This is a genomic window from Ensifer sp. 1H6 (genome assembly GCF_001976035.1).
In the GTDB taxonomy this organism is placed as follows: domain Bacteria; phylum Pseudomonadota; class Alphaproteobacteria; order Rhizobiales; family Rhizobiaceae; genus Ensifer; species Ensifer canadensis.
This window is the reverse complement of record NZ_MOAI01000012.1, coordinates 1-57,493: the sequence shown is the minus strand read 5'-3', so window position 1 is coordinate 57,493 and position 57,493 is coordinate 1. Positions and strand designations below refer to the sequence as shown.

48 protein-coding genes, 1 tRNA gene and 5 pseudogenes (1 of these 54 cut by a window edge) are annotated in these 57,493 nt (G+C 62.4%); 20 read left to right on the top strand and 34 right to left on the bottom strand.

Translation table 11 applies throughout. From position 1 onward, the window contains the following. The 4 genes from BKP54_RS15830 to BKP54_RS15815 all read right to left on the bottom strand — a co-directional run. Positions 1–446: the 5' portion of a translocation/assembly module TamB domain-containing protein gene (locus tag BKP54_RS15830; RefSeq protein ID WP_057210825.1), read on the bottom strand. It extends 3,730 nt beyond the left edge of the window; the window shows 446 of its 4,176 coding nt (coding positions 1–446); the start codon lies at positions 444–446; its stop codon lies beyond the left edge, outside the window. A 113-nt stretch (positions 447–559) separates the two neighbouring features. Beyond that, positions 560–2,473, bottom strand: coding sequence for an autotransporter assembly complex family protein (locus tag BKP54_RS15825; RefSeq protein WP_025425022.1), 1,914 nt, complete (start codon positions 2,471–2,473; stop codon positions 560–562). Between the two features lie 278 nt (positions 2,474–2,751). Beyond that, entirely contained in the window at positions 2,752–3,981 is a 1,230-nt protein-coding gene (locus BKP54_RS15820; RefSeq protein ID WP_057221811.1) for an MFS transporter, read from the bottom strand. 236 nt (positions 3,982–4,217) lie between these two features. Then, entirely contained in the window at positions 4,218–4,475 is a 258-nt protein-coding gene (locus BKP54_RS15815) for a glycine zipper domain-containing protein (protein ID WP_025425020.1), read from the bottom strand. 432 nt (positions 4,476–4,907) lie between these two features. Here BKP54_RS15815 and BKP54_RS15810 point away from each other — a divergent pair, with 432 nt between their 5' ends. The 4 genes from BKP54_RS15810 to hemA all read left to right on the top strand — a co-directional run bounded on the left by BKP54_RS15810 (position 4,908) and on the right by hemA (position 10,081). Next, positions 4,908–5,396 (top strand): (2Fe-2S)-binding protein, encoded by a 489-nt coding sequence (locus BKP54_RS15810; RefSeq protein ID WP_025425019.1) that lies wholly within the window; start codon positions 4,908–4,910, stop codon positions 5,394–5,396. A gap of 83 nt (positions 5,397–5,479) precedes the next feature. Beyond that, positions 5,480–7,828, top strand: a complete 2,349-nt coding sequence (locus tag BKP54_RS15805) for a xanthine dehydrogenase family protein molybdopterin-binding subunit (RefSeq protein WP_057210822.1) — start codon at positions 5,480–5,482, stop codon at positions 7,826–7,828. 15 nt (positions 7,829–7,843) lie between these two features. Then, complete coding sequence (locus BKP54_RS15800) at positions 7,844–8,641, top strand: xanthine dehydrogenase family protein subunit M (protein WP_025425017.1); 798 nt, start codon at positions 7,844–7,846, stop codon at positions 8,639–8,641. 225 nt (positions 8,642–8,866) lie between these two features. Beyond that, positions 8,867–10,081, top strand: a complete 1,215-nt coding sequence (gene hemA / locus BKP54_RS15795; RefSeq protein WP_025425016.1) for a 5-aminolevulinate synthase — start codon at positions 8,867–8,869, stop codon at positions 10,079–10,081. A gap of 102 nt (positions 10,082–10,183) precedes the next feature. Here hemA and dxr read toward each other — a convergent pair whose 3' ends face one another. Beyond that, the gene (gene dxr / locus BKP54_RS15790; RefSeq protein ID WP_084814566.1) at positions 10,184–11,359 is read right to left on the bottom strand and encodes a 1-deoxy-D-xylulose-5-phosphate reductoisomerase; all 1,176 of its coding nucleotides are present in this window, start codon (positions 11,357–11,359) and stop codon (positions 10,184–10,186) included. Positions 11,360–11,611: 252 nt separating this feature from the next. On the opposite strand from dxr, the gene BKP54_RS15785 reads away from it, so the two are divergent. The 3 genes from BKP54_RS15785 to BKP54_RS15780 all read left to right on the top strand — a co-directional run bounded on the left by BKP54_RS15785 (position 11,612) and on the right by BKP54_RS15780 (position 13,253). Continuing rightward, positions 11,612–12,337: an META domain-containing protein gene (locus BKP54_RS15785; protein ID WP_057221774.1), complete on the top strand. Its 726-nt coding sequence runs from the start codon at positions 11,612–11,614 to the stop codon at positions 12,335–12,337. 227 nt (positions 12,338–12,564) lie between these two features. Next, entirely contained in the window at positions 12,565–12,726 is a 162-nt protein-coding gene (locus BKP54_RS35135; RefSeq protein ID WP_107027568.1) for a Thivi_2564 family membrane protein, read from the top strand. A 158-nt stretch (positions 12,727–12,884) separates the two neighbouring features. Continuing rightward, positions 12,885–13,253 (top strand): VOC family protein, encoded by a 369-nt coding sequence (locus tag BKP54_RS15780; protein WP_025425013.1) that lies wholly within the window; start codon positions 12,885–12,887, stop codon positions 13,251–13,253. Positions 13,254–13,278: 25 nt separating this feature from the next. Here BKP54_RS15780 and BKP54_RS15775 read toward each other — a convergent pair whose 3' ends face one another. Together BKP54_RS15775 and BKP54_RS15770 are read right to left on the bottom strand one after the other, a co-directional pair. Then, positions 13,279–15,108: an ABC transporter ATP-binding protein gene (locus tag BKP54_RS15775; protein WP_025425012.1), complete on the bottom strand. Its 1,830-nt coding sequence runs from the start codon at positions 15,106–15,108 to the stop codon at positions 13,279–13,281. Between the two features lie 44 nt (positions 15,109–15,152). Next, positions 15,153–16,352 carry an aminotransferase class V-fold PLP-dependent enzyme gene (locus tag BKP54_RS15770; RefSeq protein WP_025425011.1) on the bottom strand — a complete coding sequence of 400 codons (1,200 nt, stop codon included), beginning with the start codon at positions 16,350–16,352 and terminating at the stop codon, positions 15,153–15,155. Between the two features lie 230 nt (positions 16,353–16,582). Between BKP54_RS15770 and BKP54_RS15765 the strand changes: the two are divergent. Beyond that, a pseudogene (locus tag BKP54_RS15765) lies at positions 16,583–17,361 on the top strand (IclR family transcriptional regulator). 19 nt (positions 17,362–17,380) lie between these two features. On the opposite strand, the gene BKP54_RS15760 reads toward BKP54_RS15765, so the two are convergent. From BKP54_RS15760 to BKP54_RS15725, 8 genes are all read right to left on the bottom strand, one after another. Next, positions 17,381–17,872 carry a RidA family protein gene (locus BKP54_RS15760; protein ID WP_025425009.1) on the bottom strand — a complete coding sequence of 164 codons (492 nt, stop codon included), beginning with the start codon at positions 17,870–17,872 and terminating at the stop codon, positions 17,381–17,383. A gap of 44 nt (positions 17,873–17,916) precedes the next feature. Beyond that, positions 17,917–19,128 carry an amidohydrolase/deacetylase family metallohydrolase gene (locus BKP54_RS15755; RefSeq protein ID WP_025425008.1) on the bottom strand — a complete coding sequence of 404 codons (1,212 nt, stop codon included), beginning with the start codon at positions 19,126–19,128 and terminating at the stop codon, positions 17,917–17,919. A gap of 3 nt (positions 19,129–19,131) precedes the next feature. After that, positions 19,132–20,001 (bottom strand): ABC transporter permease, encoded by an 870-nt coding sequence (locus tag BKP54_RS15750; RefSeq protein ID WP_025425007.1) that lies wholly within the window; start codon positions 19,999–20,001, stop codon positions 19,132–19,134. After that, a complete protein-coding gene (locus tag BKP54_RS15745) occupies positions 20,001–20,942 on the bottom strand; it encodes an ABC transporter permease (protein WP_025425006.1) in 942 nt (313 codons plus the stop codon). The genes BKP54_RS15750 and BKP54_RS15745 overlap by 1 nt, the downstream gene beginning before the upstream one ends. Before the next feature lie 114 nt (positions 20,943–21,056). Continuing rightward, positions 21,057–22,586, bottom strand: coding sequence for an ABC transporter substrate-binding protein (locus BKP54_RS15740; protein WP_025425005.1), 1,530 nt, complete (start codon positions 22,584–22,586; stop codon positions 21,057–21,059). Positions 22,587–22,914: 328 nt separating this feature from the next. After that, the gene (locus BKP54_RS15735; protein ID WP_038576546.1) at positions 22,915–23,334 is read right to left on the bottom strand and encodes a BA14K family protein; all 420 of its coding nucleotides are present in this window, start codon (positions 23,332–23,334) and stop codon (positions 22,915–22,917) included. Positions 23,335–23,437: 103 nt separating this feature from the next. Beyond that, positions 23,438–23,938: a GNAT family N-acetyltransferase gene (locus tag BKP54_RS15730; RefSeq protein ID WP_025425003.1), complete on the bottom strand. Its 501-nt coding sequence runs from the start codon at positions 23,936–23,938 to the stop codon at positions 23,438–23,440. Between the two features lie 91 nt (positions 23,939–24,029). Then, a tRNA-Arg gene (locus BKP54_RS15725) sits at positions 24,030–24,106 on the bottom strand. A gap of 264 nt (positions 24,107–24,370) precedes the next feature. Here BKP54_RS15725 and BKP54_RS15720 point away from each other — a divergent pair. From BKP54_RS15720 to BKP54_RS15685, 8 genes are all read left to right on the top strand, one after another. Further along, positions 24,371–25,267, top strand: a complete 897-nt coding sequence (locus BKP54_RS15720) for an ROK family protein (protein ID WP_025425002.1) — start codon at positions 24,371–24,373, stop codon at positions 25,265–25,267. 11 nt (positions 25,268–25,278) lie between these two features. Continuing rightward, the gene (locus tag BKP54_RS15715; RefSeq protein WP_025425001.1) at positions 25,279–25,773 is read left to right on the top strand and encodes a heme-degrading domain-containing protein; all 495 of its coding nucleotides are present in this window, start codon (positions 25,279–25,281) and stop codon (positions 25,771–25,773) included. A gap of 4 nt (positions 25,774–25,777) precedes the next feature. After that, entirely contained in the window at positions 25,778–26,941 is a 1,164-nt protein-coding gene (locus BKP54_RS15710) for an AGE family epimerase/isomerase (protein ID WP_025425000.1), read from the top strand. A gap of 349 nt (positions 26,942–27,290) precedes the next feature. Next, on the top strand, positions 27,291–31,064 hold the full coding sequence (metH, locus tag BKP54_RS15705; protein ID WP_025424999.1) for a methionine synthase: 3,774 nt from the start codon (positions 27,291–27,293) through the stop codon (positions 31,062–31,064). Between the two features lie 518 nt (positions 31,065–31,582). Then, complete coding sequence (locus tag BKP54_RS15700) at positions 31,583–31,792, top strand: cold-shock protein (RefSeq protein WP_025424998.1); 210 nt, start codon at positions 31,583–31,585, stop codon at positions 31,790–31,792. A gap of 124 nt (positions 31,793–31,916) precedes the next feature. Continuing rightward, positions 31,917–32,201 (top strand): hypothetical protein, encoded by a 285-nt coding sequence (locus BKP54_RS15695; protein WP_025424997.1) that lies wholly within the window; start codon positions 31,917–31,919, stop codon positions 32,199–32,201. Between the two features lie 55 nt (positions 32,202–32,256). Beyond that, positions 32,257–32,493, top strand: coding sequence for a 30S ribosomal protein S21 (gene rpsU, locus BKP54_RS15690; protein ID WP_025424996.1), 237 nt, complete (start codon positions 32,257–32,259; stop codon positions 32,491–32,493). Positions 32,494–32,550: 57 nt separating this feature from the next. Continuing rightward, positions 32,551–32,775, top strand: a complete 225-nt coding sequence (locus tag BKP54_RS15685; RefSeq protein ID WP_025424995.1) for a hypothetical protein — start codon at positions 32,551–32,553, stop codon at positions 32,773–32,775. Positions 32,776–32,922: 147 nt separating this feature from the next. On the opposite strand, the gene BKP54_RS15680 is transcribed toward BKP54_RS15685, so the two are convergent. Together BKP54_RS15680 and BKP54_RS15675 are read right to left on the bottom strand one after the other, a co-directional pair. Further along, complete coding sequence (locus BKP54_RS15680; protein ID WP_025424994.1) at positions 32,923–33,948, bottom strand: DUF1254 domain-containing protein; 1,026 nt, start codon at positions 33,946–33,948, stop codon at positions 32,923–32,925. An 18-nt stretch (positions 33,949–33,966) separates the two neighbouring features. Then, positions 33,967–35,361, bottom strand: a complete 1,395-nt coding sequence (locus BKP54_RS15675; RefSeq protein WP_057210812.1) for a DUF1254 domain-containing protein — start codon at positions 35,359–35,361, stop codon at positions 33,967–33,969. Between the two features lie 80 nt (positions 35,362–35,441). Between BKP54_RS15675 and BKP54_RS37110 the strand changes: the two genes are divergently transcribed. Both BKP54_RS37110 and BKP54_RS15670 read left to right on the top strand, forming a co-directional pair. Further along, positions 35,442–35,576 carry a hypothetical protein gene (locus tag BKP54_RS37110; RefSeq protein WP_255569867.1) on the top strand — a complete coding sequence of 45 codons (135 nt, stop codon included), beginning with the start codon at positions 35,442–35,444 and terminating at the stop codon, positions 35,574–35,576. 35 nt (positions 35,577–35,611) lie between these two features. Beyond that, a pseudogene (locus BKP54_RS15670) lies at positions 35,612–37,827 on the top strand (adenylate/guanylate cyclase domain-containing protein). Between the two features lie 11 nt (positions 37,828–37,838). On the opposite strand, the gene BKP54_RS15665 reads toward BKP54_RS15670, so the two are convergent. The 9 genes and pseudogenes from BKP54_RS15665 to BKP54_RS15625 all read right to left on the bottom strand — a co-directional run bounded on the left by BKP54_RS15665 (position 37,839) and on the right by BKP54_RS15625 (position 47,148). Further along, positions 37,839–38,270 carry a YHS domain-containing (seleno)protein gene (locus BKP54_RS15665; protein WP_107027573.1) on the bottom strand — a complete coding sequence of 144 codons (432 nt, stop codon included), beginning with the start codon at positions 38,268–38,270 and terminating at the stop codon, positions 37,839–37,841. Positions 38,271–38,385: 115 nt separating this feature from the next. After that, positions 38,386–38,976: an ankyrin repeat domain-containing protein gene (locus BKP54_RS15660; protein ID WP_025424990.1), complete on the bottom strand. Its 591-nt coding sequence runs from the start codon at positions 38,974–38,976 to the stop codon at positions 38,386–38,388. A gap of 187 nt (positions 38,977–39,163) precedes the next feature. Next, a pseudogene (locus BKP54_RS15655) lies at positions 39,164–39,820 on the bottom strand (aspartate/glutamate racemase family protein). Next, entirely contained in the window at positions 39,817–41,280 is a 1,464-nt protein-coding gene (locus tag BKP54_RS15650) for an MFS transporter (protein ID WP_057210807.1), read from the bottom strand. Before BKP54_RS15650 ends, BKP54_RS15655 begins: the two are co-directional and overlap by 4 nt. A gap of 327 nt (positions 41,281–41,607) precedes the next feature. Beyond that, entirely contained in the window at positions 41,608–42,450 is an 843-nt protein-coding gene (locus tag BKP54_RS15645) for a MurR/RpiR family transcriptional regulator (RefSeq protein ID WP_025424989.1), read from the bottom strand. 109 nt (positions 42,451–42,559) lie between these two features. Next, complete coding sequence (ppk2, locus tag BKP54_RS15640) at positions 42,560–43,480, bottom strand: polyphosphate kinase 2 (RefSeq protein ID WP_025424988.1); 921 nt, start codon at positions 43,478–43,480, stop codon at positions 42,560–42,562. A gap of 135 nt (positions 43,481–43,615) precedes the next feature. After that, on the bottom strand, positions 43,616–45,094 hold the full coding sequence (locus BKP54_RS15635; RefSeq protein WP_025424987.1) for an aldehyde dehydrogenase family protein: 1,479 nt from the start codon (positions 45,092–45,094) through the stop codon (positions 43,616–43,618). Between the two features lie 105 nt (positions 45,095–45,199). Continuing rightward, on the bottom strand, positions 45,200–46,405 hold the full coding sequence (locus BKP54_RS15630) for an MFS transporter (protein WP_057226431.1): 1,206 nt from the start codon (positions 46,403–46,405) through the stop codon (positions 45,200–45,202). Positions 46,406–46,667: 262 nt separating this feature from the next. Further along, positions 46,668–47,148, bottom strand: a pseudogene (locus BKP54_RS15625) (DMT family transporter). Positions 47,149–47,237: 89 nt separating this feature from the next. Between BKP54_RS15625 and BKP54_RS15620 the strand changes: the two are divergent. Further along, complete coding sequence (locus BKP54_RS15620; protein WP_025424985.1) at positions 47,238–48,155, top strand: LysR family transcriptional regulator; 918 nt, start codon at positions 47,238–47,240, stop codon at positions 48,153–48,155. Between the two features lie 153 nt (positions 48,156–48,308). Here the strand turns inward: BKP54_RS15620 and BKP54_RS15615 are convergent. From BKP54_RS15615 to BKP54_RS15585, 7 genes and pseudogenes are all read right to left on the bottom strand, one after another. Beyond that, positions 48,309–49,344 (bottom strand): annotated as a pseudogene (locus BKP54_RS15615) (Tim44 domain-containing protein). Between the two features lie 147 nt (positions 49,345–49,491). After that, a complete protein-coding gene (locus tag BKP54_RS15610) occupies positions 49,492–51,087 on the bottom strand; it encodes a GMC family oxidoreductase N-terminal domain-containing protein (RefSeq protein ID WP_025424983.1) in 1,596 nt (531 codons plus the stop codon). Between the two features lie 161 nt (positions 51,088–51,248). Then, positions 51,249–52,244 carry a branched-chain amino acid ABC transporter permease gene (locus tag BKP54_RS15605; protein WP_084814565.1) on the bottom strand — a complete coding sequence of 332 codons (996 nt, stop codon included), beginning with the start codon at positions 52,242–52,244 and terminating at the stop codon, positions 51,249–51,251. After that, positions 52,237–53,124: a branched-chain amino acid ABC transporter permease gene (locus BKP54_RS15600; RefSeq protein WP_025424981.1), complete on the bottom strand. Its 888-nt coding sequence runs from the start codon at positions 53,122–53,124 to the stop codon at positions 52,237–52,239. The genes BKP54_RS15605 and BKP54_RS15600 overlap by 8 nt, the downstream gene beginning before the upstream one ends. A gap of 3 nt (positions 53,125–53,127) precedes the next feature. Beyond that, positions 53,128–53,829 carry an ABC transporter ATP-binding protein gene (locus BKP54_RS15595; protein WP_025424980.1) on the bottom strand — a complete coding sequence of 234 codons (702 nt, stop codon included), beginning with the start codon at positions 53,827–53,829 and terminating at the stop codon, positions 53,128–53,130. A 1-nt stretch (position 53,830) separates the two neighbouring features. Continuing rightward, a complete protein-coding gene (locus BKP54_RS15590) occupies positions 53,831–54,613 on the bottom strand; it encodes an ABC transporter ATP-binding protein (RefSeq protein WP_057210885.1) in 783 nt (260 codons plus the stop codon). Between the two features lie 14 nt (positions 54,614–54,627). Beyond that, positions 54,628–55,833 (bottom strand): ABC transporter substrate-binding protein, encoded by a 1,206-nt coding sequence (locus BKP54_RS15585; protein ID WP_025424978.1) that lies wholly within the window; start codon positions 55,831–55,833, stop codon positions 54,628–54,630. A gap of 236 nt (positions 55,834–56,069) precedes the next feature. Here BKP54_RS15585 and BKP54_RS15580 point away from each other — a divergent pair, with 236 nt between their 5' ends. Continuing rightward, on the top strand, positions 56,070–57,014 hold the full coding sequence (locus tag BKP54_RS15580) for a LysR family transcriptional regulator (protein WP_025424977.1): 945 nt from the start codon (positions 56,070–56,072) through the stop codon (positions 57,012–57,014). Positions 57,015–57,238: 224 nt separating this feature from the next. Here BKP54_RS15580 and BKP54_RS36265 read toward each other — a convergent pair. Then, the coding region (locus BKP54_RS36265; RefSeq protein ID WP_210190573.1) for a hypothetical protein at positions 57,239–57,493 on the bottom strand (255 nt) is incomplete at its 5' end.

Genomic DNA, 57,493 nt, shown 5'->3' with positions numbered 1-57,493 from the left:
TCCTTGAGGTCGATCGCATCGATCTTGACGTCGACCGGAAGCGCGAAGGTCGAGCGCACTTCCTTGGTTTCGGTCGAAGGCACCGGCAGGCGCTCGACGCGGATGGAGCCTGCCGAAATCGCCGCGGCGTCGAAGCGGAAGGACAAGAGGGCCGCGGGCGACCAGTTGAGCGAGAGATCGCGAACCTCCGCATAGATGCCCTCGCCATCGAACAGCGTCACGCTGCCGGCGGTGAACTGGCCGGTCAGAAGCGGGCTCGGGTCGGCAATCCGCACGATCTGGTCCGGGGTCGCCGCATATTTCTCGATCGCCCAGGCGACAAGGCGGGCGCCGGGAGTCGTGAAGCCGACGAAGGCGACGAGGAGAAGAGCTGCGACCGCAAGCGCGCCAAGCACATAAAGGCAATAGCGCAGCGTCGCGCGAAGGAAGCGGACGACGTGATTCATGATCTACCCATAACGCAACTTGTGTCGCTGCGGAATCTTTGCAGGCAGAAACTCCGGGCGCTCGTGCGAAATTTGCCGGCTGCGGCGCAGAAATCGGCTGGAACCGGCGCGGATCAGAAGGATTGGCCGATACCGGCATAGATGCCGTAGCTGGTGCCGCCGGGATATTTGTTGAGCGGCATCGCCACATCGAGACGGATCGGTCCGAACGGCGTCTGATAGCGAAGGCCGATGCCGGCGCCGGCGCGAATGTCGGAGAAATCGGGCGTGGTGCTGGCAGACACGGTGCCGGCGTCGATGAAGGGCACGATGCCGATCGTGTCGGTGATGGCGATGCGCGCCTCGACCGAAGTGTTGACATAGGAGCGTCCGCCGGTCTCGTCGTTGTTGCTGTTGCGCGGGCTGATCTCCTGGTAGGAATAACCGCGCACCGAGCCGCCTCCGCCAAGATAGAAGCGGCGGTTTGCCGGTATGTCGGCAAGGCCGTCGCCGCCGACCAGAACGCCCGCACCGATCCTGCCGGCAAGAACGAAACGCTTCTCGTCGCCGAGCGCTTGGTAACCCGATGCCGCTGCTTCGAAGGACGAGAAGAAGGTCTGGCCCTTGATCTCGTAGCTTGGTTTGGCGTTGACCAACGCCCGGTAGCCCTCGGTCGCGTTCAGCTTGTCATCGCGGGTGTCGCGCACATATTCGAGCGGAATGGCAGCTGTCAGGTAGGAATTGGAGCCGAAGGCGTCGTCGATATTCGCCCAGCTCAGCTCGCCGCCACCGGAAAAGGTGTCGGTCGGCGACAGTTCGAATGTGGCGCCGGCCGCACCGGTCAGGATCTTGGCGCGATAGGCATCGGGATCCTGGATGTTGGCCTTGAGGCTTGCGGTGAAGGTCGAGGCCGGACCGAAGGCGCCGGGCTTGGCAAAGAGGATGCCCGCGGAATAGTCGAGCTTATCGAGTTCCTGGGTCTCGCCGATACGGTCGATCGAGCCCTCGACACGCAGCGATTCCGCACGGCCGAACAGATTGCGGTGTCCCCAGTAGCCGGAAAGCCCGAGACCGTCCGTGGTCGAGACCTGGGCGCCGAAGCCGAAATACTTGTGCTTGCCCTCGGACACCTCGATCTTCATCGGGATCGAGCCGTCGGGCGAAAGCGTGTTGGCTTCCTTGATGGTCACGCTCGAGAACACGCCGAGTTGACGCAGCCGCTCGGACGCCTTGCGGATGTCCTCGGGCGAATAGGGGCGGCCCTCGTTGAGCCGCGAATAATCGCGAACAAACCCCGGATCGACGGTCTTGGTTCCGGAAACGCTGACTTCGCCAACGGGCGCCACCGGCCCGCTTTCGGCTGATATCACCACGTCGACGGTCGAATCTGCATGATCGGCAACGACGCTGCGCTCGGTCAGCTTGGCAAGCGGCCGTCCCTGCTCGCGCAGATCGTTGACGACCTTTTCGCCGGCCTTGATGATCCGCGTCGAATCCGCCCGGGTTCCGAGCGCGAGATCGTAGTCGGCGGGATTGAGGCCGGCGGCGTCGCCTTCGAACTTGACCGAGCCTAGCGAAAACACCGGGCCCGGCGTCACCCTGACGGTGACGGGTATGGCCTTGCCGTCAGGGAAAGATGGATCGGGTGGCAGGCTGTCGATGTCCTGACCATTGATCTGGATTGCGACGGTGCCGCCGTATCGGGCCTTCTCATAGAGTGCCGCCAGCAGGCGGTCGCGGTCGTCGCGGGCGCGGATCGCAAGGCCAAGGTTGCCTGAAACCGGTTTTTCCTGGCCCTGGACCAGCTGCGAGCTGTTCTCAAGCGCCTCTTTCAATTCCTTGTCGTCGGTACCGGCGTCGAAGGTGAGGGTGTAGTTGACGGGGTCGATGACCTGGGCCGCGTCCTCGTCACCCTCGAAAAACTTCATGCCGAAGATCTTGAACGCATAGGCCTTGGTGACGGACATCGGGCCGAGCGCGCACGAGGCGGCAACGGCGAGCGCAGTCGCTGCCTTCCAGTACGCAATACTCGACCGTGGTGGGGACATTCGCTTCCGCATCCCGTCTTAAGGCGACCCAATACAAACTGCCTTCATGCGGCGGGGTCACTATTGCATGCCTAAGGTTTTCCATCTGTTAACGATGACGGCCGGCCGCATCCACCCCTGAGGCCCAGATTCCGGGTCGATTTCCCTGAAAAAGAGCCGGAATGTTGTCAACGCAGCACAAAAACCGGGCGCCGCCGCCACAACGTCGGCGGTGGCTCCGTGCTCGGGATTGCCGTTTGCGGGGTGTCAGATGGTCGCGCTGATGCGGTTGAATGGGGTCAAGCCGGTTCGGGCAGGCCCTGCAAACGGGGAACCTGGGAGGCGATGATCACCAGGAACTGGATGAGGAACCCGGTCGCCGCGACCACGAGGCAAGCCTTGACGCCGAAGTGGGTGGCGACGAGAGCGCCGAGCGCCGCGCCGATCGGCCTTGCGCCGAATGTCGCCGTGGTAATGAAGGCTGAAACCCGCCCCAGCATCGCGTTTGGGGTGATGGCCTGCCTGAGCGTGAGGGTGGCGATCGACCAGAGAATCGGCCCCGCACCGAAGAGAAAGAAGCTCACTCCCGCAAGCGCGCCGAGGGGGAACCAGACCGTCAGCAGCATGACGACGGCGGCGAGCAGACCACCGAGCGGACCGAGCGCGATCATGACGCCGAAGGGGATACGGCGCGCAAGTGTCGGGGCGGCATAGGCTCCGATCATCATTCCGGCTCCATAGATGCCGAGCGTGACACCGACGCCCGTTGCCGTCAGTCCGAGTGTGCGGACAGCATAGGCGACATAGACCGCCTGCAGCACGAACCAGGATGTGTTGAACACGACCGCGGAGACAAGTATCGGCCGCAGGAGCGCATGGCCGGCAAGGAAGCGTGCGCCTTCGATCAGGTCATCAAGCAGATTGCGTTGCGGCCCGGCCGCTTGCTCCTGTTCGCGAAGGCCGGCGAGCAGCACGACGGCGAGAAGGGAGAGCGTGGTGGCCGCAACATAGGCGAGCGAGGCACCGGTCCAGGCGATGATTGCTCCGCCGATTGCCGGACCACCGGAATAGGCGAGGCTGCGGGCAAGCTCCAGCCAGCGATTGGCGTCGGCGAGCTGCGTGCGCGGAACGATGGCCGGGATCAATGCCGGGGCGGCGACACTGTAGCAGACCGTTCCGATTGCGCCGACAAAACCCATGATCGCCAGAAGCGGCAGGGTGAGCATACCGCTCGCAATCAAAAGCAGAGTGGCGACCAGGGAGAGGGCACGCAGCATTTCCGAGAAGACCATTAGCATTCGCCGCGAGGCGCGGTCGACGAGCAGGCCGGCCGGAATGGAGAGCAGCAGAAACGGCAGCGTCTGGGCCATCTGCAGCCAGCCCGATTCCGCGGGGCCAGCCGAAAGCAGAAGGACTGCCGCAAGCGGTGCTGCGGCCAAGGCGATTTGCTCGGAGAATTGCGCAAACAGGTTGGACCAGGCGATGTGTTTGAAAGCTGGCGGCAAGGTAGTTGCAGGCGGTTTCAGCATGGAGTGGGCCTCGATCAAGCTATTTCGAGGCAGCTGACAGGATTGTGTTGTCGCGGGCCACCCGATTCCTGCGCGCTCGATACGGCTGCCGGGATCTGATGGCTGATCGGCAGATTGCCGAGACAGTCAGGAAAACGAAAACCCCTCACGGCAGGTGGCCATGAGGGGCGATGTTTCGTCCGGTCCGTCATTTGACAGGTGGACGTCGTGTCGATGTTGTCGACCGTCCTTGCGGCTTAGCGCGGGCAGGAGTCGATGTAGCGGCGGCCGTAGCGGTCGCGGTAGTAGCACTGGCCCGGCTGTTCGGTGACATGGCCGATGACCGCGCCCGAAACGCCGCCGATCGCAGCGCCCACAGCTGCGCCACGAACGTCACCGGTGATCGCGCCGCCGATGATCGCGCCCGAGACGGCGCCGATGCCGGCACCCTTTTCAGTCTGGGTGCAGCTCGCAACCGACAACGCAACCAGCACAAGTGCGATGGCTTTCTTCATTATTGTTCTCTCCGATCTCTACGGATTTCAGCCTGTCGCCTCGTCCGTCCCTGAGTGATTGGCGCAAAGACGAGATGTCTTTCTCCACTTGAACTTGCAAATTCAGAAAATAAACCGGCCGCTGTGAAAGTCTACAGGAGGTCTGGCGGATTCTCTTCGCCGCCAACATAATGATATCGTTCCTGAACGGGACATGAAGGCCCGATTTCAGCTAACACAACCATCACGCAAAATTTTTATCGCGCCTGACCCTTGGGCGGTTGCGACATTCCAAAAAAAGACAATGATACAAACAAGCCGCGGGAACCCGGAGGAGGGATATCGAGGCGAAGGGCATCGATAGCAGTTGGCGCGTACCTGGTCGCGTGAACAGATCATCACCCGGCTTACCGTTCGCGCTCGTGTTGGCATTGACCCACCCGGAGGAGCGAAATGGCGAAAATTACAATGACGGTCAACGGCCGTCAGGTGAGCGGTCAATGTGATGACCGGACGTTGCTGGTGCATTTCATTCGTGAGAACCTTGGGCTGTCCGGCACCCATGTCGGCTGCGACACGTCGCAATGCGGCGCGTGCGTCGTTCATATGGACGGAATGTCGGTCAAGAGCTGTTCCACCCTCGCTGCGCAGGCGGCGGGCTCACAGGTCACCACCATCGAAGGACTGGCCGCCAATGGCGAGCTGCACCCGGTGCAGGCCGCCTTCAAGGCCAATCATGGCCTGCAATGCGGTTTCTGCACACCCGGCATGGTGATGACAGCGGTCGACATGATCCGCCGGCATGGCGGGCAGCTCGATGAGGCGACCGTGCGCGCCGAACTCGACGGCAATATCTGTCGTTGCACCGGCTACCACAACATCGTCAAGGCGATCCTTGCGGCGGCAGCCGAGATGGGCGGCGCCCGCGTCGCTGCCGAATGAAGTCCGGCCCGCGGCGATGACGTTTCGCCGCGATCACATTTCACCGCAGGACTTTCGCTGGATATCTCGGGAGGAGATCGGCAATGGGCGTTGAAGGTATTGGCGCGCGGGTGGCGCGCAAGGAAGACAAACGGTTCCTGACCGGCAAGGGGCGCTATACGGACGACATGTCGGTGCCGGGCATGAAATATGCGATCTTCGTGCGCAGTCCCTATGCGCATGCGAAGATCAAGTCGATCGACGCGGCGGCGGCCAAGGCCATGCCCGGCGTGATCGGCGTGCTCGACGGCGAGCAACTGCTCGCCGACGGTATCGGCAATCTCATCTGCGGCTGGATGATCCATTCCAAGGACGGATCGCCGATGAAGATGGGCGCCTGGCGGCCGCTCGCGCACGAGACGGTGCGTTACGTCGGTGACGCCGTCGCCATCGTCGTTGCCGACAGCATTGCGGAAGCGAAGGATGCCGCCGAAGCCGTCGTCGTCGATTACCAGGAACTGCCCGTCGTCACCGATGCGACCAAGGCGCTGGAGCAGGGGCAGCCGCAGCTTCACCCGGAAGCACCCAACAACTTGATCTTCGACTGGCAGATCGGCGATGCCGCCGCCACCGACAAGGCGATCGCCTCGGCTGCGCATGTGACCGAGATCACTATCCACAACAACCGCCTGTCGCCGAACGCGATGGAGCCGCGCGCCACGCTCGGGATCTATGATGGCGGCGACGATCACTACACCTGCTACACCACCAGCCAGAACCCGCATGTGGCGCGGCTGGTGATGAGCGCGTTCTATAATGTCGCGCCCGAAAACAAGCTGCGTGTCATCGCGCCGGATGTCGGCGGCGGCTTCGGCTCGAAGATCTTTATCTATCCGGAAGAGGTCGTCTGTCTCTGGGCCTCCAAGCGTACCGGCGTGCCGGTGAAATGGACCTCCGACCGCACGGAAGCCTTCCTGACCGATGCGCATGGCCGCGACCACCACTCGAAGGTGAAGATGGCGTTCGATGCCAACAACCGGATCATCGGGCTGAAGGTCGATACGGTTGCCAATCTCGGCGCCTACATGTCGTTGTTCTCCTCGTCGGTGCCGACCTATCTCTATGCGACGCTCCTGTCGGGCCAGTACGACATACCGGCGATCCACGCCAATGTGCGCACCGTCTACACCAACACTGCCCCGGTCGATGCCTATCGCGGCGCTGGCCGCCCGGAAGCGACCTATCTCCTGGAGCGCACCATGGAGACGGCGGCGCGAGAGCTTGGAGTTTCGCCGGCGGAACTCCGGCGGATCAACTTCATCCGCACCTTCCCGCACCAGACGCCCGTCATCATGAATTACGATGCCGGCGATTACGAAACCTCGCTCAATGCCGCGATGCAGGCCTCCGACTGGAACGGGTTTGCTGCCCGCAAGGCGGAAGCCGCTAAACGCGGGATGAAGCGCGGCATTGGCATGAGCTGCTATATCGAGGCCTGCGGCATCGCGCCGTCGGCGGCGGTCGGCTCGCTCGGTGCCGGCGTCGGTCTCTGGGAATCGGCCGAGGTCCGAGTCAATGCCGTCGGCACCATCGAGGTTCTGACCGGGTCGCACAGCCACGGGCAGGGGCATGAAACCACCTTCGCCCAACTGGTCGCCGATCGCTTCGGCGTGCCGATCGACAGCGTCAACATCGTCCACGGCGACACCGACAAGGTGCAGATGGGCATGGGCACCTACGGCTCGCGCTCGGGGGCGGTCGGCATGTCGGCCGTCGTCAAGGCGCTCGACAAGGTTGAAGCCAAGGCGAAGAAGATCGCCGCCCACCTGATGGAGGCGGATGAAAGCGACATCGTCATCGAGAACGGCGAACTCAAGGTCGCCGGCACCGACAAGACGGTACCGTGGTTCCAGATGGCGCTTGCCGCCTATACCGCCCACAACCTGCCGCCGGGCATGGAGCCGGGGCTGAAAGAGGGCGCGTTCTACGATCCGGCCAACTTCACCTTCCCCGCCGGCTGCTACATCTGCGAAGTGGAGGTCGATCCCGATACGGGGCAGACCAAGATCATCCAGTTCGTCGCCGCCGACGATTTCGGCAACATCATCAACCCGATGATCGTCGAGGGGCAGGTGCATGGCGGCCTGGCGCAGGGCATCGGCCAGGCGCTGCTCGAGGGCGTTCACTACGATCCGGCAAACGGCCAGCTCTTGACGGCAAGCTACATGGATTATGCCATGCCGCGGGCCGACGACCTGCCGTCATTCACGGTCTCGACCTCGAACACGCCCTGCCCGAACAATCCGCTCGGGATCAAGGGCTGCGGCGAGGCCGGCGCCATCGGCTCGCCGCCGGCGCTGATCAACGCCATCACCGACGCCATCGGCAACAACCGGCTGACGATGCCGGCGACGCCGCAAAAGGTGTGGGCTGCCGCCCATGCCGCAAACTGAGCGGGAGGACGTGTCATGTACGAGACCCATTATCACCGGGCGTCCTCTATCCAGGATGCCGTCAAACTCAAGCAGGCCGCAGGCGAGGGCAAATATCTCTCCGGCGGGATGACGCTGATCCCGACGATGAAGCAGCGGCTTGCCGCACCGACCGACCTCATCGATCTCAGGCATGTCGCGGAAATGAAGGGCATCAAGGTGACGGGGCGAACCGTGAGGATCGGTGCTGCGGCCACCCATTTCGACGTGGCGTCCTCCGCCGAGCTGGCGGCCGTGTGCCCGGCGATCTCAGGGCTTGCCAGCCATATCGGCGACCCGCATGTGCGCCACATGGGCACGATCGGCGGCTCCATCGCCAACAACGATCCGGCTGCCGACTACCCTTCGGCGATGCTGGCGCTCGATGCGACCATTGTCACCGATAGGCGGGAAATTGCCGCCGGCGATTTCTTCACCGGTCTTTTCGAGACCGCGCTCGAAGACGGCGAACTGGTGACCGCGATCGCCTTCGAGGCTCCGGCAAAGGCAGCCTACCAGAAGTTCGCCAACCCGGCCTCGCGCTACGCCATGACCGGCGTCTTCGTCGTGCGCCGGGACAATGGCGATGTTCGCGTCGCGGTGACGGGGGCCGGATCGAGTGGCGTCTTCCGGCACAAGGACATGGAGGCGGCGCTTTCGTCGCAGTGGTCGCCGGATGCGCTTGCCAATGTGCCGGTCGACGCTTCCGACCTGCTTTCCGACATCCACGCGGATGCCGCCTATCGCGCCAATCTGGTCAAGGTGATGGCAAAACGCGCGGTGGCTGCAGCATGAGCAATGCGGGCCTGTCTTGATGCGTCAAAAAGGGCGGTTTCGGCCGCCCTTTTTTCGTCCAAGCTTGACTTCGATCAAGCTTGGAGGGATTTACATGCGCTAAGGCTTTCTTTGGAACGGTTCAAAACTAGAGGCCTTTTGCCGCAGGCGGCGGCCGCGTCGCATTGCGGGGTTGACCCCCGGTCGCTTTGAATCAAAAAAAGCGGCAGGGCACTGGAGAAGATGATGGATTTCGAGAATTTCTTTAAAACCGAGCTGGACGGGCTGCATCAGGAAGGTCGCTACCGGGTTTTCGCCGATATCGCTCGCCATCGCGGCAACTTTCCGAAGGCCGCGCGCCACACGGCTGAAGGCATTCAGGAAGTCACCGTCTGGTGTTCCAACGACTATCTCGGCATGGGCCAGCACACCATCGTCACCGAGGCGATGAAACGCGCCATCGACGAATGCGGCGCCGGTGCCGGCGGCACCCGCAACATTTCCGGAACCAACCACTACCATGTGCTGCTCGAGCGCGAGCTCGCAGATCTGCATGGCAAGGAATCGGCGCTTCTGTTCACCTCGGGTTACGTGTCCAACTGGGCCGCCCTTGGAACGCTCTGTTCGAAGATTCCCGGTGTCATCGTCTTCTCAGACGCCGGGAACCACGCTTCGATGATCGAGGGGATTCGTCATTCCAAGTGCGAACGCGTCATCTTCAAGCACAACTCGGTGGCCGACCTCGAAGCCAAGCTTGCCGCAGCCGATCCGCGCGCGCCGAAGATCATTGCCTTTGAATCCGTCTATTCGATGGATGGCGACATTGCCCCGATCAAGGAGCTCTGCGATCTCGCCGACAAATACGGCGCGATGACCTATCTCGACGAAGTGCACGCCGTCGGCATATACGGCCCGCGTGGCGGCGGTATCGCCGAGCGCGAAGGCCTGATGCATCGCCTCACCGTCATCGAAGGCACGCTCGGCAAGGCCTTCGGCGTCATGGGCGGCTACATCACCGGCTCGACGGCGCTTTGCGATTTCATCCGCTCCTTTGCTTCGGGCTTCATCTTTACGACGGCGCTGCCACCGACGCTTGCGGCCGGTGCGCTTGCCTCCATCCGTCATCTGAAGGAAAGCCAGATCGAACGCTTCGCCCATCAGGAGCGCGTGCGCCGGCTGCGCTCGCTGCTCGACCAGCGCGGCATTCCGCATATGCCGAACCCGAGCCATATCGTGCCGGTCATGGTCGGCGACGCCGCCAAGTGCAAGTGGATCTCCGACCTGCTGCTCGACCATTTTGGCGTCTATGTGCAGCCGATCAACTACCCGACGGTGCCGACGAAGACCGAGCGCCTGCGCATCACTCCGACGCCGCTGCATTCGGATGCCGATATCGACCATCTGGTCGGCGCGCTGCATTCGCTGTGGTCGCGCTGCGCGCTGGCACGGGCCGTCGCGTAAGGCTTCACTTATCTTTCGAGAAATCTGCCCCTAACCTTCTCTCCGCGTGCGGGGAGAAAGTGGCGGCAGCCGGATGAGGGGCGGGAACGCCCGATCAGCAAACTATCGGATCAGCCCGGCAGCCAGTTGTCGGGCTTTTTCGTCGGCGGCAAAGACATCGTCCATGGTGACGGCCGCAGGCAGGTCCGAGAGCTTGTCCATTACCTGCTCGACAATTTCGGCCATGTCCAGGAACCCGGCCCGACCGGCGATGAAGGCTTCCAGCGCCGTCTCCTTGGCGCCGTTCAGCACGGCCCCCTGCACGCCGCCCTGTTCCATGGCGCGGCGCGCCAGGCGGATTGCCGGAAACCTGATTTCATCGGGCGCTTCGAAATCGAGGCGCGACAGCTTGGCGAAGTCGAGCCGTTCGATCGGCAGGTCGCAGCGGCTGGGATAGGAGAGCGCATAGCCGATGGCGGTGCGCATGTCGGGGCAGCCGAGCTGCGCCAGCACCGAGCCATCGGTGTAGCCGACCATCGAGTGGATGACCGACTGCGGATGCACGATCACCTCGATCTGCTCCGGCCTGAGGCCGAACAGGTGCTTGGCTTCGATCATCTCCAGCGCCTTGTTGAACATCGAGGCGCTGTCGATCGAGATCTTCAGACCCATCGACCAGTTCGGATGGGCGCGGGCGACGTCGGCCGTCACGTGGCGCATCTCTTCGAGTGTCTTGGTGCGGAAGGGGCCGCCGGAGGCTGTGAGGATGATGCGCTCGACGGCATGGCGCTGGTGCTCTTCCAGCACCTGGAAGATGGCGTTGTGTTCGCTATCGACCGGCAAGAGGCGGCCGCCGCCCTTCCTGACCGCTTCGATGAACAGGCTGCCGGCGGAAACCAGGCATTCCTTGTTGGCAAGCGCGATGTCGGCGCCGCGGCTTGCGGCGGCCAGCGTCGGGGCAAGTCCGGCATTGCCGACGATTGCCGCCATCACCCAGCCGGCGTCGCGCTCCGCCGCCTCGATCAGGCCGCTCCTGCCTGACGCAACCTCAATGCCGGAGCCGGAGAGCGCTGTCTTCAGGCTGGCGTAATGGCTGTCGTCGGCGGTAACGGCAAGCTCTGCGCCGTGGACAATCGCCTGCTGCGCCAGCAGCGGAATGTTGCCGTTTCCGGTCAGAGCGACGATCTCGAAACTGTCGCGACCGCCCAGCCGCTCGACGACATCGAGCGTATTGGTGCCGATGGAGCCGGTCGAGCCCAGGATCGTCAGTCGGCGCTTCGCGTTTTCGCGGGATGCCATGCCAATTCCCATGTTCTTGTTCGTTCTTCCAGCCTTACAGCGGGGCGGGGGCGCAAGCGCCCGGCCGAGCGCCTAACGCTCGCTCCGACAGAGGGAAGCCGCGTTTTGGTTTTGCCGAAAACCGATGCCGATCTTCATTGTATGCGCTAGGCTCTACAGGCGAAATCGACGTGCAACAAGGGCGCGGTCTTCAATCCGGCGTGTGATCGGGCTAAGAATCGGACGACGAGTCGAAGCGCGAAGGAGTTCCCGATGCTGAAAGTCGCCACCGCCCTTTCCTGCGCCTGCGTGCTGATCGAAATGGCCTCAATGCAGACGGTCGCTGCCGAAAACGTGCCGCAACAGCTTGTCGGCATCTGGCTTGCCGAAGATATCGCCGGCCGCGGGGTGATCGACAATCTTCAGTCGACGCTGGAGATCCGCGACGATGGAACCTATGGCGGCATGGCCGGCTGCAACCACTTTACCGGTACTTTCAGCCTTTCCGGTGCGAAGATCACCTTCGGCCCGGCGGCCTCGACCCGCAAGATGTGCGTGCCGGCGGTGATGGATCAGGAACAGAAATTCCTGGCGGCACTGCGCACCGAGCTTTCCTGGGATGTCGAAGGGTCGAAACTGGTCCTCGGCAAGTCGGCCGGCGCGCCGGCGCTGACGCTGGCGTCGATGGCAGCGGGCGGATCGGGCAGTGTCGATGTCACGATTTCGGTTCCGGGGGCAGAGACCGTCGATCGCCAGTCGGCGCGCTATGACTGCGGCGGCAAGACGGTCGAAGCCGAATACATCAATGCCGGCCCGGCCTCATTGGTGACCTTCACCCTCGACGGCAACTTCACCGTCGCCTCTAACGTGATTTCCGCATCGGGTGCCAAGTATGCCGGCGGCCAGTATATCTGGTGGACGAAAGGTGACGAGGCAACGCTCTACGATGCGACGAAGGGCGAGAATGATGCCGGGATCGCCTGCAAGGCGGCCGGCTGACACCCTTCTCCCGATCTTCCATGCAATCAACGCTGATGAGCCAGTCGTGCGCGGCATGATCGCCGCGAGCTCTGATTTCGTGTGCGCGGAACTGCTGCCAGTCGGCAGGGACGGAGGCCGGAACCCAGCCTTATCTAAATAAGTATTTGCCAGTATTGGAACTTTTCGGCTCGCCTCATAGTTACAACTCAGACGACTTCGCGTCGCCTTGAAAAGGGAGTTTGTCTATGGGGCTTCTTATCAGCATTCTGATCACGTTCCTCGTCATCGTGCTCGTGCTTTATCTGGTTCAGCGCCTGCCGCTGGACGGCCGGGCGAAACAGATCGTGCAGGCTATCGTGCTCGTTATCGGTATCATCTCGCTGTTGAAATATCTGGCCGTCTTCTGACGCAGACGCCGACCTCAGTGGTTAGCATGGTCCGACAAGGCCGCCGGCTCCATCCTCGGAGCGGCGGCTTTTTTGCGCCGGGCATGATTTCGATGCTGACAAAAGCTGACAGTGGCACGCGCTAGCTTGCGACCATCGAACAACGGAGATGATCGACGATGCTGACCCCGAACCTCATCCTGCTTTACGTGGAAGATCCTGAACAGAGCGCCGCCTTCTACACACGGCTGCTTGGCCGTGGGCCGGTTGCGGCCTTTCCGGCCTACGTCGCCTATGCCCTCGATAACGGCCTGAACTTCAGCCTCTGGTCCACCAAGGCCGCGAACTTCGTCTCCTCCGGTTCGGGCCACCGGATGGAGATCGCCTTCATGGTCAAGGACGACGCCGAGGTCGAGCGGCTTTACGCGGAATGGCGCAAGGCTGGGATCCCGATCGAGCAGGACCTGATGACCGCCGTCTTCGGCCGCACCTTTGTCGCGCTCGATCCCGATGGCCATCGCCTGCGCGTCTGCACGCCAGACAAGTGACGGCGCGGTTTTAAGCGCCCGCTTTCTACACTTGCACGAAGTGCTCCGCCGAAATCTGGCGGTACTGCCGCTCGCCCACGACATAGTCGGGCGCGCGCATCGGGCTCTTGATCTCGTCGCTGGCGACATTGCGCCTGGTGTGCCGCCGGGTCGGATCGGCGATCGGCACGGCTGCCATCAGCTTGCGGGTGTAGGGGTGCTGCGGGTTTTCGAAGATATCGGTGCGCGGGCCGATCTCGACGATCTCGCCGAGATACATTACCGCGACACGGTGGCTGACGCGTTCGACGACGGCCATGTCGTGCGAGATGAAGAGATAGGCAAGGCCGAGGCTCGCCTGCAGGTCGAGCAGAAGGTTGATGACCTGCGCCTTGATCGAGACGTCGAGGGCCGAGACCGATTCGTCGGCAACGATGACCTTCGGATCGAGCGCCAGCGCCCGCGCAATGCAGACACGCTGGCGCTGTCCGCCGGAGAATTCATGCGGGTAGCGCGCGGCCATGTCGGCCTGCAGGCCGACGCGCTCCAGCAGGTCGGCGACCTTGTCGCGGGCCTGGCTCGCGGTGCCGAGCTTGTGCTCGAGATAGGGTTCGGCGATCGCAGCCCCCACGGTCATGCGAGGATTGAGGCTGGCGAAGGGATCCTGGAAGATCATCTGCATGGTCCGGCGCATTTCGCGCAAGCGTTTGCGATCCATGGCCAGCACGTCCTGGCCGTTGAGAACGACCGACCCGCTCTGCGGTTCGATCAGCCGCATGATGGCGCGACCGGTGGTCGACTTGCCGCAGCCGGATTCGCCGACGAGCGACAGCGTTTCGCCCGGCTGCAGGCTGAAGGAGACGTTTTCGATGGCGTGCACGCGGCCCTGCAGCTTGCCGAGCAGCCCGGCATGAATGTCGAAGCGCTTGACGAGGTTTTTCACCTCAAGGATCGGGCGGGTCTGAGCGACCGTGCTCGTTCCCTCGGCCGGCGTATCCGGCAGGCCAGTGACGCTGTCGATAACAGGAAAACGCAGCGGCTGCGGCTTGCCCTTCATCGAGCCGAGCATCGGTACGGCCGAGAGAAGTGCGCGGGTATAGGGATGTTTGGCGCGCAGGAAGATGTCGTCCGTCCGGCCGGTTTCCACCGCTTCGCCGCGGAACATCACCACGGTGCGGTCGGCGATCTCCGCAACCACGCCCATGTCGTGGGTGATGAACAGGACGGACGTTCCTTCCTCCTCCTGCAGCACCTTGATGAGGTCGAGGATCTGTCCCTGGATCGTCACGTCGAGGGCGGTCGTCGGCTCGTCGGCGATCAGGAGCTTCGGACGGCTGGCAAGCGCCATGGCGATCATGACGCGCTGGCGCATGCCGCCGGAGAAGCGGTGCGGGTATTCGTCGAAACGGGAAGCGGCCGACGGGATCCTGACCTTGTCGAGCAGGCGAATGGTCTCGGCCTTCGCTTCCGCCTTGCTCATCGGTCGATGGCAGAGCAGCGCTTCGGAAATCTGGTCGCCGATGGTGAACAGCGGGTTCAGGCTGGTCATCGGCTCCTGGAAGATCATCGCCACTTCGTTGCCGCGCACGCGGCGCATGTCGCTTTCCGGCAGATCGAGGATGTTGCAGCCGCCGAGCATGACTCGCCCTTCGGTTCGGCTCATGTCCTTCTGCAGCAGGCGCATGATCGAAAGGGACGTCACGCTCTTGCCCGAGCCGGATTCACCGACGATCGCCACCGTCTCTCCCGGCATGACCGAGAACGAGATGTCCCGCACCACAGGCTTCCAGGCGCCGTCGACCAGAAACGAGGTTGTCAGGTTCTCGACCGAAAGCACAGCTTTCGACGGATCGGTGGCAGCGTCGGTGCGGGTCATGTCTCACATTCCTTGTCGTTCTGCACGGGGTGGGCGGATCGGTCTCAGTCGGGCCAGCGCAACAGGCCGGCGAAGCGGCGGGCATTGCGCTCATGAAGCGGCGTGGCGATGATCTCGTTGGAGCTGCGCGCCTTTGTCAGCTCCTCGGAAAGGCGGTCTGCCACGATGGTTTCCTGGCCGGGGTGCAGGTTGCAGGGGTCGAGATAGAAGTAATTGTGCTCGACCTCGTGGTCGCGCACGATGATCGGCGGCTGACCGCGCGCCAGCGCATCGGCGAGATCCCAGGCGGTGATGTGGGCTTCCTGCGGATCGATGGTGACGCGCAGGCGGTCGAGCGGATTGCCGGTCGGGTCAGCTTCGATCACGTGCTTGACGCCCGGGCGGCCGTCGAGCGTGTCGCGCCAGAGATGGAGATAGCCGGCCTCGCGGTCGCGGATCCCCTGGTGGTCGCGCGTTTCCCAGGCGATGAGGGCTGCCATCACGCCGAGCATGCTTTCCTTGCCGACCTTCATGCCGCGGCCGATGCCGAGGTTCTGCAGGAAGGCGTTGCGCACCAGCGTCTTTTCGCCGGCGACGATGCCGGAGGTCGGGCCGCCCAGGAATTTGTGACCGGAATAGAGGACGATGTCCGCGCCCTGTTCGAGGAAGATCTTCAGATCATATTCGGATGCGGCATCGACGATGACCGGCACGCCCTTGGCATGGCAGGCCTCGGCGAATTCCTTGAGCCCGATAAGGCCGTACTGAACCACATGGTGGGAGACGACATAGATGGCAGCCGCCGTGCGCTCGTTGATGGCGCCTTCGATGTGATAGCGATAGGCCGACGTCGCCTGGCCGACGAGCACCGGCTTGCCGCCGGCAATGCGGATCGCCTGGTCGACCGGCGCACCATAGCTGACGACATGGCCCATCTGGATGATGACTTCGTTCTTCAAGCCCGTGGCATCGGGCAGGCGCTCGATCGCGGCGAGGTCGTTGCCGGTCATGGTGCCGGCGACTGCAAGGCTGATGCCGGCGGAGCAGGAGGCGGTGATGAAGCCGGCCTCGGCGCCCGTCAGCCGGGCAATCACCGGGCTGATCTTGCGCTGCAGGTCGTTGATCTCGACGAATTGCGGCAGTATGCCTGTCATCGCGGCGATCGCTTCCGGAACCACGATCGATGCGCCGAGGCTGGTCATCGTGCCGGATACGTTGATAACGGGCCGAAGTCCGAGAGCTTCGCGGATGTCGCGGTCAGGCATGGTGGTCTCCATATGATTTTCTGGCAGTCGGAACAGGTTAAGCTATTCCGTTTTCGCGGAATATCTACCATAGTAATGAGATATGAACGGGCCGTTTCGGATCGCCGAACCGGCCGTTGTCGCGGGTGAGACGGAAAGCCGTTGCTGACCGCCCATCTGATGCGAATTTCGAATTGCATGGGAGTAGACCCTTGGACAAGACGACGATTGCCGCCGAAGCCGGCGACGACATGGAGCCGACCGGCAAGACCCGCCGTTCGCGCGTAAGCGGCATGGATCGGGCATTGCAGGTGCTCGACTTCCTCTACGAGACCGGTTCTCCGAGCGGCGTCTACGCGATTGCCAAAGCGGTCGGCGCGCCGCTGTCGACGGCCTATGTCATCGTCGACGACATGGTGGAAAAGAACCTGCTCAGCCGCGATGCCGACGGCCAGGTCTGGCTCGGTGACAGGCTCTACCATTACGGTCTCGCCTATGCGCGCTCGCTCGATTTCCTCGGCGTGGCGACGCGGGAGATGCATGATCTCGGTCGCGAGGTTGCCGAAACCATCCAGCTCTGCGGTCGCGACGGCGACTACATGCAGGTGCTCGCCATGGCGGACGGCCCCGGCCATTTCCAGGTGACATCCAGGGTCGCACCCGGGTGCCGCTTAACTGGACGGCCTCCGGACGATTGCTGGTCGGCCATCTGCCCTCCGACGAGAGGTTGGAGCTGTTCCGCCGTTGCGCCCGCACATCGCCGACGGGCCGGGCCGATGTAGATCCGGCCGCACTGTCGAGCCAGGCCGAGACGGCGCTTGCCGCCAAGCTTTCGATCCAGGCCGGTGAATCCGACTATGCGGTCGCCTGCGTCGCCGCCCCGATCCTCGACGACAAGGGCAGCTGCGTCGCGACCATCTCCATCGTTCTGCCCGAACAGAAGATCGTCGACGATCGCAACTTCTACGCCGATCACGTCAGGGTTTCCGCCGAGCGGATCGAGAAGATGATGGGCTGGCGCAGCCATTGATCCGACCTCCCTTAAACCGTCACTCGTGAAGCGAGACGATCGCTTCGATCTCGACGGTGATGTTGCCGGGAAGCGATCCGAAACCGACGGCCGAGCGGGCATGCTGCCCCGCTTCGCCGAAGACGTCGATCAGCAGGTCGGAGCAACCATTGATCACCTGCGGATGATCGGCGAAGTCCGGTACGGCGTTGACCATGCCGAGGAGCTTGACGATGCGCTTGACGCGGCCGAGATCGCCGAGCGCATCATGCATCACCGCCAGCAGATTGATGCCCGTCAGCCGCGCGTGCTCATAGGCGCTTTCAACGTCGACGTCGGCGCCGACCTTGCCGGCATGCAGGTGGCCGTCGACCTCGCGCGGGCCCTGTCCGGAGAGGTAGAGAATGTTGCCCTCCTGAACATGGGTGACGAAGTTGGCGATCGGCGGCGGTGCCGGGGGCAGGTCGATGCCGAGGGCTGCAAGCCTCTGGTAGGGCGAAGCCGGCACACGGCCCTTGGTCTTATGGTCCAAACTGTTCACGCGATATCCTGCCAGTTTCTGTGTTCTGTGATGGTTCAACGGTAGCTGAAGCCGTGGCTGTGGTCGGGGCATTCGACATGCTGCGGCTGGTATCTGTTTGCCGCCACGACGTCCGTGCCCATGAGCGCATATCGCGGCTCGAAGAGGCGGTTGAGATGCGCTTCGGCTCCAAGTGAATCGAAGACGCGCAGTTCGGAATCGACGAGATCGAAGAGGGTGAACTCGGCGCGCGCGCCGACGGTCAGAAGCCCGTCCATCGGCAGGCGAATGACCGAGGCCGGAGCCTGCGTCACGGCCTCGACGACCTTTTCGAACTGCATGCCGACGCTCAAGAGCTTCGACATGGTGGTGCCGAGGTCCCAGACTGACTGGTTCATGCTGCGCAGGTGCACATCGGTGGAGATCGAGAAGGGCAGCAGGCCGCGGGCAATGGCGACTTCCGCGACGCGGAACGAAAACGACGCGCCGCCATGGCCGATGTCGAGCCGGATGCCTTCGCCGGCGCAGCGCTCGGCAAGCTCGAACAGGTCTTCGTCCTCGATGATGCTACTGCCGGCCTTGCCGTTGAAGCAATGGGTGACGATGTCGCCGGGGCCGAGGATTTCAAGCACTTCGTCATAGAGCGCCGGCGGTTCGCCAACATGCACCATCATCGGGATCTTGAGGATCTTGGCGATCTTCTTGCCGAGCTTGACCGGGGTTACGCCCCAGGAGCCGGTGATCACGTGGCTGGCGCGCACTTTCAGGCCGACGATATGCTCGCGGTTTTCCTGGTAGCAGGCGATGATGCGGTCGATGTCAATCGAGCGGATGTCGCTGAGCTCGCTGACGCGGTTGCAGGCGACGAGGCCGATCGAGCCGAGATTGAGGAAGGCCTTGATGCGCTCGCGCGCCGGCTCGATGATGTATTCGCGAAAACCATGGAAGTTGGCTTCGCCGGCCGAACCGGCGTCGACGATGGTGGTGACGCCGCGCTCCATGCCGCAGAGTTGCGGCCGGACCGAAATGTCGGTGCCGCCATGCCAGACATGGGCGTGCAGATCGATCCAGCCGGGCGAAATCCAGGCACCCTTGCCGTCGATGCGCTGGGTGCCTTCAGGCGCCGACAACTGGCTGCCGATGCGGGCAATGGTGCCGTCGCCACCGATCAGGATGTCGACGGTTTCGCTCGGTGCCGCCATGCCGAAGGCGACGGGCTTCACGTTGCTGATCAGCACGGGGCTGGTGCTACGGGTTGCGGTGGGCATGGATCACAGGTCCTTTCTGAGGCGGGGGTCGAGCATGTCGCGCAAACCATCGCCAACCATCTGCAGGGACAGAACCGAAAGCACGATGGCGATGCCGGGAAACAGCGTCACCCAATCGGCCTGTCCGATATATTGCCGGCCCGAGGCGATCATCGTGCCCCAGGTCGGGATCTCAGGACTGACGCCGACGCCGAGGAAGGAAAGCCCGGCTTCGGCCAGCATGGCATGGGCAAATAGGAACGTGCCCTGCACCAGGATCGGCGAGAGCAGGTTGCGCAGCACATGCCGCGTCATGATGTGCGGCGTCGAGATGCCGAGCGCGCGAGCCGCCTCGACATAGGGCAGCTCGCGGATCACCAGCGTCGAGGCGCGCACCACCCGCGCCAGCCGCGGCGCGTAGACGACGCTGAGCGCGACGATCACCGTCGTCAGCGACGGGCCGAGGGCGGCGACGAGCGCGATCGCCAGCAGGATATCGGGAAAGGCCATCATCGCGTCGATCAGGCGGGCGATCGGCGCGTCGAGCTTCGGAAAGAAGCCGGCGACGAGGCCCATGACGACACCGACGATCGTTGCGAGCGTGACGACGGCGGCGCCGACGAGCAGCGAAAGCCGGCCGGCATAGAGCGTGCGCGAAAACACGTCGCGCCCGAATTCGTCAGTGCCGAAGAACCATTGCAGGCTCGGCGGCGACAGGCGGTTGACGATCGACAGCTTGCCGGGCGCATAGGGCGCGATCAGCGGCGCGAAGACGGCCAGGAGCACGAAGACGACGAGAACGAAGAGACCGAAGGCAACGGTCTTGCGCTTGAGCAGGCGGCGCAGGAACTTGGCACGCTCGCTTGCGACAGGGGTTGATACGGTGGCGGTCATCAGTAGCGAACCCTTGGATCAACGAGGAGATAGAGCATGTCGATCGCGAAATTGATCAGCACGTAAAGAGCGGCGATGACGAGCAGCGCGCCCTGGATCACAGGGTAGTCGCGCCTGAGCACGGCGGAGACGACGAGATTGCCGACGCCCGGAAGGCCGAAGACGGTTTCTGTGACGACGGCGCCGGAGATCAGAACCGCGGCGGTGAGACCGATGATGGTCAGGATCGGGATGAGGGCATTCTTCAGCGCGTGTTTCATTACCACCTTGCGTTCGCCGAGACCCTTGGCGCGGGCGGTGCGGATGAAGTCGTCGCCGAGCACATCGAGCATCGAGGCGCGGGTAAAGCGCAGGATCAGCGCCGAGGAGACGACCCCGAGCGCAATGGCCGGCAAGGTCAGATGGTACATGCGCTCTGCGAAGGATGAACCCGGCCCGCCGTAACCCGAAACCGGGAACCAGCCGAGGCGGACCGCGAGGAACTGGATGAGGATCAGGCCGAGCCAGAAGCTCGGAATGCTGGCGGCAAGCATCGCCAGCGTGGTGGCCGCCTGGTCGACGAAGGAGCCGCGGCGGTAGGCGGCGTAGATGCCGATCGGCAGCGCAATGCCGCTGGCGATCAGAATCGAGAACAGGGTCAGGAAGAAGGTCGGCTCGGCACGCTCGGCAAGCGCCGAAGTGACCGGCTGGTTGAGGAAGATCGACTGGCCGAGATCGCCCTGCAGCAGCTGCCCGATATAGTAGACATATTGCAGGCCGAGCGACTGGTCGAGACCAAGCTTGGTGCGCAATTCGGCGATGTCTTGCTGCGTCGCTTCCGGTCCGAGCATGACGGCGGCGGGATCGCCGGGTGTCACGCGGACGATGACGAAGACAATGGTGACGACGAGCGCCATGACCACGATCATGCCGAACAGGCGCTGGAGAATATAGCGTATCATGGGTGCCTCGAACTTCTTCCGCACGGGCACTGGCAAGGCAGCGCCGGGCTATCCGGCGGGCAGCAATCCGTGAAGGGAAAGACCGCCCGCCGAAGGCTTCAAGTGGATGAAAGCTTACTTCTTGATCGAAGCGTTCCAGAAGTAGGGCCACGGCGCGGGGGAGACGCCGTCAAGCGTCTTGGTCTTTGCCGACAGGGCGTTGAAGTCGCCGATCTTGATGAACGGCACTTCCTCGTAGATCACCTTCTGGACGTCGGCCCAGAGTGTGACGCGCTTGCCAGCATCCGATTCGGCGTTGAAGGCATCGACGGCCTTGGCGCGGGCCGGCGTATCCCAGTTTCCGGGCGCCTTGGTCGACATCATGCCGATCAGCGCCGGTTCCGGCAGGAACGGGCTGTGGGTGATATAGATATCCCAGAGTGTCGGGTCGGCGCGGCGCTGGGTGAGCGTTGCCCAGTCGACCACCTGCAGATCGACGGTGAAGCCCGCGAGCTTCAGATACTCGGCGGCGACCTGTGCCATTTTGTAGTGGAACTCGTACTGGCGGCTGGTCAGGATGCGCAGCGGCTCACCCTTGTAGCCGGTAGCCTTCAAGAGTTCGCCTGCCTTTTCCGGATCGGCGACATTGTAGCCGCCTTCCGTGCCGGCTTCGGTGCGCCAGACATACTGCGCCGGGTAGAGGGCGGCATCGAGCGCGTAGAAGTCGGTGCTGCCGAAGGCGGCCGCCATCATGTCTTCCATGCTGAGTGCGGCGCGGATCGCCTTGCGCAGTTCCAGATTCTTGGTCATGCCGTTGCCTGAGTTGAGGACAAAGACAGGCCAGCCGAAAGGCTGCAGCATCACAGGTTCGGAAGCGCTCGAGCCTTTCACCCGTTCGAAGGATTCGACCGGCAGCGAATCGACGTAGTCGTACTGACCGGAGACGGCGGCCTCGACACGGGTGTTCGGGTCGGGAACCGGCACGAAGCGGATCTCGTCGGCATACTGGTGACGCGCGCCGCCATAACCGTTGCTTTCGCCCTCGGGCGAGACATAGCCGTCGTAACGCTCAAGCTGGATGTACTGGTCGGCCTTGCGCTCCTTGAGCTTGTAGGGGCCGGTGCCGACGAAATCGACCATCGGCTCAGCCTGCTTTTCCGAAGGCAGTACGATTGCCGCGGAATTGTTGAAGGCGAGCAGCGAGACCAGCGGCGCATAGGGGGTGTTGAGCGAGATCTTGACCGTGGTCGGGTCGACGGCCTCGATGCCGGCGATCGTCGTTGCCGTCTGCTTGCCGCGCGAGGCGGTCTTCGTCCAGCGCTCGAGCGAGGCGACGACGTCGGTCGCATCCATGTCGGTGCCGTCATGGAACTTGACGCCGGAGCGCAGCTTGATCGTGTAGGTTTTGCCGTCGGCGCTGATTTCCGGCATGGCCACAGCCAGAAGCGGCGTCGGCTTCCAATCCTTGTCGAAGGTGTAGAGCGTCTCGAACATATGCTGCGAGACGATGCCGACCAGGTCGGCCGTCGAAGCCATAGGGTCGAGCGTCGGCGGCTCGCCGACCGTGGCGACGTTGATGACGCCGCCCTTTTCCTGCGCGAAGGCGAAGGACGAGGAGGCGATGAGTGCCGTTCCCAGAAGCAGTGCAATCCTTGCTGATTTCATCTTATGTTCCTCTCTTATAGTTATATCATAGTTATGTACTAAGATACTTTATATTGGAATGATAAGGTCAGCCTTACGGAAATGTCAAGCCGCAGCCAAAACCGACGGTCATCATGGCAGCGGGGCCGGCGACGCTGATCAGTCAGGGGAGGGATCGATGAGGGAGCACTTTTCGCTTTGGGCGGGCACGCATTGATCAAGCGGAGCGCGCTGCTCGACGCTTGAACACGACGAAATCGGCTGTCCTGCGCTCAGGAAAGTGCTTGCCTTACATCAGGTTATGCTTTCACCCGCCGCCCAGACGGGCGGCAGGGCCTTCATCGCAGGTTTACCGATAAGGCGAGTAGCAGGCGCGGCGGGCGCCATAATAGGGCTGGAAGGTATTGTCCCATGCCCGGTAGGAGCTGTATCGACTGTAGCACCAGCTCGTATGGGCGTTGCCGCCATAGTACCGTCTCGGCTGGGCCATCAGCCCGCCGATGATGGCGCCGGCGGCAAGGCCGCCGATGATCGCGCCTACATTGTCATCGTCGTCGTCGTCATCCCAGTGGCGGTGACGGTAATAGCGCCGATCGCCCCGCCATCGGTAGCCATCGTATCCGCGATACCAGCGGCGGTGATAGTACTGCACGGTCTCGACGTCGGAGATGCCTGCCTTCATGGGTGTTACCGACGGGAATGCCTGTACCGGGGCTGCGCTGGAGAAGGCCGTTGCCAGCGAAAGCGCAACAATTGCCAGCTTTTTCATTGGCTTCACCATTTCCTTTCATTGGGGAAATGGATGAGGGCATGTTTTGTGCCGGAGAACGGGCAGAAACTCACGGCTTCGTGAATGCGCGGCAATCGGTTGGCTAGACGCTGAACTCTTCGAGCCTCTGCATGAAAATGCCGAAGCCGGCGCGGCGATAGGTGTCCTGTGCCTTGGCGTGATCCCAGGTATCCGTGTGCAGCCAGACGCGATCCGGTGCCCGATCCCAGATGGCACGCAGTGAGCCATCGAGAAGAAACGGCCCCAGCCTTCTTCCCTGCGCTTGCGGGATCAGGCCGAAATGGGTGAGTTCGACATCGGAAGTGTCAGCGCGCTCGAATTCGCAGAGCCCGACGGCACTGCCTTCCACCCGCAGGATATAGAGCGCGGTCGACGGGCTGCGCAAAAAGGCATCGAGCTCATCGGCAGGCATGCGCAGTCGCTGATCCCAGCGCAAAGGTTCGGCGACTGCGCGGTAGAGCGAGAGGAATTCCTCTGCTGCCAAGCGCTCAGGCGCAAACGCCGTGCCCTCGACAGGCGGCAGCAAAGGCTCGCCAGTCGGCCGAGTGCGCATTTCCATGTAGGTCACAAGCAGCTGAACCATGATCGCTTACATCGGCATCGGGTGCATCGGCATCGCAAGAGCCGGCTCGGCGGAGCGTCGCGCCTGTGATTTGTCCTGCTGACGAGAAGGATGGTGATCCCGGCGCGATTCGAACGCGCGACCCCCAGATTAGGAATCTGGTGCTCTATCCTGCTGAGCTACGGGACCACTCGGATAGCACCCATACAAAAGCAAGGCCTCTTCGCCAAGTGTTTTTGCGCGGTGCCTTCGCGAAATAGGGCATGGCGTGCGGTGCCGGGAATGCAGGGGATAGCGGAAGGCGCCTGTCCAATCCGGTTTCCTCCTCTACCGAGGCGTGCCGAAATCGGGGGCTGGTGTTTCCCGTCTTTCGGATGCTAAGCAGTGATCAGCGCCGGCTTGAGGAGGCTGGCGCTCCTTCATGCGACCTTCACCCAGAGACCTGATCCAGACATGTTCATCGGAATTGATTGGGGCGGCACGAAAATGGAAGTCATCGCGCTTGATCGCGATGGTGAAACGCGCGCCCGCCACCGCGTCGCGACCCCGACCAGCGGCTATGACGACTGCATTCTGGCCGTTCACGGCCTTGTTGCCGCCGCCGAAAAGACGGCGGGCGAACAAGGATCGATCGGCATCGGCATTCCCGGCAGTCCCAATCCGCGCACCGGTATCGTGCGCAACTCCAACGCTGTGCTGATCAACGGCAAGCCGCTCGGGCGCGACCTCGAACAGGCGCTCGGCCGCAAGGTGCGGCTCGCCAACGACGCCAATTGCCTGGCGGTGTCGGAGGCAGTCGACGGTGCCGGCAAGGACGCGCAGACAGTGTTCGGCGTGATTGTCGGCACCGGCCATGGCGGCGGGCTGGCGATCGGCAAGAAGGTGCATGCCGGCTACCAGGGCGTCGCCGCCGAAATCGGCCACTATCCGCTGCCATGGATGACCAAGGACGAGTATCCCGGCCACAAATGCTGGTGCGGCAAACACGGCTGCCTCGACATGTACGCCTGCGGCACCGGGGTCGAGCTCGACTATCGCCTGACCACCGGCGTCGAAAAGCGTGGTCGCGATATCATCGAGGCGAAGCGGGCCGGCGATCCGGCGTCAACAGGCGTCTACAATCGTTTCGTCGACCGGCTGGCGCGCAGCCTTGCGCTTTTGACCAACATCGTCGACCCGGATGTCTTCGTGCTCGGCGGGGGCATGTCGAATGTCGACGAGATCTATGAGGATGTGCCGCCGCGGGTGGTCAACTACCTCTTTGGCGACAGTTTCGAAACGCCTGTTCGCAAGGCGATGCACGGGGACAGTTCCGGCGTGCGCGGCGCGGCTTGGCTCTGGAAGGATTGAGCGGAGGCTTCATGAATATCGACAATGATCTCAAGCGCATCGGCCAACAGGAGCGCGAGCTGCAATTCGACAGTTTCGACCTGGAAATGGCATGGCAACTGGGCACGACGTTGCGCCGCATGGCCGCCGAACGCAAGCTCGGCGTCGTCATCGATGTCACGCTGTTTTCGATGCAGGTGTTTTATACCGCGCTTGAGGGCGCGACGCCTGACAATCCGAACTGGGTGCGCCGCAAGCGCAACACCGTTTTTCGCCTGTTCAAGAGCAGCTACTCGACCGGCCTCGGGCTGTTGAAGCAGCAGACCAATCTGCAGGCGAAGCTCGGGCTTCCGGATGCCGAATATGCGGCCCATGGCGGCAGTTTCCCGATCGTCGTCAAGGGCACGGGCTGCATCGGTGCGGTGACCGTGTCCGGCCTGCCGCAGCGCGAGGACCACAACATGGTGGTCGAGGCGCTGGCCGAGCTGCTCGGCAAGAACCATGATGAACTGAAGCTCGAGGGCTGAACCGTTGCCGCAGGATATTTTCTCGCAATCCGCTATCTTGTCGGCGTGGCTGGCCGAAAGGGCCCTGCCGCTCTGGCGCGAAAAGGGCGTCGATGCCACGGGCGGCGGTTTCGCCGAAACCATCGACATGGCCGGCGAGCCAACGCGGGCCAATCGCCGGGCGCGGGTGCAGCCGCGTCAGGTCTACTGTTTCGCCGAGGCCGGCAGGCGCGGCTGGGCGGGCGACTGGAAGAGTGCCGCCGAGGGCGGGCTTGCCTATTTCGATCGGGTCTATCTGCAGCCGACGGGCTTTTACGGCGCGCTTGCGGATGCCGACGGCAACCTCATCGATGCCGCCTTCGACCTCTACAATCAGGCTTTCGCGTTGCTGGCCTTTGCCTATCTGGCCGAGGTCTTCCCCGAGCGCAGGCCGGAAATGATCGAGCGCAGCAACGGTTTGCGCCAACGCATCGAGGCCCACTGCAAGCACCCGCTCATCGGCTTTGAAGAGGACGATCCGTCGCGGCTGCCGCTCTGCTCCAATCCGCACATGCATCTGTTCGAAGCGTGCCTGGCGAGCGAGGAGGTCGTCGGCTTTGATCGCGTCGCCTGGTTCAACCTTGCAGACGAGATCGCGCATCTGGCGATGGATCATTTCATCGACGGCGGTACCGGCGCGTTGCGGGAGTTCTTCGACCACGACTGGGCGCCGTTCCCGGGTGACAAGGGGCGTATCGTCGAGCCCGGCCATCTGTTCGAATGGGCGTGGCTGTTGCTGCGCTGGGCCGAGCGGCGCGGCAATGCCGAGGCGATCGTCAAGGCGCGGCGGCTGTTTGCGATCGGCGAGGCGCACGGCATCTGCCCGACCCGCAATGTCGCGGTCATGACGCTCTTCGACGATTTCTCGGTCGCCGACCCGATCGCACGGCTTTGGCCGCAGACGGAATGGCTGAAGGCTTCGGTTCGTTTTGCAGCCCTCACAGAAGGCGCGGAGCGTGAGCGCTATCTCGCCTCGGCGGCGCGGGCGGCTTCGGCACTCAACCTGTTCCTGGAGACACCGGTGGCCGGGCTGTGGCGCGACAAGCAGAAACCAGATGGCAGTTTCGTCGACGAACCGGTGCCGGCGAGCAGTTTCTACCATATTCTCTGCGCCATCTATGAAACGCAGGATTGCCTCGGCCGTCTTTAGAGCATTTCCAGGAAAAGTGCGAAGCGGTTTTCCGTCAGGAAATGCGGAAAAACGAAGCGACAGAGCGTTTCCGCGGCTCAATTTAAGCCAGAAACGCTCTGAGTTTGTCTTCTGATGGCATTCGCATGGCTCGCTGCGGTCGCGGCGGGCCATTTTCTTTGCCGTGGCGTTCACCCAAAAGGCGGAATCGCCTTTCTGTCGCTCCTGTGCGCAGACTGAAACCGCATGCGCCAAGGCTACCAAGCCAACGTCATTGCGGCAAATTAAATCCGTTCATATGTTGACATAAAGATGTCTTTATGTGATTGACTTGACTATTGCTTGTCGTTTTCAGAACGGGAGATTTCCCATGTCCGCCATCGACGCCCTTTTCGGCGACCTTTCCTCCAAGCCGGATGGCTCCGAAGTCATGCGGGCGCTGAAGCAGGCGGCCAGCGAGCGCATCCTGATCATGGATGGTGCAATGGGCACGGAAATCCAGCAGCTGGGTTTCGTCGAGGATCACTTCCGTGGCGATCGCTTCGGCGGTTGTGCCTGCCATCAGCAGGGCAACAACGACCTGTTGACCCTGACGCAGCCGAAGGCGATCGAGGACATCCACTATTCCTACGCCATCGCCGGCGCCGACATCCTGGAAACGAACACGTTCTCCTCGACCCGCATTGCCCAGGCCGACTACGGCATGGAAGACATGGTCTACGACCTCAATCGTGACGGCGCCCGCCTGGCGCGCCGGGCGGCAAGGCGCGCCGAAGCGCATGACGGCCGTCGCCGGTTCGTCGCCGGAGCGCTCGGCCCGACGAATAGGACCGCGTCGATTTCGCCTGACGTCAACAATCCGGGCTACCGGGCGGTGACCTTCGACGATCTCAGGATCGCCTATGCCGAACAGATCCGCGGCCTGATCGACGGCGGCGCCGATATCATCCTGATCGAGACGATCTTCGATACGCTCAACGCCAAGGCGGCGATCTTCGCCACCAAGGAAGTGTTCGCAGAGAAGGGTATCGAACTGCCGGTGATGATCTCCGGCACGATCACCGATCTTTCCGGCCGTACGCTGTCGGGCCAGACGCCGACGGCGTTCTGGCATTCCGTGCGCCATGCCGAGCCTTTCACCATCGGGCTCAACTGTGCGCTCGGCGCCAATGCCATGCGCGCGCACATCGACGAACTTTCGAGTGTCGCCGACACCTTCGTCTGCGCCTATCCGAACGCCGGCCTGCCAAACGAATTCGGGCGATATGACGAGACCCCGGACCAGATGGCAGCCCAGGTCGAAGCCTTTGCCCGCGACGGTCTCCTCAACATCGTCGGCGGCTGCTGCGGCTCGACGCCCGCCCATATCAGCGCGATCGCCAAGGCGGTTGCCAAACACCCGCCACGCCTGATCCCCGATGTCGCGCCGCTGATGCGGCTCTCGGGCCTCGAGCCCTTCACGCTCACCTCAGACATTCCCTTCGTCAATGTCGGCGAGCGCACCAACGTCACCGGCTCGGCCAAGTTCCGCAAGCTGATCACCGCCGGCGACTATTCCGCAGCGCTCGATGTCGCCCGCGATCAGGTCGCCAACGGCGCGCAGATCATCGACATCAACATGGACGAGGGCCTGATCGATTCGAAGCAGGCGATGGTCGAGTTCCTCAACCTTATCGCTTCCGAACCTGATATCGCCCGCGTGCCCGTCATGATCGATTCGTCGAAGTGGGAGGTGATCGAGGCCGGATTGAAATGTGTCCAGGGCAAGCCGCTGGTCAACTCGATCTCGATGAAGGAAGGCGAAGAGGCGTTTCTGCATCACGCCAGGCTTTGCCGCGCCTATGGCGCTGCCGTCGTCATCATGGCCTTCGACGAGGTTGGGCAGGCAGATACCAAGGCGCGCAAGGTCGAGATCTGCACCCGCGCCTACAAACTGCTGACCGAAGAAGCCGGCTTCCCGCCCGAAGACATCATCTTCGACCCGAACATCTTTGCCGTCGCGACCGGCATCGAGGAACACAACAACTACGGCGTCGACTTCATCGAAGCAACGCGCGAAATCATTGCGACGCTGCCGCATGTGCACATCTCCGGCGGGGTCTCCAACCTGTCGTTCTCCTTCCGCGGCAACGAACCGGTGCGCGAGGCGATGCACGCCGTGTTCCTCTACCATGCCATCCAGGCGGGCATGGACATGGGCATCGTCAATGCCGGCCAGCTTGCCGTCTATGACGGCATCGATGCCGAGCTGCGCGAGGCCTGCGAAGACGTGGTCCTGAACCGCCGCGCCGATTCGACCGAACGCATGCTGGAGATTGCCGAGCGCTATCGCGGACAGGGCGGCGCCCAGGCCAAGGAGAAAGATCTTTCCTGGCGTGAATGGCCGGTCGAAAAGCGACTCGAGCACGCGCTGGTCAACGGCATCACCGAATATATCGAGGCCGATACCGACGAGGCGCGGCTTTCGAGCGCCCGGCCGCTGCATGTCATCGAAGGTCCGTTGATGGCCGGCATGAATGTCGTCGGCGATCTTTTCGGCTCGGGCAAGATGTTCCTGCCGCAGGTGGTGAAATCGGCGCGCGTGATGAAGCAGGCGGTTGCCGTTCTGCTTCCGCACATGGAAGCCGAGCGGCTGGCCGCCGGTGGCGAAGGCGAGCGCCAGAGCGCCGGCAAGATCCTGATGGCGACGGTCAAGGGCGACGTGCACGACATCGGCAAGAACATCGTCGGCGTCGTGCTTGCCTGCAACAATTACGAGATCATCGATCTCGGCGTCATGGTGCCATCCGCCAAGATCCTCGAGGTGGCCAAGGCGCAGAAGGTCGACATCATCGGCCTTTCCGGCCTGATCACGCCATCGCTCGACGAGATGGTGCATGTTGCCTCGGAGCTCGAGCGCGAAGGTTTTGATATCCCGCTGTTGATCGGCGGCGCGACGACGAGCCGGGTGCATACGGCGGTCAAGATCAATCCGCGCTACGACCGCGGCCAGACGGTCTACGTCACCGATGCGAGCCGTGCGGTCGGGGTCGTCTCCAGCCTGTTGTCGTCGGAAGCCAAGGGCTCTTACGTCGAGACGATCCGCGCTGAATATCGCAAGGTTGCCGACGCCCATGCTCGCAACGAGGCGGAAAAGCGCCGCCTGCCGCTATCGCAGGCGCGCGCCAATGCTCACAAGATCGACTGGAGCGGCTATCAGGCCAAGGCTCCCTCGTTTCTCGGTACGCGGGTGTTTCAGGGGTGGGAGCTGGACGAGCTGGCGCGCTACATCGACTGGACGCCGTTCTTCCAGACCTGGGAACTGAAGGGCGTCTATCCCAAAATCCTCGATGACGAGAAGCAAGGGCAGGCCGCACGTCAGCTGTTCGAGGATGCGCAGGCCATGCTTGCCAAGATCATCGCCGAGAAATGGTTTGCCCCGAAGGCGGTCGTCGGCTTCTGGCCGGCCGGAACCGTCGGCGACGACATCCGGCTGTTTACCGAGGAAACGCGCGGCGAGACGCTCGGCACCTTCTTCACGCTGCGTCAGCAGCTGAGCAAGCGCGACGGGCGACCGAACGTGGCGCTGTCGGATTTCGTCGCACCTGTCGACAGCGGCAGCAGAGATTATCTCGGCGGCTTCGTCGTCACGGCCGGTATCGAGGAAGTGGCGATCGCCGAGCGCTTCGAGCGCGCCAACGACGACTATTCGTCGATCATGGTCAAAGCACTGGCCGACCGGTTCGCCGAAGCCTTTGCCGAGCGCATGCATGAATACGTGCGCAAGGAACTCTGGGGTTATGCTGCGGACGAGACATTCTCGCCGCAGGACCTGGTCGGTGAGCCCTATGCCGGTATTCGCCCGGCACCTGGCTATCCGGCTCAGCCCGACCATACGGAAAAGGAAACGCTGTTCCGGTTGCTCGACGCCGAAAAGGCGATCGGCGTGACCTTGACCGAGAGCTTTGCGATGTGGCCCGGTTCGTCCGTCTCCGGTCTCTATGTCGGCCATCCCGAGGCCTATTATTTCGGTGTCGCCAAGGTCGAGCGGGATCAGGTGGAGGATTATGCGGGGCGCAAGCGTATGCCGGTGCGCGAGGTCGAACGCTGGCTGTCCCCGATCCTCAACTACGTGCCGATGCCCGAAGCAGAGGCAGCCGAGTAATCTCGGGAATCCAACAATAGTGCTGGCGGGCAATCATGCCCGTCAGTCTCGCGCTTGAAGCGAGGCGGTCTGCAAGGCCGGTCATGCGGCGAAACCGTCTTTCCCACTTGCCTCAATCCAAGATGAAACTGCGCCGAGCGCTTGGCGATGCCGGCACTTGCCGATTTCTTGAAGCCTCTATGCTTTCCTGAACTGGGCTATTGCTCTGTATTCGTCGTTTATGGTCGGTAGCGCCAATATATTTCTTGAGGCGCCCAAAAATAATGGGATGGAAATTCCGAAAGGATTCCAATCGAAACGAACGTGATTCAACGTTGTTTTTCGGCAGTGCCGCTGCATTTCGGGCCGTATTCCAAATGAAACATTGAAAATCCCGAAAAAAGAATTATATGGGTGCAATCGAATATTGCTTGCGACCTTTGTCAAAGCGCTGAAAAGCGTTGTCAGATTTCCTCTCAACATCGACACGGCTCGGCGAATACCCGTCGAGCGAAATCAACGATTGAAAGGAGATCGTTATGAATTCAGGCACTGTAAAGTGGTTCAATGGCACCAAGGGTTTTGGCTTCATCCAGCCGGATGACGGTACGACCGACGTGTTTGTTCATGTTTCCGCTGTAGAGCGTGCAGGCATGGGCTCGCTGGCGGAAGGCCAGAAGGTCACCTACGACATCGTCCGCGACCGCAAGACCGGCAAGAACTCTGCCGACAATCTCCGGGCGGAATGAATCGTCATCTGCCTCCCCCGACCACGGATGTACTGGCTGGGGACGTTTGATTGACGGGAAGAGGTCGGGTGAAGCCCGGCCTTTTTGCGTCCGGACCCTGCACATTCCGGGGAAGGAAACTATCATGACCCGCAGAATTTGTGCCGTTGGCGACACGGTGACCGTAAGGGCCGATTTCACCAAGCTGGCACCCGCCGTCAGGACGTGCCGGATCATCGGTGTTCTGCCCGCCGACCACGGCGAGACCCAATATCGCGTCCGTTTCGACGGCGAGAACTTCGAACGTCGCATCGTTGCAAGCGACGTCGAGACCACTGAGGCGGCCTCTCCCATCGAAGAGGGACCGTCGCGCATCATTGCCAAGGGTGAACCCTGGCTGAAACCGTCGCGCATCCGGATCGGAAGATAGCTACAGCAATCTCGGTCCGCCGATGTGCGGCCCCAACCAAAGGGAAGGATACATCTTGCAGGTACTCGTCAGAGACAACAACGTCGACCAGGCACTCCGCATTCTGAAGAAGAAAATGCAGCGCGAGGGACTGTTCCGCGAATTCAAGGCGCGCAGCGCCTATGAAAAGCCGTCGGAAAAGCGCGTTCGCGAAAAGGCCGAAGCCGTTCGTCGCCAGCGCAAGCTCGCGCGCAAGAAGCTTCAGCGCGAAGGCCTGCTGCCGGCACCGAAGAAGGCTGTCCGCACCCGCTAAATCTGAGGTACCGATGCCGATTTCGGCATCGGTCCACGCCCGAGCGAGGAGGTACGCATGACGTCGACGAAGAAAGATCTTTTCAAGCCTGAGCGTTTGTCGGCAGCCGACAAGGCTGCGGCGACCGACCATACGGCCCGCGGTATCGTTGCGGCGGAAAAGCTGGCGCGCGAGAAGAAGACCGAAAAGCTCAAGGCTCAGCGGTTGTTGCAGGAGGCTGACGCCGAACCCGTGGCCCCGGCGCCCAAGCGCCAGCCGGCACGCAAGCGCACGAGCGCCTGATTGCGCTCATCGGCCGGGCGCAGCCATTGCCCGGCAATGTTCTGCCAACCAAGCCCGACATAACCTCCTTGATAGATCGTCCGCCCGCCGCGCATCCCACTCGACGCGCGGCTAGGCAATGTTTGTGCAGTTGGTTCCAACGCCGGGCTAGTTGACCGCGCTCGGCTCAGGAAACTGCCACTTTCCATCCAGTATTTCCTGCCGCGGCCGATAGAGACGCACCGCGTAGTTCCAGCCCTTGGTTGTCGGCAGGCAGTTGGCGATCTTGCCGTCGCAACCGCCGAACTGGATCGCCACCGTGCCATCATCGCCCTTCTTCGCGGTGATATCGTTGACCGTGTAGGCATCATACTTGTTCTTCTCGAAATACCCGGCAGCATTGTAGACGCTCACCGACCAGAATGCGTCGACGGGCACGTCTTTCACATCGAGCTTGTACACAGTCGCGCCGTCATTTTTGGTCGGCGTGATGTTGAGATAAACCGCATCCTTATCCGGATTCCCGCCCCAGCCCGACGCCGTGCCGATCAGATGGCGAACGGGATCGACTTGCTCCTTGGTCCCGAAGGCTTTCTTGAAGTCGGGCATCGTCGCGCCGAGCACGAGCAATGCCTCGCGCACCGTCTTCTGGCTCGCCGGATCCCAGGCGGGGACCTCGAAGCTGCCGCTCTTCGCCTGACTGGCCTTGATCGCGTCCTGCAAGGCATGGACCGCTTCGATATCCTTGGCGTCGGCCGGGTCGACGAGCGTGCGAATTGCCACGACGACATAGCGCGTGCCGACACCCTCCTTCGTCAGCGTGTGCTCTCCGGCATCGTAGACGACCTCGGGCACGTAGTGATCCTCGTTGATCACCTGCATCGACATGAAGCGCTTTCCTGCATCGGGCAGCGTGATGGTGACAGGACCGGCATCAAGGTCGAACACCGCCGAGGAATAGAGCGTGTCGCGGTTGAGGCGTATGACCGTCTGGTTGTCGATCGAGGCGGGCTCGCGGCGGTGCAGGAACTTGCCCAGCGCCCCGTCCTTGACCATGGCCGCGGCATACATGTCGCTCTCGGCGCGGATGAAATTGTCGACTCCGACGATTACAGGATCTGCGGCGGTGGCCGGCAGGATGCCGATCAAGGCAAGGGTCGCCGCGAGAGCAACAGTGGTTCGAAATGTATTCATGCTGGTCATCCTCTCTGCTCATGTCGCAGATTTCAGTGGCGGGGCTTTCCATTTGCCGTCGAGGGCATCGGGTTTTGGCCAGTAGAGGCGCATCACCACGAAGAACGGGCCCTTGGGAGCCGGTAGCCAATTGCTCTCCCGATCTGCGCCTGGGCTCTCGTTCTGGACATGAAGCGTCAGGCCGCCGTCGGCATCCTGCTTCAGGCTCGGGAGCATCGGCGAATTGATGAGATAACGGTTGAGCGGATTGGCGTAGAGCAGGCTTGCCGGCAGTTCGTAGAGCGTCAGCGACCAGAAGGCATTGACGGGGGGCAGTTGGCCGTGTTCGAAGCGCAACGCATATTTGCTCGCGCCGGAGAGCGGTTGCTTCTGATCGTCGATGAAATAGGCAGGATAGATCGCCTCTTCCTTGGAGTTGCCGTAGATGCCGAGCACAGCACCGGACATGCGCTGCATGTAGTCGTTCTTCAGGAAGGCTCGGGTTCCGAAGCAGTCGGCGCTCGAGAGCTTGCCGGTATCGATCATGGTTTCCTTGTGTTCCTTAAAGGCCGCCCAGCCGTCGGCCATGCCGTCGGTGATCGCCTTCTGGATATCCGGCGGGAAGGCCGTGAAGTCGAATGTCTTGCCAGCACCGATGTTGAGCTCGGAAAAGCGTGCCATCAGCTCCTTTTCCGAAGGATCGGTCGGGCAGAACTGCAGAATGAAGTTGAGTTCGCTGAAGACCTCGGGCGACGTCTTTTCCTCCTCCGCACTGAGCGGCGTGAAGAAGTCGACGGCGGGGGCGGGCGCAGGCGCCGGCTTTCCGAGAAATGCCGACAAGGGCTCGACCTTGTAGCCGGCCTGGATCTTCTTGACGTTCTCGATATCGCCAGGATTGAAGAGCTGCGTGCGGTAGAGCACGAAGGCAAACTCCGTTTCCGAGCGGATGACGTCCTTGATGCCGGGAGGGGTTTCGCCCTTCCAGTTCGGCCCGGCAAGCAGGTAGCTGCCGGCATCGTTGCCTGTCGCGCGGCTGCCGACATAGGCGAAGTTGAAGGTGTACTGTTCGATGAACTGAAGCGAGTAGTACCGTTCCTTCTCGATTGCCGGCACGGTGAACACCAACGGTTCGGCCCTGAGATCCGCGCCGACATAGGAGTAGGGCGTGTCTGAATTCGGCGTCTGGATCGCCTTGTCGTCCGGCGTATAGACCCGGGCATTGTTGAACAGCGTGTTCCACGGCGCCTTGAACTCCGGCCCGCCGGCGTCGACGAAATAGGAATGTTGCACGCGGTAATTGTCGACCAGCGGAAATCCGTAGATCGTTGCCTCCTTGGCGATCGCCCGCGCGTCATCAGGCGTGAGGGCCGCATCTGCGGCGAAGGACGGCAAGGCTGTCACATGGGGAAGCGCGGTAGCAAGCGCGCCGTACATCAGAATGGTCCGTCGTTTAATCATGGCAAAATCCTCCGGATGAGCGCGCAAAGCAGATAACCGAAGGACAATCCGACGGCATGCGCAAAGCCGTGCGGGGCCAGCAATGCTTCGATGGTGCGCGATGGGCGGAAAACCGCAAGTACGTAACAGTTACTACGGTGCTGGTGCCGTTCGCTGCCGACGCGATGGCGGCGCCTGACGACCTGCGGTAACATCGTCGCTGGAATCGCACGTGAAGAGACCGTCGATGGAGCGCCGCCTCGCAGCCGTCCTGATCGCCGACGTCGCCGGATACAGTCGCCTGAGCCGGCTCGACGAGGAGGGAACGCGCGCCAATTTCCAGAGCGACCTGCATGACATTCTGGAGCCGCAGTTTGCCGAACATCACGGCCGGCTGGTCAAGACCATGGGTGACGGGCTGCTGGTGGAATTCCGCAGCGTCGTCGATGCACTCCGCTGCGCGGTGGAGATCCAACAGCGCAAGGCCGAACAGGCCGACAAGGTCACAACTGACCGGCGGCTCGATTTCCGCATCGGCATCAATCTCGGCGACATCATCGTTGAAGGCGACGACATTCACGGCGATGGCGTCAACACCGCCGATCGGGTGCAGGGGCTGGCCGAGCCCGGTGGCATCGCGATATCGGGTACGGCCTACGACCAGGTTCGATTGAAGCTTAGTGTCGGCTACGCCTCGCTCGGCGAGCAGACGGTCCGGGGGATGGCCGAACCGATCCGCGTCTATCACGTGCTTCTCGACCCTGATGACGCTGGCAAGACCATCGTCAAGGATACGCAGCAGCATTTTGCGCGAAGGAGCATGCTCATTGCCGGCGCCCTCATGTTGCTCCTCGCATTTGTCGCCGCCTGGTGGCAGCCGTGGACGCTCATCCTGCCGGAGACGCCGACCGAGCGCTTTGCCTATCCCCTGCCGGACCAGCCATCCGTCGCAGTCCTGCCGTTCATCAATGTCAGCGGCGACCGGGATCATGACCATCTGGCCGAAGGGTTGACCGACGACCTGATCACCGAGCTTTCGAAGGTGTCCGGCCTGTTCGTAATCGCTCGCCATTCGGTGTTCGCGATGAAGGACAACGCTTCGAAGATCCAGGACGTGGCAGCGGAGCTTGGCGTTCACTACATTCTGGAGGGCACGTTGCAACGGGCGACCAGCGGCTGCGCATCAACGTCAAGCTGATCGATGCGATGAGCGGTCTATCGCTCTGGGCGGAGCGCTATGACCGGCAATATGCCGATCTCTTCGCGGTCCAGGACGACGTCATCGGCAAGATCATCGCGGCGCTGGAGGTCAAACTCAGCGAAGGCGAACGCGACCAGCTGGCGCGCATCCCGACCGACAATCTCGAAGCCTACGACTACTACATGCGGGCCGAGCAGCAGGGGCTCATCTATAGCGATGTCGATACCTATCGCCAGACGCTGGCCTTCTATCAGAAGGCGATCGATCTCGATCCGCGTTTCGCCGATGCCCATGCGGGGATCGCGCGGGTCGCCGTCGACGTCTGGCGCAATGACTACAATTATCTCTGGTCGGCGGCCGTTGCCCGCAAGATCGCTTATGACGCTGCCGGCCAGGCCCTGAAGCTCGACGCCAACAATGCGCGCGCGCACACAGTGCTGGCATTGCTGCAGCTCGTCGACGGTCGCGAAACGGAGGCGCGGGAATCTGCCGCCAGGGCGGTCACGGCGCAGCCGAGCGATCCAGAGGCCTTTGCCAACCTGGCGCTGATCCTGGCGCAAACCGGCGAACACGAACAGGCAATCGCCGATCTGGAACGGGCATTGAGGCTCGATCCGTCACCGTCTCCGAGTTTCCGGCTGCTGGCGGGCATCGTCTACTACACCGCACGCGACACCGACCGGGCGATCCCGCTGATCGAAGCAGCCGGCGAGGCCCTACCGAATGCGGAGGCTGCACGGGAGTATCTGGCCTCGGCCTATGCCCAGCGCGGCGATCGGGCGCGCGCGGTGGCAGAGGGCGCAAAGCTGCTTCAGCTCTTTCCCGACACCAACCTCACCTATTACAGCTACCTCTATGATTACTGGCGCGAAGAGGACCTCAATCGCCACCTCTACGGACTGCGCACTGCCGGCATTCCGGAGTGGCCCTTCGGCTTCGTCGGGGCGGCGGCGGACAGGCTCGGGCCGGCGGAACTTGGCACGCTGACCCAAGACAAGACCTGGGCCGGGCAGCACAAGAATGGCACGAGCTTCGTGCAATTCTTCGATAAGGCCGGCAACACCGCCTATCGCAGCGCCAACACAAACATCACCGGGCGCGCCGAGGTGAAGGGCAACCAGCTCTGCGAGAAATTCGACGGATATTTCCTCGACCGCATGGTCTGCGGCTATGTCTATCGCAACACGGCCAAGGGCGAGCGCGGCGCAGACTTCATCCACGTGACGCCGCAGGCGCTAAAATTCTTCTCGATCGAGCAGTGATCGCTATCCGGTCAGCGCGCCGCCTGCCAGGTCGTGCCGAGCTTTTCCGAAATGAGCGTGTTCTCCACTTCAGACCAGTGCTTCTTCGAATCGACCAGCTTGTTCGGGTTCTTCTCGAAGCCTTCTGCCGCACCCGGATCGTAGCTCAGGAACAGCTTGCCCTCGATGATGCGCCAGGCCTTCGGATCGATATTGGTGGTCACCGTGCCAAACGACACACCGTCGGCGCAGTAGCCGCCATATTGCGGGGCGTAGCGGGTGGGTTCGCGGATGAAAAGCTCACGGTTCTCGGCGCTGGCAAACTGCCAGTTCGCTCCGAGCCAGCGGTAGGAAAATTGCGGCGAGCCTTCGAGCGCCTTGCTCTCGGTGAAATAGGCGACCGGGTCGTAGCCCTTGATGGCGACATCGCCGAAGTAGCCGGTGTTGACGAGGTCTTCCGCCATTATCGGCCCGGACAGTGCCAGAAACGCCGTCGCAGCGAGGCCGACGGCGCATGCGTATCGATTGTAAAACATTCCTCTTCTCCGATTCCGGATGCGGCTGGCGCACGCTCTGGCGTCACTTCCGCTTCGTGCATTCGGTATAAAGCCAGTCGCCGACGAGGTCGGCCTTCTGGCAGGTGGCGCCCGCTTTCAGCAGAAGCTCGGCGGCGTCCCAGTGCGAGCGCCAGCCGGCCTGTGTCAGTGGCGTGTAGCCGTTGCGTTCCTTCGCCTCGACCTCGGCCTTTTGGGTAAGCAGCACAGCCACGACATCGGCGTGACCCTCCTCGGCTGCGGCATGAAGCGGCGACATCTTGTAGAAGTTCTTGGTGTCGTTGACGTCGGCGCCCTTGGCGAGCAGCAGCTTGACGGTGTCGAGATTGCCGCCATAGGCCGCGGCGTGCAGGGCGGTCAGCCCGCCCTTGTTGCGGATCTCGATGTCGCAGCCGCGATCGAGCAGCAGGGCGACGACATCCGGCCGTCCGGCAAGGGACGCGACCAGCAATGCCGGCTCGCCGGCCGTATCCGGCTCGGTGATGTCGGTACCCTGATCCAGCAACAGGGTGACGCGCTTGACGTCGCCGTCTCTTGCCGCGTCATGCAAGGGACCCGCAAAAGCCGCCGAGGTGAAAAACGCTAGCCCGGCGACCGAAGCACAAACATAGTTCATAGCGCCACCTCCGCCCCAGCTTCGGTTTTGCATGTAAGAATGTTCGAAAATATCACAGAGTCCTTGCCGTCAACAAGGTCAATCGCCCGGCAAGGAGCGGGGGGCGAGGCGTTTGCTTAGAGCACTACCAGGAAAAGCGCGAAGCGGTTTTCCAGTTCTGACGGTCGATATATCGATCTGATGCGGGTCAGGCGTTGACCCGCATCAGATCGAGCACGCGCTCCACCGCACAAGGGATGGGGGCGATGATCGGCGTGGTGAAATGCGGCTGCAACTGTTCGGCCGCCTGGCCGAGCGGGCCGCCGCCGATGATGACGGCCTCGGCGCCATCAAGCTCGATGCATTGCCGCACCGCCTCGTCGAGTGCTTCCCGCAGCAGCTTTTCGTCGCCGGCAAGCGCGAGCGGATCGCCGGGCGTACAGCGGATGCCGGTATATTGGCCGGCAAGGCCGAGGTCGCGGGCGCGGTCGTCGATGGCCTCGATCAGGTCGCGTCGTGGTTGCGACGCCGAACTTGCGGCCGCTCAGCGCGGCTTCGATCATCGATGCCTCGCAGATGCCGACGACGGGGATGTCGACACGGTCCCTGAGGGTAGCAAGGCCGGGATCGCCGAAGGCACTGACGATGATGCCGAGGCAACCGGCGCCATGGGCCGCGCCGATCTCGATGACCTCGCCGGCCGCAGCGGTCAGCTGCTGCGGCGTGACGATCATCTGCGGGTTCCGCACGCCGTGGCGACTGCCACGGCCGTGCGTCCGGTTGCAGCCCGCTCAGCGATGGCGAGCATCATGCTGCTTGTTGCCTGCGAGCTGTTCGGGTTGATCAACAGGATATGTGCGGTCACGTTCTGACTTCCATGCCGACATTGACCTGTTTGGGCTCAGCCTTGGCGAGGTCGGCGTCCGCCGGCTGGTCCAGATCTTCCATCGACATGCCATAGGTCTCGGGACCGAGCTGGATGCAGAATGCGAAGACTGCGTACATGCCGGCTGCCAGCCCGAACACCCCGACCATGCCATAGGTGTCGAACAGCATGCCGGAGATCGTTGGCACGAAGGAGCCCGCGGCCGACCCTGTCGCCAGGATAAGTGCTACGCCGAAGGCGCGAATGCGTGTCGGGAAGAGCTCCGGCGCGTAGATCCAGATCGAGGTGTTGAGCAAAAGCACGAAGAACTGGAAGATCGCTCCAAACATCAGGACGAGGTAGATGTTGGTTCCGAGATAGGCGATCGAAATGGCCGCCAGGCACGCGAAGACCGCACCGAACGTCAGCACTTTCTTGCGCGGGAAATAATAGCCGAACATCGAGGCGGCGATGGCGCCGAGCACGCTGCCGCTCTGGATGATCATGCTGTAGAGCAGGCTGCCCTGCAGGGTGTAGCCCATCGACACGAAGATGATCGGCATCAATGTGAGCACCGATAGCTGGGCGCCGTAGCTCATCAGGATGGCGATTGCGACGGGAATGGTTCTGCCGATGAACGGTGCCCGGAAAAGCTCCTTCCAGTCGCTCTTGGCAGGTGCTTCGTCCTGGAGATGATCCTTGGTCAGGTATTCCTGAACCTTCAGATTGCGGGGCCGCAGTGATCCGGAGGCCAGAATCGACAGCACCTTGTTGGCCTCGTCGATCTTTCCCTGCGAAGCAAGGAAGCGCGGTGTCTCCGGCACAAACCGGCGATAGAAGACCACGAGCAGCGCGGGCAATGCCAGCGAGGCGAAAAGCCAGCGCCAGCTGTTTTCACCGGGAAAGAGCGTGAAGATCAACAGGCCGAAGGCGGGGGCAAGGAAGTTGCCGAAGCCGCCGGCGCCAACATTGACGAGGCCGGCCGCCGTCCCGCGGAATTTCGGCGAGCAGAATTCCGACAGCATCGTCACCGCGGTCGAGATTTCGCCGCCGACGCCGAAGCCGACAATGGCGCGGGCAAAGCACAGCGCTGCGAAATTCGGCGCGAGTGCGCAGGCGGCCGAGCCGATGGTGAAGAGCAGAAGGTTGATCGTCAGCATCACGCGGCGGCCGTAGCGATCGCCGAGAATGCCCGACAGCAACCGGCCGAGAGCGGCGCTGCCGAAGGTGATGGTGTTGAGGAAGCCGATATCCGTGCCGGTCAGGCCCCAATGTTCCTTGAGGATCGGGCCGGCGACGCCGATGGTGTTCTGCTCGAAACTGTCGAACAGGCAGCCGATCAGAACCAGGGCGATGATCTGTTTGTGGGCGCCGGTGACGCCGATCTTGGTGAAGGCTGATTCCAATTGTCGAATGACCGGCGAAGACTTGCCGGACGGCACCATATTTTCCGCTGCCATGGTTTGTTCCCCTTTATGGCTTAACTGGCGTGAAAACTTAGTTTCATGATGCTATATCAAGAAATCACAGTTTCATACAAGAATCTTGCTCCGAAACGGATGAGCCGGACGTTTCGCGCCTGACGGGCGCTCTTGCCGGACAGCACAATTCACCTTCGAAACAACGCCATTGAGGAATGCAGGTTTCATGCCAGAAGGTTAGAAACTACAGTTTCTCCTTTTCAATCAAAGATATGGAGCGCCGTTGGTCGGTATCTACGACTTGAAACTGTGGTTTCTTGTGATCGAATAATGCACTGCTGTTTCAGGCAGATGCCCAAACAACGATCACAGCTCTTCGAGCGCGTCGTTTAACGCTTCGATGCCGCGCAGACGGTTGCGGCCGCTGATGCCTGCCGTTTCGATGCAACGCGTCGTCAGCAGATGGCAGAGCGCCATGACCGAGACGTGGTTGAAGAGCGGCCCGGGTGCCAGCGTCTGGCAGCGGAAATGCCACTCGGCCTGGCTGAGGAAGGGCACGCCCTCGTCGGTGATATAAAGCAGGCGGGCACCGGATTTTTCCACCTGGTTGATGAGCGCATCCATCAGGGCGATGCGGCGGCGCAGGCCGAAGACGATGACGACGTCGTCGGGCGTGAAGCTGACGAGATGTTCGCCCAGCGTCTGGCCGCCTCCGGGAATGGCCGAGATGTTCTCGATCACCTGCGTCAGCTGCCATTGCAGATAGGTGGCGAAGGAGTGGCTGGCACGAAAGCCGATGACCCAGACCTTGCGTGCCTTCAACAGCGCTGCCGACGCAGCGTTGATCTGTGTTTCCGATATCGCAAGGAAGGTCGCCTCGATATTGGCGACCCCTTGGGCCACATGGGCGGTAACGGATTGCTCGCCGGCCGTATCGGCGCTTGTCGCCAGGAAGAGCCGTGATCCCGTCTGCTTGTCGGCGCGCGCATGGCGGCGCGCCTCTTCGTAGTTTTCATAGCCGAGCCGCTGGATGAAACGCGATACGGTGGCCTTCGACACATGCGCCAGTGCCGCCAGCTCCTGGGCGGAATAGCTGGCGACCTCGCCGGGAAAGTCGCAGAGAAAGTCTCCAAGGCGTCGCTCTGCCGGATGGAGTTCCGGCAGGACCTGACGAACGCGAGTGAGGAAGGATCGCTCTTTGGGACTCATTGCCAATTCCATGAAACTGTCGTTTCACGGACTGTCCGATTTCCACGGGGTGTTTGCAAGTGCGCAGGCCCGGAAAGCCAGGCCTGCGCCATTTCGCGTTGACGTCGCCTTAGTATTTTGACGGCACGTAGAGTTCAGGCGGCAGCACCTTGCGTTCGTAGTCCGGGTTGAACACCCGCTCCGGCAGGGTGATCTCCTCGTGCGGCACATCCTCATAGGGGATCTGCTGCAGCAGGTGGTCCATACAGTTCAGCCGCGCCCGCTTCTTGTCGTTGCCTTCGACGATGTGCCACGGCGCCTCGGGGATGTTCGTTCTGGCGAAGGTCTCTTCCTTGGCCTTGGTATAGGCCTCCCAGCGCACGCGCGATTGCAGATCCATCGGTGACAGCTTCCACTGCTTCAGCGGGTCGTGGATGCGCACCAGGAAGCGCATCTGCTGCTCCTCGTCGGTGATCGAGAACCAGTATTTGACCAGCCGGATGCCGGAGCGCACCAGCATGCGCTCGAACTCCGGCACGTCGTTGAAGAACTGCTCGACCTGGTCTTCGCTGGCAAAGCCCATGACGCGCTCGACGCCGGAGCGATTGTACCAGGAGCGGTCGAACAGCACGATCTCGCCGCCGGCCGGTAGATGCGGCACGTAGCGCTGGAAATACCACTGGGTCTTTTCGCGGTCCGATGGGGCGGGCAAGGCCGCGACCCTGACGACACGCGGATTGAGCCGCTGGGTGATGCGCTTGATCACGCCGCCCTTGCCGGCGGAATCGCGCCCCTCGAAGATCACCACGACCTTTTCCTTGTGGTGCACGACCCAGTCCTGCAGCTTGATCAGCTCGGACTGCAGCGCGATCAGAGCGCGGAAATAGTCGATGCGTGGCAGCGACGGCGGGTGGCTCTTGCGGTAGATCTTGCGGATCTCTTCCGAAAGCGCCGGCTCGGAAAGCTCGAGTTCATAGTCTTCATCGAGCGTATCGGCGAGTTCCGCCTCGAGCCAATCCTGTCCTTCGAAGTCGCCAGTTGATCTGTTCATCGCATCCCTCCAGCGCGCAAATCGCGCAATGCGGCAGCCCCGCGGCATGATGCTGCCGTCATCTGGCTTATTCCATAGCCGCATGAAGGGAATTTGACGCTGTCCTTGGCGGCCGACGCCGTGCTGCGGGGCGCTCTACGCCTTGATGTACCAGCCCCACGGCTCGTCGGTATCGAAGCTGGTGATCTGCTTGGTCTCCAGATAGTTGGAAAGGCCCCAGCGACCGAGTTCGCGACCGATACCCGATTGCTTGTAGCCGCCCCAGGGCGCCTCGGGGAAGGTCGGTTGCGAGCAGTTGATCCAGATGATGCCAGCGCGTAGCGCCCGGGCGACGCGTTCGCAGCGCTCCTTGTCCTCGGACATGACCGCCGCGGCAAGGCCGAAGCGGCTGTCGTTGGCCATGCGCACCGCATCGGCCTCGTCCGCGAACGGCTTGACGCAGACGACAGGCCCGAAGATCTCCTCGCGCCAGACATAGCTGTCTTCGCTCATGTCGGTCAAAACGGTCGGCTCGATGAAGTAACCGCTGTTGAAACCGGCGGGCCTGCCGCCGCCCGCCGCGATGGTGGCGCCGTCCTGGCGGGCGCGGTCGATCGCGGTCAGGATCTTGTCATATTGTCCCTTGGAAACGATTGGCCCGAGCAATGTGCCCTCGTCGAGGCCGTTGCCGATGGTGATCTTGCCCGCCTCTTCGCAGAGCCTTTTGACGACGGTATCGTAGATCGGTTCCTCGATGAGCACGCGCGAGGTTGCCGAGCAGACCTGCCCCTGGTTCCAAAAGATGCCGAACATGATCCATTCGACGGCCTTTTCGATATCGCTGTCGGCAAAGACCACGAAGGGCGACTTGCCGCCAAGCTCGAGGCTGATGTTCTTGATGTCCTGGGCGCCGGCCATCATCACCTTTCGCCCTGTCGGTACCGAGCCGGTAAAGGCGAGTTTGTCGACCAGCGGGTGCTCGGTCAGCGGCTGGCCGGCATCCTGGCCGGTGCCGGTGACGATGTTGAGCACGCCGGGCGGAAGCTCGACCTCCTCGGCGATTGCGCCCAGTTCCAGAGCCGTCAGCGGCGTCAGCTCGGACGGTTTCAGCACCATGGTGCAGCCGGCGGCAAGCGCCGGCGCCACCTTCCAGGAAACCATCAGCAACGGATAGTTCCAGGGCGTGATCGCGCCGACGATGCCGAGCGGTTCGCGGATGGCACGGGCTCTGAACCTGGTGTCGCCGACGGCGATCGTTTCCTCCGGGTTGGCGTCGAGTTCCTCGGCAAGCCCGGCATAGTAGCGGAAGCACCCGGCGGCATCGTCGATATCCCACAGTGCTTCCGGCAGCGGCTTGCCGTTATCGGTGACTTCGAGATGCGCCAGCGCATGGCGTCTTTCCTCGATCTTCTCGGCAATCGCGCGGAGATAGACGGCCCGCTCCGTGCCGGTAAGCTTCGGCCATGGGCCGCTGTCGAAGGCGATGCGGGCAGCTTTGACGGCGCGGTCGATATCGTCGTAGGTGGCGGCCGGCACGCGGTGGATGACCTCCTCCGTTGCCGGATCGATCACGTCGAGCATACCGCCGCGGCGGGGTTTCTCCCATTTTCCGTCAATGAATAGTTTGTCTCGCATGCCCGTGCCCTCATTTCAGCCCGGGAGAGTATGACCCGCACGGTGGCGATCGCGCCAGCCGCCGGCCATACTTTTTCTGGGCCATGTCGCTTTCGGTTCAGGCCCTTACGATCTTCGGCAAGGTCTGAAGGCAAGAAACGGAAGAACGGGAAGGATAGCGCCGGCACTGGCGACGAACCAGAACTGCCGAAGCGTCATCCAGCCGCCGCTGTGCAAGGTGCCGGCGAGGACGCCCGCCACCATGAACAGATCCATCAACGGCAGGCTCAGCGCATAGAAGACGGCCTGGCGCTCAAGGTTCAGCCGCTGCTGGAGCAGCGTGAAATAGGCGGCAAAAGCCACCATCTCCGGTATGCCGCCGATGATCAGCACCACCGTCGCCAACGCATGGGTCGGGGCGAAGACCAGCGCAAGCGTCGTCACGCCTTCGAGAAGGCTTGCGACGAGATAGGCCATCAGCAGCGAGTGTGTATCGATCAGCGTTCGCGCCAGGCGGTTTGAGACCAGCGCGCCGATGACGGCACCCGTCCCTTGCGCTGCAAGCAGCACGGTCCACGTGGCGGCGCCAAGCCCGAACTGGTCGTGATTGAGCCAGAACAGGAAGGGCTGCAGCGCGCCGAGAGAAATCATGTAGCCGAGAGCAGGCAGGACGAGTACCCAAAGAACCGGGTTCTCGCGCATGGTCGCCGCGGCCTCTCGGAAAAGACCGGATCGAGCGGCTGGCTCCCGTTTGACCCGCATCTGCTCCGGTGTTGCAACGCCCCGGCAAAGGGCGAACGCGGCCACGAGGTGGCCGGCTGCAAGCGCAAGGAAGGTGAGGGCAGGGGATATAACCGTCAGCATGAGACCTGCCGTCGGCGGGCCAAAGATTTTGGCGAGACGATCGATCGTCTGAAACGTCGTGTTGGCTTCCATATTGCGGCCGGAAGGCACGGCGGCGGCGCGCAACGCCAGCAGGCCTGGAACGACAATCGTGTCTGCAAGGCCGATTGTCAGAACCACCATCTGAAGCGTGCCTGCGTGTTCGACGTCGGCAAGGGCGAAGAGGCACAATGCAGTGACGATCAGCCCCGCACCAACGGGCAGCCGAGAGCCCGCGCGGCGGATCAGGCTGGCGGCAGCCGGGGCAAACAGGATGCGCGGTGCGAGCCGCAGCGCAAGGCTGCCGACAAGGTCTGTGCCGGTGCCGAACCGTTGGGCGACGAGAAGTGGCAGTGCTGCGACCAGCATCCACGAGCAGAAGGAATAAAAGGCGAGAGCGAACCCGACGCGCCGGAAGTCGGCCGATTTCCAGGGGGATGGCGATGTCATAACGAGCCCGAATGGCAGTCGATTGCCTCGCGCTCCCGATCATCGTGGCGACCTGTCGTTGGGCCGTGCCGTCGATCTAGGAGAAGGAGATCAATCGAATCAACGAAGACCAGCCCGTGAGACACGGGCGACTTTGGGCTCGCTGCTGCAAGCCCCGCCTTGCGGGGCTCGTCACGCCATCAGGTGTGGTTCGGTCGACATGACCGTGTGTTAACATGCTTGCGGGGTCAGCGACAAGAATTGTGGTTGGAGGCGTGCATGCTCACCGGGCCTGGCTTGCCAGCGCGGGCATGGTGCTTGCAATTTGCGTGATGACCATACCGCCGATGATCAGCGCAACGCCGACGAGGCGGGCGAGGCTGACCGGCTTTTCCGGAAAGCCCATCAGGCCGAAATGATCGATGACGACAGAGACCGCCATCTGTCCGGCGATCACCGCGACAATGAAACTGGCGGCGCCGAGTTTTGGGGCGAGCAGCAGTGCGGCAGTGATGTAGATGACGGCCGCCGATCCAGATCCACCAGGGACCCTTCAGTGTCTCACCGAGCGTTGGCATCGGTACGCGAACGGCGATCATGATGGGAATGATGAGGGCGAGGCTGGCGCCGAGCGAAACGACCGTCGCCCAGAGGGGATGACCGATTAACCGGCCAAGCATGGCGTTGGCGCCGGGCTGGAACGGCACGACGGCTCCGGCGAAGACAGCGGCGAGGATGAGGAGGAGTGATCCGGCATTTGGCATGACAATATTCCGATCTGTTTGACCGCCCGATGGTTCATCATCCAAATGAAGAATGGAAATTCGCAGTTCGCACGATCTATATTCGTTGAATGAATAATCTGACTGGAATCGATCTGAACCTGCTGGTCGTGCTCGATGCGTTGCTGACTGAGCGCCATGTCTCGCGTGCGGCAGTCCGTCTGAACAAGAGCCAGCCTGCGGTCAGCCATGCGCTGGCGCGCTTGCGCGAACTCTTCGATGATCCCCTGCTGGTGCGCCACGGCGGGCGGCTGGAGCCGACCATACGGGCGCTTGAGCTCGCGCCACGGCTCGTGGAGGCCATGGGTCGCGTGCGGTCGTTGCTTGCGCCCGCAGGTTTTGATCCCGCAACGGAGCGGCATGTGTTCCGATTGGCAATGTCGGATTACGGGGCTGCCGTTCTGCTGCCGAAGCTGATGGCGACCCTGCGGGCCGAGGCACCATATATCGATCTGATCGTCAGCCAGGCGAGCCGCGAGGTCATGGCGTCGCAGGTGGTGGACGGCGAGATCGATCTGGCGCTGGGCGTGTTCCCGACGCACGGCGGAGGCATCCGATCATCGTTGCTCTTTCGGGAAAGCTTTGCCTGCCTTGCCGACGCGTCACAGCTTGGCGGATCGCTGGCCATCGATCTTGGTGACTATCTCGCCCGACCGCATGTGCTGGTGTCATTGCGTGGCGACGCCGGCAACGAGATCGATCTTGCGCTCGCGGCGACCGGCAAGACGCGCCGCATCTGTCTTGCGGTTCCGCATTGGAGCGTCGCACCGGGCTTGGTGCGCGGCACGGATCTTGTCCTGACCGTGGCGCGCCGCATCCTTCCACAGGGGGACGGTCACGGGCTGGTCGTCTTCGAGCCGCCCTTTGCCATTCCGCTGTTCGACTTCGAGCAGATCTGGCATCGTCGTCGCGACGGCGATCTGGGGCATCGCTGGTTGCGGACGCTGATCGAGCGCCTTCTCGGCGATGAGGAGCCGGTTGCGGGCTGATGCGGAGTTATCACTCGTCTGCGTCCTTGCACGAACCAGGTGGGCCTGCGCTTCACCCCGTCGCGCGCTAGAGTCGGGCGGTGTCGCAAGCGCAAAAAAAGACCCGGTCGGATGGGCCGGCCGGGTCTCAAAGGTTTTGGATTGTTGGCGCTATCAGGCGTGCCCGACGCCCTGGATCGCCGACACCTGCCATTCGCCTTCGGGCTTGCGTACGAAGGTCCAAAGCTCGACGGCTTCGGTCAGGTTGTCCGGATCGCCGCTGATCACCTTGCCGGTCGTACGGTCGCGCATGACGTCGATGCTCTCGTAGCGCATGGCGACGGTCGCGAAGTCGGTGCCGTTTTCCGACCAGGCCTCGGCGACATCGCCCTGGACGAGATGGACTTCGGTGACGTCGTTCTTGACGCCGCTGGTGGCGTTGTCGCTGAGTTCTTCGGCCAGGTAGGACATGGCTTCCGGCGTCGTCAAACGACGCAGGGTGCCGTAGTCCTCTGCCGCATAGGCTGCTTGAACGTCCTTCAGCATCTTCTCGAACTGTTCGAGATCGGACTGGCCGACACCGATTTCATCGGCCGGGCCGTCGGTGACGGGGGCTGGTGTCGGTACGACGGTCGGGCGTGCATTCGATTGGCCGCCTGCCTGGCCACCGCCGATGCTCGGGATCTTGAACGACGGTACGCCAGTCGAAGGCGAGTGGGCCGACGAACGCTCGGACGGACCGGCATAGGCCGGCTGGCGGTTGCGGCCGAAGAAGCGCATAGCGAGCATGATCACGCCACCGATCAACAGCATCTGCACGATCAGGCCGAGGAAGCCGGCAGCACCGCCGAAGCCGCCGCCCATCAGCATGCCGATCAGGCCGCCGACCATGAGGCCACCGAGGAGCGAACCACCGAAGCCGCTGAAGAAGCCGGGCCGTGCGTTGGGCGTGTTGGCGCCGGCGGGGCGCGTCTGAGCTGCCCCGGGATTGGTCGTCGTTGGGCCGGCGTCCTGGCGGCGGCGTCATCGTGCGGTCGATCGGTGCCGCGTTTGTCGGCGCGGTGCGGGTGGCTGGCGGCTGCGAAAAGGTGCGCGTGCCACGGCTGCCGAAGCCGCCGCCCGAGCGCCGGGCCTCGGCGACATCCACAACCGTGAGCGCGACAGTGAGACCGATCGCCATCATCGCCAGAGCTCGTCCAAAACGCTGCATTGCCATTCAAACCCCTTGTATTGTGCTTGGGCCCATGAGGCCTTCACGGGCTCATATAGAGGTTCCGGTCCCGGAATTTAAGGTTTTCGAGTCGCTTTTGGCCTGGTTTACCGTAATCCCGACGGTGAAATCGGCCCGGAAAAGCCCTCAGCGGTTGGCTTCCAGGATCATCGTCGCCGCTTTTTCGGCGATCATGATCGTCGGCGAATTGGTGTTGCCCGAGGTGATTGTCGGCATGATCGAGGCATCGGCAATCCGCAGGCCTTGCAGGCCACGCAGCCGCAATTCCGGGTCGACGACGCTTTCCGGATCCGCGCCCATCCGGCAGGTGCCGACCGGGTGGAAGATCGTCGTGCCGATATCGCCGGCAGCACGCCGCAGATCCTCGTCGCTCTCATAGGAAGGTCCCGGCTTGAACTCGGTCGGGTTGAAACGGGCGAAGGATGGCTGGCTGACGATGCGACGCGTCAGGCGAATGGAACGGACCGCGACATCGCGGTCGGCCTCTGCCGTCAGATAGCGCGGGCGAATGTCGGGTGCTGCGGCGAAATCGGGCCCTTTGAGATGCACCGACCCCCGGCTTTCGGGGCGAAGATTGCAGACGCTGGCGGTAATCGCCGGAAAGGGATGAACCGGCTCGCCGAACTTTTCGAGCGTCACCGGCTGGACGTGATATTGCAGGTCCGGCGTTTCCTTCTCGGGGCCGGAACGGGTGAAGATGCCGAGCTGGCTCGGTGCCATGGCCATCGGGCCTGAGCGCCTGGCGAGATATTCGAGGCCGATCGCCGCCTTGCCGAGAAACGTGCTTGCCTTCTCGTTCAGGGTCGGCACCCCGGTCACCTTGTAGGCGAGGCGCAGTTGCAGATGATCCTGCAGGTTTTCGCCGACGCCGGCCAACTCGTGCCGGACCTCGATCCCATTATCCCTCAGGACATTGCCCCGGCCAACACCGGAAAGCTCCAAGATCTGCGGCGAGCCGATGGCGCCCGCCGAAAGAACGGTTTCGCGGCGACAACGAACACGCTTGACCAAACCATCGTGCTGGAATTCGACGCCGGCGATGCGACCTTCCTCGATCACCAGCCGCCGGACATGCGCCTTGGTCAGAATGGTGAGATTGCTCCGGCCGCGTGCGGGCCGCAGAAACGCCTTTGCCGTGTTCCAGCGGATGCCGGAACGCTGGTTGACGTCGAAATAGCCGGAGCCTTCATTATTGCCGCGGTTGAAATCGGGCGTTTCCGGGATGCCGGCCTCGGTCGCTGCCTTCTGGAAAGCGTCAAGCACGGCCCAGCGAACGCGCGCCTTCTCTACCCGCCACTCGCCGCCGGCGCCATGCATTTCGTCGGCGCCGCGATAGTGGTCTTCCGATTTGCGGAAGTGCGGAAGGACGTCATCCCAGCCCCAACCGGTGCACCGGAGCTGGCGCCAGTGATCGTAGTCGCGCGCCTGGCCACGCATGTAGATCATGCCGTTGATCGACGAGCAGCCGCCGAGCACCTTGCCACGCGGGTAGCCGAGAGCACGACCGTTCAACCCTTCCTCTGCAGCTGTGGTGAAACACCAGTCGGTGCGGGGGTTGTTGATGCAATAGAGATAGCCGACCGGAATGTGGATCCAGTGATAGTTGTCGCTGCCGCCGGCCTCGAGCAGCAGGACGCGGCGATCCGGGTTTTCGGAAAGGCGGTTGGCCAGAACGCAACCGGCGCTACCCGCTCCGACGACGATATAGTCGAACGTGTCCATGGGCTCATCACTCTCTTGTCGATGCCCGGTCCGGCCGTGAGCCAATGTCTCCGACCTGTCTAGAGAGCGTTTCCGGTTAAACGGCGTCGCGGAAACGCTCTAGCTCTCTGTTTTTACGCATTTCCTGACGGAAAACCGCTTCGCACTTTTCCTGGAAATGCTCAGTGTCGATGTTCAAAGCCGAGCTTGCGGCCGAGCCTCGAATTATAGAACTCGCCGACGATACCGCGCCGGAAGAGCAGCACGCAGACCATGAAGACCAGGCCGGTAATGATGGTGACCGGGAATTCGGAGGTCGCGAGATAGTTCTGCAAGGTCACGACCAGGCCGGCGCCGAACAGCGGTCCGATCAGCGTGCCGATACCGCCGAGCAGCGTCATGAGGATGACCTCACCGGACATCTGCCAGCTGACGTCGGTCAGCGTCGCGAACTGGAAGACCAGCGCCTTCACGCCGCCGGCAAGGCCGGTGAGTGCCGCCGACATGACGAAGGCCGCAAGCTTGTAGTTGCGCACGGTGTAGCCGAGCGACACGGCGCGCGTCTCGTTCTCCCTGATCGATTTCAGGATCATGCCGAAGGGCGAGTGAATGATCCGCCAGATGATCGCCACGCCGATGATGAAGACTCCGAGCACGAAGTAATACATGTTCGCCGACTGGCTGAGATCGATGAAGCCGAAGAGATGGCCGCGCGGCACGGACTGGATGCCGTCCTCGCCCTTGGTAAACTCGGCCTGCAGGCAGAAGAAATAGAACATCTGCGCCAGCGCCAGCGTGATCATGGCGAAGTAGATGCCCTGCCTGCGGATAGCGAGGAAACCGATGATCGCGCCAAGAAACGCGGCTCCTGCGACACCGACGAGAATGCCGAGTTCCGGCGGCAGCCCCCATTCCTTCACCGCATGGGCGGTGAAATAGGCGGCGCCGCCGAAGAAGGCCGCGTGTCCGAAGGACAAGAGGCCGGTGTAACCGAGCAGCAGGTTGAAGGCGCAGGCAAAGAGCGCGAAGCACAGCAGCTTCATCAGGAATACGGGATAGAAGAACAGAGGGGCGAGCACCAGCAGCGCAAGACCCGCCGCCAGGAAGATCGTTTGTGCGACGACCGGCTTCTTTTCCCTGGGCTTATCGATATCGAGTGTCAGTGTCATATCAAACATCCCGGCCGAAGAGGCCTGCCGGCCGTATCAGGAGAACGATGGCCATGATCACGAAGATCACGATGTTGGAGGCTTCGGGGTAGAACACCTTGGTCAACCCCTCGGCAACGCCAAGCAGATAGCCGGTGATGATTGCTCCCATGATCGAGCCCATACCGCCGACCACCACCACGGCGAAGACGACGATAATGATGTTCGATCCCATCAACGGCGAGACCTGGTAGATCGGCGCCGCAAGCACCCCGGCAAGGGCGGCAAGTGCAGCCCCCAGCGCGTAGGTGAGCGTCAACAGGAACGGCACGTTGATGCCGAAGGACTGGACGAGAATAGGGTTTTCTGTCGCCGCCCGCAGATAGGAGCCGAGCTTGGTCTTTTCGATCACCAGCCAGGTGCCGATGCAGACGACGAGCGAGAAGGCGATCACCCAGCCGCGATAGACGGGCAGGAACATGAAGCCGAGATTGGTGCCGCCGGCAAGGGCTGCCGGCGTGGCATAGGGCTGGCCCGAAGCGCCATAGAGATAGCGAAAGGTGCCTTCGATCGTCAGCGCCAGGCCGAAGGTGAAGAGCAGGCCATAAAGCGGATCGAGCGTGTAGAGCCTTCTCAGCATCGTGCGCTCGATGACGGCGCCGACAAGCCCGACGGCAAGCGGTGCCACGATCAGCGCCGGCCAGTAGCCGATGCCGAAATAGGAAAGCAGCATCCAGGCGAAGAAGGCGCCGAGCATGTATTGCGCGCCGTGAGCGAAGTTGATGACGCGCAAGAGGCCGAAGATGATCGCAAGGCCGAGGCTCAGGAGTGCATAGAACGAGCCGTTGATCAGGCCGATCAGCAGTTGGCCGAGGAAGGCTTGCAGTGGAATTCCAAAGATCATGGTCATGGCTCAGACCCCCAGCACGTCATGCAGCATGCCCATGCGATCGGAGAGCTCCGAGACCGGAAACTCGCCGACCATGCGGCCATGATCCATCAGGTAGAAACGGTCGGCAACCTTGCTGGCGAAGCGGAAGTTCTGTTCGACCAGAAGAACGGTCATGCCGCGCTCCTTCAATGTCTTGAGCACGTCGCCGATGCGCTGGACGATGACCGGGGCGAGTCCCTCGGTCGGTTCGTCGAGCAGCATCATGCGCACGCCGGTTCTCAAGATCCGGGCAATCGCCAGCATCTGCTGTTCGCCGCCGGAAAGCTTGGTGCCCGGGCTGTTGCGGCGCTCGTGCAGATTGGGAAAAAGCTCGAAGATTTCGTCGACCGTCATGCCGCCCTTGGCCACGGCCGGCGGCAGCAGCAGGTTTTCATAGACCGAGAGCGTCGAGAAGATGCCGCGCTCCTCGGGGATGAAGCCGAGGCCGCGATGGGCGACCCGGTGCAGCGGAACCTTGATCAGGTCCTCGCCAGAAAAATCGATCGCGCCCTTGCGATTGCGCACGATTCCCATGATCGAGCGCAGGGTGGTGGTCTTGCCGACGCCGTTGCGCCCGAGCAGGGTGACCATCTCGCCTTCGCCGACCGTCATGTCGACGCCGTGCAGGATGTGGCTTTCGCCGTACCAGGCGTTGAGGCCGGAGACTTTCAGCAGCGGTTTCATCTCAAGCCTCCTCGGTGCCCATGTAGGCGGTGCGCACCCGCGGGTCGGCCGACACTTCTGCATAGTCGCCCTCGGCGAGGATTTCTCCCCGCTGCAGCACGGTGACGTGGTGGCAAAGGGTCGAGACGACGGAAAGATTGTGCTCGACCATCAGCACGGCGCGTTCGCGCGCCACCTCGCGGATGATCTCGGCCACCATGCCGACATCCTCGTGGCCCATGCCGGCCATCGGCTCGTCGAGCAAGAGAACCTTCGGGTCGAGCGCCAGCGTGGTGGCGATCTCCAGCACCCGCTTGCGGCCATAGGAAAGATCGGCGGCAACCGCGTTTCTTTCCTTATCGAGACCAACGGAGCGGATGAGCTGATCGGCCTTTGCCGTCAGCCCGTCGAGCGCCGACATCGGCTTCCAGAACTGGGTGGCAAGTCCGTTCGGCCGCTGCAGCGCCACCCGCACATTTTCGAGCACGCTCATATGCGGAAACACCGCCGAGATCTGGAACGAGCGCACCAGCCCCATGCGCGCCACCTTGTCCGGCGCCATGCGGGTGATGTCTTCGCCGAGCAGCGTGATCGTGCCGTCGGTCGGCTGCAGGAACTTGGTCAGAAGGTTGAAGACGGTCGTCTTGCCGGCGCCGTTCGGACCGATCAGTGCGTGGACCCGTGCATCGTGGACGTCGAGGTTGACGTTGTTGACGGCGGTGAAACCGCCGAAATCGCGACGGAGACCGCGGGCGGACAAAACCACCCGCGGCGCTCCATTCTGTTCTGGCAAGACAGCGGTCATCGCGATCCGACCGCTCACGACTTCACGAGGTCGCAGCCGCTCTTGGCCGGATCGATGAAGGCGTCGGAACCGGGGATGGTGGCGAGCACTTTGAAATAGTCCCAGGGCTCCTTGCTTTCGTCCGGCTTTTTCACTTCCAAGAGATACATGTCGTGGATCATGCGGCCGTTCTCGGCGACCTTGCCGTTTTCGGCAAAGACGTCGTTGACGGGCAGCGCACGCAGTTCCTTCGAAACGGCATCGCCGTCATCGCTGCCGGCCTTTTCGATCGCCTTCAGATAGGAAAGCACGGCGGAATAGGTGCCGGCATGGACCATGTTCGGCATCTTGCCGGTGCGCTCCATGAAGCGCTTGCCGAATTTTGCCGTTTCCTCGTTGCGGTTCCAGTAGAAGCCTTCGGTCAGCGTCAACCCCTGTGCCGCTTCAAGGCCGAGGCCATGGACTTCCGCGAGCGTGAAGAGCAAGGCCGCCAGGCGCTGGCCGCCCTGGACGATGCCGAATTCGGCGGCCTGCTTGATGGCGTTGGAGGTATCGAGGCCGGCATTGGCGAGGCCGATGACCTTGGCGCCGGAAGACTGCGCCTGCAACAGGAAGGATGAGAAGTCGGTGGTCGCCAGCGGATGGCGAACCGAGCCGACGACGGTGCCGCCGTTTTCCTTGACGTAGTTGCCGGTGTTTTCCTCGAGCGAGTAACCGAAGGCGTAGTCGGCGGTCAGGAAGAACCAGCTGTCGCCGCCCTGCTTGACCAGCGCGCCACCGGTGCCGACCGCAAGCGCATGGGTGTCATAGGCCCAGTGGAAACCATAGGGCGAGCATTGCTTGCCGGTAAGCTCTGTGGTGGCAGCGCCGGTATTGATGGTGATCTTCTTCTTTTCCTTCGACAGTGCCTGGACGGCGAGGCCGACCGAAGAACTCGTCAGCTCCATGATGCTGTCGACCTGCTCGGTGTCGTACCATTGCCGGGCGATGTTGGAGGCGATGTCGGCCTTGTTCTGGTGGTCGGCGGTAATCACTTCCACCGGCACACCCAGAACCTTGCCGCCGAAATCCTCGACCGCCATCAGCGCTGCCTCGTAGGAGGATTTGCCGCCGAAATCGGCATAGACGCCGGACTGGTCGTTCAAGATGCCGATCTTGACCTTGCCGTCGGATGCATCGGCGAGCGCCGCGGTGCTGCTGGCAAGCATCATGGCAAATGCGGTAAGCAGTTTCTTCGTCATCGTGTCCTCCTCCAAGGGTCATCAGTCCGGCACAAACCATGCGAAATCCCGCTCGGCTCCGGCAAGCGCATGGCGTTGCCGGACCATCGGTCCCGTTCTGTTCAAATTTGGCCAGACATGCTCCTCAGATGTCGGCTCCGACGATACAATCCGGAAAAATTCGCTTGGACGCAAGCGCTGCTGCCCGTAAATTGCAAACAGGGTCTGTTCATTTTCGAACAGATGGGGGCAGCGAGATGAATCCGAACTTCACCTGGGACGACCTGCAGTTCTTTCTGGCGGTCGCCCGCACCGGGCAATTGTCGACCGCGGCAAGGCGGTTGCGCACCAGCCACGCGACGGTTTCCCGTCGGATCGACCGGCTGGAATTTGCGCTCAAGGTCAAGCTGTTCGAGCGCAATCCGCGCGGCTACGTGCTGACGGCGATCGGCCAGCGGTTCGTCGAGACCGCCGAGCGCATCGAGCGCGAGACCGAGCAGCTGCAGCTCGATATCAGCGACGGCCTGACGGCGCAGCGCGGCGTCGTCAGGCTGAGCACACTCGAAGGTTTCGGTAACTTCTTCCTGTCGGACAGGCTTTCGAGCTTCGCCGCGACCTACCCCAACATTTCGCTGGAGCTGGTGGCGATCCAGCAGATCATGTCGCTGTCGCGCAAGGAGGCGGATCTGTCGGTGGCGCTGACGGCGCCAAAGGCCGGCCCTTACCATTCAGAGGTGCTGACACCCTATACGCTGCATGTCTATGGTTCCCGCAGCTATCTCGCCAGTCATCCGCCGATCAGGAGCCGCAACGATCTCGCTGCCCATCGTTTCGTGGGTTACATCGAAGACATGATCTTCGCGCCCGGGCTCGATTATCTCGGCGAGATCCAGCCGGGCCTCAGGGCGCATTTTCAGAGTTCCAGCATCCTCACGCAGCTGAAGGCCGTACGCCAAGGGCTTGGCCTCTGTGTGCTGCCGCATTTTATGGCGCGCGACGAAAAGGACATTGAGATCGTGCTGCCCGACGAGATCGAGTTGAAGCGGACCTATTGGATGATCTGCCACCGCGACTTGATTGCCGTGCCGCGGGTGAGGGCGGTGCGCGAGTTTCTGACGCAGATCGTGCGGGAGAACCGGGGGTGTTTCAGCCGCGAGCGAGTGTTGGCGGTGGTGCCAGGTGGTCTGGCGCTGCGGCCATAATCGGCTGCCGGCCAGATCCCTTCCGCGGTTCCCTGGCTCTTGGCAACGCTTTTTGACCGATTGGCCAATGATTCTGGTTTTGGTTTTGCTGGTCTGGTGATGCGGAGCGGGCTGTTGATAACTCTCGCTTCCAATTCGTTTGTATTTTCAATGTGTTGTTCGATCTTGTCGATTTTTTGCGATTGAGTGTTGACGTATGTGAGGGGTGGGGTCTATAAGCCCGATCACTGAACGAGGGCGGCGGCGCTGCTGGCGACGATGTCCTTCGTTTTAAGGTTTCCTTGATTGGCGGATGCTGATTGGTCGGGACGCGAGTTTCGGCGGGAAGTTTTGACGGTTTGACCGTCTGTTCTTTGACAGTTGAATATAGAGAAAGAGAAACGTGGGCGGCGGAGCTCGTGAGGAACCTTAACTGGTTCTTTGTGAAAGAGACTTTGGCGGTCACGTTTTATCAAGAGACTAACACCAGTCTTCTCGAT

Excerpts from the sequence above, each read along its gene's own strand:
- BKP54_RS15825 (WP_025425022.1), bottom strand. The coding sequence starts at position 2,473 with ATGTCCCCACCACGGTCGAGTATTGCGTACTGGAAGGCAGCGACTGCG.
- BKP54_RS15820 (WP_057221811.1), bottom strand. The coding sequence starts at position 3,981 with ATGCTGAAACCGCCTGCAACTACCTTGCCGCCAGCTTTCAAACACATC.
- BKP54_RS15815 (WP_025425020.1), bottom strand. The coding sequence starts at position 4,475 with ATGAAGAAAGCCATCGCACTTGTGCTGGTTGCGTTGTCGGTTGCGAGC.
- BKP54_RS15810 (WP_025425019.1), top strand. The coding sequence starts at position 4,908 with ATGGCGAAAATTACAATGACGGTCAACGGCCGTCAGGTGAGCGGTCAA.
- BKP54_RS15805 (WP_057210822.1), top strand. The coding sequence starts at position 5,480 with ATGGGCGTTGAAGGTATTGGCGCGCGGGTGGCGCGCAAGGAAGACAAA.
- BKP54_RS15800 (WP_025425017.1), top strand. The coding sequence starts at position 7,844 with ATGTACGAGACCCATTATCACCGGGCGTCCTCTATCCAGGATGCCGTC.
- hemA (WP_025425016.1), top strand. The coding sequence starts at position 8,867 with ATGGATTTCGAGAATTTCTTTAAAACCGAGCTGGACGGGCTGCATCAG.
- dxr (WP_084814566.1), bottom strand. The coding sequence starts at position 11,359 with ATGGCATCCCGCGAAAACGCGAAGCGCCGACTGACGATCCTGGGCTCG.
- BKP54_RS15785 (WP_057221774.1), top strand. The coding sequence starts at position 11,612 with ATGCTGAAAGTCGCCACCGCCCTTTCCTGCGCCTGCGTGCTGATCGAA.
- BKP54_RS35135 (WP_107027568.1), top strand. The coding sequence starts at position 12,565 with ATGGGGCTTCTTATCAGCATTCTGATCACGTTCCTCGTCATCGTGCTC.
- BKP54_RS15780 (WP_025425013.1), top strand. The coding sequence starts at position 12,885 with ATGCTGACCCCGAACCTCATCCTGCTTTACGTGGAAGATCCTGAACAG.
- BKP54_RS15775 (WP_025425012.1), bottom strand. The coding sequence starts at position 15,108 with ATGACCCGCACCGACGCTGCCACCGATCCGTCGAAAGCTGTGCTTTCG.
- BKP54_RS15770 (WP_025425011.1), bottom strand. The coding sequence starts at position 16,352 with ATGCCTGACCGCGACATCCGCGAAGCTCTCGGACTTCGGCCCGTTATC.
- BKP54_RS15755 (WP_025425008.1), bottom strand. The coding sequence starts at position 19,128 with ATGCCCACCGCAACCCGTAGCACCAGCCCCGTGCTGATCAGCAACGTG.
- BKP54_RS15750 (WP_025425007.1), bottom strand. The coding sequence starts at position 20,001 with ATGACCGCCACCGTATCAACCCCTGTCGCAAGCGAGCGTGCCAAGTTC.
- BKP54_RS15745 (WP_025425006.1), bottom strand. The coding sequence starts at position 20,942 with ATGATACGCTATATTCTCCAGCGCCTGTTCGGCATGATCGTGGTCATG.
- BKP54_RS15740 (WP_025425005.1), bottom strand. The coding sequence starts at position 22,586 with ATGAAATCAGCAAGGATTGCACTGCTTCTGGGAACGGCACTCATCGCC.
- BKP54_RS15735 (WP_038576546.1), bottom strand. The coding sequence starts at position 23,334 with ATGAAAAAGCTGGCAATTGTTGCGCTTTCGCTGGCAACGGCCTTCTCC.
- BKP54_RS15730 (WP_025425003.1), bottom strand. The coding sequence starts at position 23,938 with ATGGTTCAGCTGCTTGTGACCTACATGGAAATGCGCACTCGGCCGACT.
- BKP54_RS15720 (WP_025425002.1), top strand. The coding sequence starts at position 24,371 with ATGTTCATCGGAATTGATTGGGGCGGCACGAAAATGGAAGTCATCGCG.
- BKP54_RS15715 (WP_025425001.1), top strand. The coding sequence starts at position 25,279 with ATGAATATCGACAATGATCTCAAGCGCATCGGCCAACAGGAGCGCGAG.
- metH (WP_025424999.1), top strand. The coding sequence starts at position 27,291 with ATGTCCGCCATCGACGCCCTTTTCGGCGACCTTTCCTCCAAGCCGGAT.
- BKP54_RS15700 (WP_025424998.1), top strand. The coding sequence starts at position 31,583 with ATGAATTCAGGCACTGTAAAGTGGTTCAATGGCACCAAGGGTTTTGGC.
- BKP54_RS15695 (WP_025424997.1), top strand. The coding sequence starts at position 31,917 with ATGACCCGCAGAATTTGTGCCGTTGGCGACACGGTGACCGTAAGGGCC.
- BKP54_RS15685 (WP_025424995.1), top strand. The coding sequence starts at position 32,551 with ATGACGTCGACGAAGAAAGATCTTTTCAAGCCTGAGCGTTTGTCGGCA.
- BKP54_RS15680 (WP_025424994.1), bottom strand. The coding sequence starts at position 33,948 with ATGAATACATTTCGAACCACTGTTGCTCTCGCGGCGACCCTTGCCTTG.
- BKP54_RS15675 (WP_057210812.1), bottom strand. The coding sequence starts at position 35,361 with ATGTACGGCGCGCTTGCTACCGCGCTTCCCCATGTGACAGCCTTGCCG.
- BKP54_RS37110 (WP_255569867.1), top strand. The coding sequence starts at position 35,442 with ATGCGCAAAGCCGTGCGGGGCCAGCAATGCTTCGATGGTGCGCGATGG.
- BKP54_RS15665 (WP_107027573.1), bottom strand. The coding sequence starts at position 38,270 with ATGGCGGAAGACCTCGTCAACACCGGCTACTTCGGCGATGTCGCCATC.
- BKP54_RS15660 (WP_025424990.1), bottom strand. The coding sequence starts at position 38,976 with ATGAACTATGTTTGTGCTTCGGTCGCCGGGCTAGCGTTTTTCACCTCG.
- BKP54_RS15650 (WP_057210807.1), bottom strand. The coding sequence starts at position 41,280 with ATGGCAGCGGAAAATATGGTGCCGTCCGGCAAGTCTTCGCCGGTCATT.
- BKP54_RS15645 (WP_025424989.1), bottom strand. The coding sequence starts at position 42,450 with ATGAGTCCCAAAGAGCGATCCTTCCTCACTCGCGTTCGTCAGGTCCTG.
- ppk2 (WP_025424988.1), bottom strand. The coding sequence starts at position 43,480 with ATGAACAGATCAACTGGCGACTTCGAAGGACAGGATTGGCTCGAGGCG.
- BKP54_RS15635 (WP_025424987.1), bottom strand. The coding sequence starts at position 45,094 with ATGCGAGACAAACTATTCATTGACGGAAAATGGGAGAAACCCCGCCGC.
- BKP54_RS15630 (WP_057226431.1), bottom strand. The coding sequence starts at position 46,405 with ATGACATCGCCATCCCCCTGGAAATCGGCCGACTTCCGGCGCGTCGGG.
- BKP54_RS15620 (WP_025424985.1), top strand. The coding sequence starts at position 47,238 with ATGAATAATCTGACTGGAATCGATCTGAACCTGCTGGTCGTGCTCGAT.
- BKP54_RS15610 (WP_025424983.1), bottom strand. The coding sequence starts at position 51,087 with ATGGACACGTTCGACTATATCGTCGTCGGAGCGGGTAGCGCCGGTTGC.
- BKP54_RS15605 (WP_084814565.1), bottom strand. The coding sequence starts at position 52,244 with ATGTTTGATATGACACTGACACTCGATATCGATAAGCCCAGGGAAAAG.
- BKP54_RS15600 (WP_025424981.1), bottom strand. The coding sequence starts at position 53,124 with ATGACCATGATCTTTGGAATTCCACTGCAAGCCTTCCTCGGCCAACTG.
- BKP54_RS15595 (WP_025424980.1), bottom strand. The coding sequence starts at position 53,829 with ATGAAACCGCTGCTGAAAGTCTCCGGCCTCAACGCCTGGTACGGCGAA.
- BKP54_RS15590 (WP_057210885.1), bottom strand. The coding sequence starts at position 54,613 with ATGACCGCTGTCTTGCCAGAACAGAATGGAGCGCCGCGGGTGGTTTTG.
- BKP54_RS15585 (WP_025424978.1), bottom strand. The coding sequence starts at position 55,833 with ATGACGAAGAAACTGCTTACCGCATTTGCCATGATGCTTGCCAGCAGC.
- BKP54_RS15580 (WP_025424977.1), top strand. The coding sequence starts at position 56,070 with ATGAATCCGAACTTCACCTGGGACGACCTGCAGTTCTTTCTGGCGGTC.